41 protein-coding genes (2 of these 41 cut by a window edge) are annotated in these 57,671 nt (G+C 44.7%); 16 read left to right on the plus strand and 25 right to left on the minus strand.

Annotated elements, in window-relative coordinates; all coding sequences use genetic code 11:
* Positions 1–844 carry the 5' portion of a glutamine--tRNA ligase/YqeY domain fusion protein gene (locus FHW88_RS13225; protein ID WP_176625953.1) on the minus strand. It extends 815 nt beyond the left edge of the window, so the window shows 844 of its 1,659 coding nt (coding positions 1–844); its start codon is at positions 842–844; the stop codon falls past the left edge of the window.
* 498 nt (positions 845–1,342) lie between these two features.
* On the opposite strand from FHW88_RS13225, the gene acs reads away from it, so the two are divergent.
* Complete coding sequence (acs, locus tag FHW88_RS13230) at positions 1,343–3,244, plus strand: acetate--CoA ligase (RefSeq protein WP_176625955.1); 1,902 nt, start codon at positions 1,343–1,345, stop codon at positions 3,242–3,244.
* A 13-nt stretch (positions 3,245–3,257) separates the two neighbouring features.
* On the opposite strand, the gene FHW88_RS13235 is transcribed toward acs, so the two are convergent.
* The gene (locus FHW88_RS13235; protein ID WP_176625957.1) at positions 3,258–4,574 is read right to left on the minus strand and encodes an amino acid permease; all 1,317 of its coding nucleotides are present in this window, start codon (positions 4,572–4,574) and stop codon (positions 3,258–3,260) included.
* Between the two features lie 194 nt (positions 4,575–4,768).
* Here FHW88_RS13235 and FHW88_RS13240 point away from each other — a divergent pair, with 194 nt between their 5' ends.
* The 4 genes from FHW88_RS13240 to FHW88_RS13255 all read left to right on the plus strand — a co-directional run bounded on the left by FHW88_RS13240 (position 4,769) and on the right by FHW88_RS13255 (position 11,490).
* The gene (locus tag FHW88_RS13240) at positions 4,769–6,520 is read left to right on the plus strand and encodes a c-type cytochrome (RefSeq protein ID WP_176625959.1); all 1,752 of its coding nucleotides are present in this window, start codon (positions 4,769–4,771) and stop codon (positions 6,518–6,520) included.
* Positions 6,521–6,580: 60 nt separating this feature from the next.
* A complete protein-coding gene (locus FHW88_RS13245; RefSeq protein WP_176625960.1) occupies positions 6,581–8,254 on the plus strand; it encodes a tetratricopeptide repeat protein in 1,674 nt (557 codons plus the stop codon).
* Positions 8,255–8,369: 115 nt separating this feature from the next.
* Entirely contained in the window at positions 8,370–9,968 is a 1,599-nt protein-coding gene (locus FHW88_RS13250; protein ID WP_176625962.1) for a S8 family peptidase, read from the plus strand.
* Positions 9,969–9,981: 13 nt separating this feature from the next.
* Positions 9,982–11,490, plus strand: a complete 1,509-nt coding sequence (locus tag FHW88_RS13255) for a carboxylesterase/lipase family protein (protein WP_176625964.1) — start codon at positions 9,982–9,984, stop codon at positions 11,488–11,490.
* Positions 11,491–11,937: 447 nt separating this feature from the next.
* On the opposite strand, the gene FHW88_RS13260 is transcribed toward FHW88_RS13255, so the two are convergent.
* The 3 genes from FHW88_RS13260 to FHW88_RS13270 form a co-directional block, all read right to left on the minus strand.
* Positions 11,938–12,168: a hypothetical protein gene (locus FHW88_RS13260; protein WP_218117190.1), complete on the minus strand. Its 231-nt coding sequence runs from the start codon at positions 12,166–12,168 to the stop codon at positions 11,938–11,940.
* Between the two features lie 55 nt (positions 12,169–12,223).
* Entirely contained in the window at positions 12,224–13,159 is a 936-nt protein-coding gene (locus FHW88_RS13265) for a DUF6268 family outer membrane beta-barrel protein (protein ID WP_176625966.1), read from the minus strand.
* Between the two features lie 237 nt (positions 13,160–13,396).
* Positions 13,397–14,563 (minus strand): DegT/DnrJ/EryC1/StrS family aminotransferase, encoded by a 1,167-nt coding sequence (locus tag FHW88_RS13270; protein ID WP_176625968.1) that lies wholly within the window; start codon positions 14,561–14,563, stop codon positions 13,397–13,399.
* 71 nt (positions 14,564–14,634) lie between these two features.
* Between FHW88_RS13270 and FHW88_RS13275 the strand changes: the two genes are divergently transcribed.
* The 5 genes from FHW88_RS13275 (at position 14,635) to FHW88_RS13295 (ending at position 20,528) form a co-directional block, all read left to right on the plus strand.
* Entirely contained in the window at positions 14,635–16,389 is a 1,755-nt protein-coding gene (locus FHW88_RS13275; RefSeq protein ID WP_176625970.1) for an FAD-binding protein, read from the plus strand.
* A complete protein-coding gene (locus FHW88_RS13280; protein WP_176625971.1) occupies positions 16,382–17,239 on the plus strand; it encodes a class I SAM-dependent methyltransferase in 858 nt (285 codons plus the stop codon). Before FHW88_RS13275 ends, FHW88_RS13280 begins: the two co-directional genes overlap by 8 nt.
* A 2-nt stretch (positions 17,240–17,241) precedes the next feature.
* Positions 17,242–18,339: a hypothetical protein gene (locus FHW88_RS13285; RefSeq protein WP_176625973.1), complete on the plus strand. Its 1,098-nt coding sequence runs from the start codon at positions 17,242–17,244 to the stop codon at positions 18,337–18,339.
* Between the two features lie 19 nt (positions 18,340–18,358).
* Positions 18,359–18,955: a hypothetical protein gene (locus FHW88_RS13290; protein ID WP_176625975.1), complete on the plus strand. Its 597-nt coding sequence runs from the start codon at positions 18,359–18,361 to the stop codon at positions 18,953–18,955.
* A gap of 199 nt (positions 18,956–19,154) precedes the next feature.
* Positions 19,155–20,528, plus strand: coding sequence for a leucine-rich repeat domain-containing protein (locus FHW88_RS13295; protein WP_176625977.1), 1,374 nt, complete (start codon positions 19,155–19,157; stop codon positions 20,526–20,528).
* 344 nt (positions 20,529–20,872) lie between these two features.
* Here the strand turns inward: FHW88_RS13295 and prfH are convergent, their stop codons facing one another.
* The 7 genes from prfH to FHW88_RS13330 form a co-directional block, all read right to left on the minus strand.
* Complete coding sequence (gene prfH, locus FHW88_RS13300; RefSeq protein WP_176625979.1) at positions 20,873–21,487, minus strand: peptide chain release factor H; 615 nt, start codon at positions 21,485–21,487, stop codon at positions 20,873–20,875.
* Positions 21,488–21,489: 2 nt separating this feature from the next.
* Positions 21,490–22,890, minus strand: coding sequence for an RtcB family protein (locus FHW88_RS13305; RefSeq protein WP_176625981.1), 1,401 nt, complete (start codon positions 22,888–22,890; stop codon positions 21,490–21,492).
* 5 nt (positions 22,891–22,895) lie between these two features.
* Positions 22,896–23,627, minus strand: a complete 732-nt coding sequence (locus FHW88_RS13310) for a hypothetical protein (protein ID WP_090532428.1) — start codon at positions 23,625–23,627, stop codon at positions 22,896–22,898.
* A 458-nt stretch (positions 23,628–24,085) separates the two neighbouring features.
* Positions 24,086–25,360 carry an alginate lyase family protein gene (locus FHW88_RS13315; RefSeq protein ID WP_090532430.1) on the minus strand — a complete coding sequence of 425 codons (1,275 nt, stop codon included), beginning with the start codon at positions 25,358–25,360 and terminating at the stop codon, positions 24,086–24,088.
* Positions 25,361–25,661: 301 nt separating this feature from the next.
* Positions 25,662–27,743 carry a glycoside hydrolase 43 family protein gene (locus FHW88_RS13320; RefSeq protein WP_090532432.1) on the minus strand — a complete coding sequence of 694 codons (2,082 nt, stop codon included), beginning with the start codon at positions 27,741–27,743 and terminating at the stop codon, positions 25,662–25,664.
* 63 nt (positions 27,744–27,806) lie between these two features.
* Complete coding sequence (locus tag FHW88_RS13325) at positions 27,807–29,420, minus strand: glycoside hydrolase 43 family protein (RefSeq protein ID WP_176625983.1); 1,614 nt, start codon at positions 29,418–29,420, stop codon at positions 27,807–27,809.
* A 327-nt stretch (positions 29,421–29,747) separates the two neighbouring features.
* On the minus strand, positions 29,748–31,754 hold the full coding sequence (locus FHW88_RS13330; RefSeq protein ID WP_176625985.1) for an alginate lyase family protein: 2,007 nt from the start codon (positions 31,752–31,754) through the stop codon (positions 29,748–29,750).
* Positions 31,755–32,268: 514 nt separating this feature from the next.
* On the opposite strand from FHW88_RS13330, the gene FHW88_RS13335 reads away from it, so the two are divergent.
* Positions 32,269–34,269, plus strand: coding sequence for a family 43 glycosylhydrolase (locus FHW88_RS13335; protein ID WP_176625987.1), 2,001 nt, complete (start codon positions 32,269–32,271; stop codon positions 34,267–34,269).
* Positions 34,270–34,661: 392 nt separating this feature from the next.
* Here the strand turns inward: FHW88_RS13335 and FHW88_RS13340 are convergent, their stop codons facing one another.
* Both FHW88_RS13340 and FHW88_RS13345 read right to left on the minus strand, forming a co-directional pair.
* Positions 34,662–35,675, minus strand: coding sequence for an NAD-dependent epimerase/dehydratase family protein (locus FHW88_RS13340; RefSeq protein ID WP_176625989.1), 1,014 nt, complete (start codon positions 35,673–35,675; stop codon positions 34,662–34,664).
* A gap of 65 nt (positions 35,676–35,740) precedes the next feature.
* Positions 35,741–36,310 carry a Crp/Fnr family transcriptional regulator gene (locus tag FHW88_RS13345; protein WP_176625991.1) on the minus strand — a complete coding sequence of 190 codons (570 nt, stop codon included), beginning with the start codon at positions 36,308–36,310 and terminating at the stop codon, positions 35,741–35,743.
* 181 nt (positions 36,311–36,491) lie between these two features.
* Between FHW88_RS13345 and FHW88_RS13350 the strand changes: the two genes are divergently transcribed.
* Positions 36,492–36,830, plus strand: a complete 339-nt coding sequence (locus tag FHW88_RS13350; RefSeq protein WP_176625993.1) for a hypothetical protein — start codon at positions 36,492–36,494, stop codon at positions 36,828–36,830.
* Between the two features lie 8 nt (positions 36,831–36,838).
* On the opposite strand, the gene FHW88_RS13355 is transcribed toward FHW88_RS13350, so the two are convergent.
* From FHW88_RS13355 to FHW88_RS13390, 8 genes are all read right to left on the minus strand, one after another.
* Positions 36,839–37,909 (minus strand): glycoside hydrolase family 43 protein, encoded by a 1,071-nt coding sequence (locus FHW88_RS13355; protein ID WP_176625995.1) that lies wholly within the window; start codon positions 37,907–37,909, stop codon positions 36,839–36,841.
* Between the two features lie 172 nt (positions 37,910–38,081).
* Positions 38,082–40,532, minus strand: a complete 2,451-nt coding sequence (locus FHW88_RS13360) for a glycosyl hydrolase family 95 catalytic domain-containing protein (protein WP_255485327.1) — start codon at positions 40,530–40,532, stop codon at positions 38,082–38,084.
* Between the two features lie 405 nt (positions 40,533–40,937).
* The gene (locus tag FHW88_RS13365) at positions 40,938–42,857 is read right to left on the minus strand and encodes a RagB/SusD family nutrient uptake outer membrane protein (RefSeq protein WP_090532452.1); all 1,920 of its coding nucleotides are present in this window, start codon (positions 42,855–42,857) and stop codon (positions 40,938–40,940) included.
* A gap of 10 nt (positions 42,858–42,867) precedes the next feature.
* Positions 42,868–45,930 carry a SusC/RagA family TonB-linked outer membrane protein gene (locus tag FHW88_RS13370; protein ID WP_090532454.1) on the minus strand — a complete coding sequence of 1,021 codons (3,063 nt, stop codon included), beginning with the start codon at positions 45,928–45,930 and terminating at the stop codon, positions 42,868–42,870.
* A 476-nt stretch (positions 45,931–46,406) separates the two neighbouring features.
* Complete coding sequence (locus tag FHW88_RS13375; RefSeq protein ID WP_176625997.1) at positions 46,407–50,549, minus strand: hybrid sensor histidine kinase/response regulator transcription factor; 4,143 nt, start codon at positions 50,547–50,549, stop codon at positions 46,407–46,409.
* A gap of 558 nt (positions 50,550–51,107) precedes the next feature.
* Positions 51,108–51,818 carry an SDR family NAD(P)-dependent oxidoreductase gene (locus tag FHW88_RS13380; RefSeq protein WP_176625999.1) on the minus strand — a complete coding sequence of 237 codons (711 nt, stop codon included), beginning with the start codon at positions 51,816–51,818 and terminating at the stop codon, positions 51,108–51,110.
* Between the two features lie 7 nt (positions 51,819–51,825).
* On the minus strand, positions 51,826–52,539 hold the full coding sequence (locus FHW88_RS13385; protein WP_176626001.1) for a DsbA family oxidoreductase: 714 nt from the start codon (positions 52,537–52,539) through the stop codon (positions 51,826–51,828).
* A gap of 35 nt (positions 52,540–52,574) precedes the next feature.
* Entirely contained in the window at positions 52,575–52,949 is a 375-nt protein-coding gene (locus FHW88_RS13390; protein ID WP_090532466.1) for a DoxX family protein, read from the minus strand.
* 132 nt (positions 52,950–53,081) lie between these two features.
* On the opposite strand from FHW88_RS13390, the gene FHW88_RS13395 reads away from it, so the two are divergent.
* Positions 53,082–53,441 carry a winged helix-turn-helix transcriptional regulator gene (locus FHW88_RS13395; RefSeq protein ID WP_090532468.1) on the plus strand — a complete coding sequence of 120 codons (360 nt, stop codon included), beginning with the start codon at positions 53,082–53,084 and terminating at the stop codon, positions 53,439–53,441.
* An 835-nt stretch (positions 53,442–54,276) separates the two neighbouring features.
* On the opposite strand, the gene FHW88_RS13400 is transcribed toward FHW88_RS13395, so the two are convergent.
* The 3 genes from FHW88_RS13400 to FHW88_RS30415 form a co-directional block, all read right to left on the minus strand.
* Positions 54,277–55,485 carry an ATP-binding protein gene (locus FHW88_RS13400; protein ID WP_176626003.1) on the minus strand — a complete coding sequence of 403 codons (1,209 nt, stop codon included), beginning with the start codon at positions 55,483–55,485 and terminating at the stop codon, positions 54,277–54,279.
* Positions 55,486–55,873: 388 nt separating this feature from the next.
* Positions 55,874–56,056 (minus strand): hypothetical protein, encoded by a 183-nt coding sequence (locus FHW88_RS13405; RefSeq protein WP_176626004.1) that lies wholly within the window; start codon positions 56,054–56,056, stop codon positions 55,874–55,876.
* A gap of 94 nt (positions 56,057–56,150) precedes the next feature.
* Positions 56,151–56,273 (minus strand): Fic family protein, encoded by a 123-nt coding sequence (locus tag FHW88_RS30415; protein WP_176626006.1) that lies wholly within the window; start codon positions 56,271–56,273, stop codon positions 56,151–56,153.
* A 546-nt stretch (positions 56,274–56,819) separates the two neighbouring features.
* Between FHW88_RS30415 and FHW88_RS13415 the strand changes: the two genes are divergently transcribed.
* From FHW88_RS13415 to FHW88_RS13425, 3 genes are all read left to right on the plus strand, one after another.
* Positions 56,820–57,029, plus strand: coding sequence for a hypothetical protein (locus FHW88_RS13415; RefSeq protein WP_176626008.1), 210 nt, complete (start codon positions 56,820–56,822; stop codon positions 57,027–57,029).
* A gap of 94 nt (positions 57,030–57,123) precedes the next feature.
* Positions 57,124–57,654 carry a hypothetical protein gene (locus tag FHW88_RS13420; protein WP_176626010.1) on the plus strand — a complete coding sequence of 177 codons (531 nt, stop codon included), beginning with the start codon at positions 57,124–57,126 and terminating at the stop codon, positions 57,652–57,654.
* Positions 57,655–57,665: 11 nt separating this feature from the next.
* Positions 57,666–57,671, plus strand: the 5' portion of a protein-coding gene (locus FHW88_RS13425) for a multiprotein-bridging factor 1 family protein (protein WP_176626012.1). It continues 279 nt past the right edge of the window; 6 of the gene's 285 nt are visible here — the first part of the coding sequence; the start codon lies at positions 57,666–57,668; its stop codon lies off the right edge, out of view.

Raw genomic sequence — 57,671 nt, forward strand, 5'->3', positions numbered from 1 at the left:
CATCAACATAGCCTTCTGTAACCAGTTGCAGCAATTTACGCTTGCTCATTACCGTATAGTTAAGGTTTAAGCGGGCAAACTCGTACTGTTTTGAAGGGAAAATATTCAGTTTTTCAATAAACCAATCGTACAACGGACGGTGAGGTACAAACTCCAGCGTACAGATAGAGTGCGTGATCTCTTCAATAGCATCCGATTGCCCGTGAGCAAAATCATACATGGGGTAAATACACCATTTATCGCCTGTGCGATGGTGATGAGCGTGTTTAATACGGTACATCAATGGGTCGCGCAGGTGCATGTTGGGCGATGCCAGGTCAACCTTTGCACGCAGTACTTTCGCGCCGTCGGGGTATTTGCCATCTTTCATATCGGCAAACAGCTGCAGGTTTTCCTCTACTGAGCGACTGCGGTATTGGTTTGGCGTGCCCGGTTCGGTAGGCGTACCTTTTTGGGCGGCTATTTCTTCGGCTGTGCTGTCATCAACATAGGCCAGGTTATTTTTGATCAATTCAACGGCAAAGGCATACAGCTGATCGAAATAATCAGAAGCATAAAGCTCATTGGCCCAATCAAAGCCAAGCCATTTTACATCTTCCTTAATACTGTCAACATATTCAACATCCTCCTTAACGGGGTTGGTATCGTCAAAACGGAGGTTGGTAAGGCCATTGTATTTTTTTGCCAAACCAAAGTTAAGGCAAATTGACTTGGCATGGCCAATATGCAGGTAACCATTAGGTTCGGGCGGGAAACGGGTAAGTACACGGTTGTCGTTTTTACCGGCAGCCAAATCTTCTTCAACAATTTCCTCTATAAAGTTCAGTGATCTTTCTTCGCTCATAAATTAGTATAGCAATATGAGCAAAAGTAACAAAATTTTAGGCGGCTGTGCGCATTATCATAGCATATTCGGTTGTGTATTATTGGCCAATCAAAACAGGAAGCCATGCCGGATTTATCGGTGCCCCACATGCCGGGTATCCAATGCAAGGAGATGGCCCTCGCAATCGGGTTTATAACATGGGCGTTGCCTGCGGCCCGGGCTATCCGTTGCAAGTCCTCGCATTGCCCCTACGCTCCCCCTCGTTCGCTGCGGGCTTTCCACTTCTATCCCTAACGCGCCTCCTGCACAAACCAATAACAATACCAAAATCTAAAGCCTGCAATAGTCCAATTCTTACTTTTTAAAATATTTTAAAAAGTAAGAATTTTAATATATACATCACACATAAATTATTAAATTACGCCCACCATTTAAACCAGCATGAAACTGGTGCGGGGCAACAAAAAAACAAACAATTTAAACCCGGAACAGCTTCATCAACCAAACAACCAACCGATGAAAATTACATCATTTGAAGAGTACAAAAAAGTTTACCAGCAAAGTGTTGAGCAGCCCGAGCAGTTTTGGGCCGGCATTGCCGATAATTTTTTATGGCACAAAAAGTGGGACACCGTACTGGACTGGAACTTTAAGGAGCCTAAGATCAAATGGTTCCAGGGTGCAAAACTCAATATTACCGAAAACTGTCTCGACCGTCACCTCGAAACTCTTGGCGATAAACCGGCCATCATCTGGGAACCTAACGACCCGGAAGAGGATCACCGCATTTTAACATACCGCCAGTTGCATGATAAGGTTTGCCAGTTTGCCAACGTACTTAAAAATAACGGCGCAAAAAAAGGTGACCGTGTTTGTATTTATATGCCCATGATCCCCGAGCTGGCTATTGCTGTTTTGGCTTGTGCACGTATCGGTGCTATCCACTCGGTAGTGTTTGGTGGTTTTTCTGCACAGTCCATCGCCGATAGGATCAATGATGCTGAGTGCAGCATCGTGATCACCTGCGATGGCGGCAAGCGCGGCAACAAGGAAGTACCGCTCAAAACCGTGATCGATGATGCTTTGGTACAATGCCGTTCGGTTAAAAAAGTTATTGTGCTTACCCGCAGCCGCACACCGGTATCCATGATCAAAGGCCGCGATGTTTGGTGGGAAGATGAGATCAAAAAAGTGGAAACACAAGGTAACCCAAGCTGCCCTGCCGAAGTAATGGATGCCGAAGATATGCTTTTCATCCTGTACACATCTGGCTCAACGGGTAAACCCAAAGGGGTGGTACATACCTGTGGCGGCTATATGGTTTATACAGGTTATACTTTTGCCAACGTATTCCAGTACAACCAGGGCGAGGTATATTTCTGTACTGCCGATATCGGCTGGATCACCGGTCACTCTTATATCGTATATGGCCCGCTTTCGCAGGGCGCTACCACGCTGATGTTTGAAGGGATCCCAACTTATCCTGATTGCGGTCGCTTTTGGGAGATTGTAGATAAATTCAAAGTAAACATATTATATACCGCGCCAACAGCTATCCGCTCACTGATGAGTTTTGGGCTGGACAATGTCAATAATAAAGACCTGAGCTCGCTTAAAAAATTAGGCTCTGTTGGTGAGCCTATCAATGAAGAAGCATGGCATTGGTTTGATGACAATATCGGCAAAAACCGCTGCCCGATTGTTGACACCTGGTGGCAAACCGAAAATGGCGGTATCATGATTTCTCCTATCGCCGGCATTACCCCAACCAAACCGGGTTATGCTACCTTACCGTTACCGGGCGTACAACCTGTTTTGGTTGACGAAAACGGTAAAGTGATTGAAGGCAACGGTGTAAGCGGCAACCTGTGTATCAAATTTCCGTGGCCGGGCATGCTGCGTACTACTTATGGCGATCATGAGCGCTGCCGCACCACTTACTTCGCCACTTACGAAAACATGTATTTTACCGGGGATGGATGCCTGCGCGATCAGGATGGCTATTACCGCATTACCGGTCGCGTGGATGACGTATTGAACGTATCCGGTCACCGTATAGGCACTGCCGAAGTGGAGAATGCCATCAACATGCATAGCAGCGTGGTTGAATCGGCGGTGGTGGGTTATCCGCACGATATTAAAGGCCAGGGTGTCTATGCCTATGTGGTGAGCCCCGATAAGCATGGCGATGAGGACATTACCCGCAAGGATATCATCATGACGGTATCACGTATCATTGGCCCGATAGCCAAACCTGATAAGATCCAGTTTGTAACCGGCTTGCCAAAAACACGTTCGGGCAAGATCATGCGCCGCATTTTACGCAAGATAGCCGAGGGCGATACCTCAAACCTGGGCGATACCAGTACCTTGCTTGATCCGGCAGTAGTTGACGAGATCAAGGCAGGGGCCTTATAATATTTAAGAAAAACTAATTCGCATTTTTTGTGAATGCGGCCCAAACATAAAACGGGATCCCGGCCATCAGCAGTAAAAAGCCATAATATACAGCTTCCTGCCCGGCTCCCGCAATAGCCCAAAGCGCATAGGTAAAAGCCAGCATAGCCAGTGCTATAGCTCCGGCCCAGCCGCCCGCCTTTGGGCTTTTTCGTACCCGGATAACCAGGTAAGCCGCTGCCGATAACAAATAGGGGATCAAAACGCTCAACAGCGAAAGCAGCAGCAGAAATTTAAATTGTGTTACCAGGCCTTTGGTATAATTCATGGCCATAAACAGCGATACCATGATACTGCTGATGATAATACCCATATAAGGTACACCCTTTTTATTAGTGCGGCTGAATATCGGCGGGAAAAGTTGATCTTTTGAAATGGCATAAGGCACTTGCCCCTGCAATAACGTCCACCCGTTCAGTGAACCGAAAGCGGCGATGGCAATACCGGCGCTTACCCAGTAGCGGGCGCTGCTGCCGTAGATGATCACCGCGGTGTCGGCATAAGGCGTAAGTGACTTTTGCAGCTGCGCCGCCGGGATAATACCGATCACGCTTACACTCCCCAGTATATAGATAAAGGTGGTAATAAGCAGCCCCAGCATGGTTGCCCTGGCCACTGTTTTTTCGGGATTGGCCACGCTGCCCGATGGTACGGTGGCGCTTTCAATACCAATAAAAGCAAACATAGTCATGGTAGCGGTTGCCTGCAGGGCGCTGACTATGCCTGTCCCGCTGGCGTTAAAAGGACTGAAGTTTGCTGCCTTAATGAAAAACAAACCGCCGATAGCTACCAGCAGCAGTGGTAACACCTTTAAAATAGTGGTAACCAATTGCAGCTTGCCGCCAGTAACAACGCCCAATGTATTGATATAAGCTAATAACCAGATAGAACATAAACCGGTAATCACAGCTACAACACTGCTGCTTCCCAATATTGGAAAAAAGGTGCTTAAAGCGCTCACAAACGAGATAGTAATTGCCGCGTTGGCACAGGCCACAGCGAGGTAATATCCCCAGGCCACTAAAAATCCAATAAAATCGCCCAACCCGCCGCGGGTGTAGGCATACGGCCCGCCGGTGGCATGGGGCAGCAGCTTGCTCAGGTTGCTGAAAACCTTCGCTAAAAAGAACGAGCCTATTGCCGAAAACACCCAGCCCAGCAAACCAATACTCCCGAACGAAGCCATAGCCGCGGGCATCAGGAAAATGCCTGCACCAATCATATTGCCAATCACCAGCGAGGTGCTGGTCCACAGGCCTAATTTGTTTTTTTCGGGATGAGTTTCGGGCATGGATCTTTTGTTTTGTTGAAAAGATAGGATTTTTTGGGATAACATGATATCCTTACATCCGGCCCATGTTATAATATTTAGTCTCTCAGCCAATAAAAATGAATCTTCCTAAACATTTACCTGCAAAATCGCTTTTATAGCAGGGCATTGCCGTTTAATACCAATCCTGCATTTAGATAACCTGTTCGTCTCAAATGAAAAGCAAAAAAACTATGACCGGCGTGATGCTGGTGCTGTGTGCACTGTTGATTATCAGTTTTAAAAATATAGGCCATAACACTGTACCGCCTGCTGTTGACACCACCAATGGCGGCTTATTCCTGCCCGGCAAATTTAAAGCGGTTGTGGTGGTGGATAGTTTGGAAGGCCGCGCACGTCATATCGCGGTGAACACCAATGGCGATGTTTATGTAAAACTCCGCTTCCCCGATTCTATCGGCGGCAACGTTGCCCTGCGTGATACTAACGGCGATGGCCGGGCTGACATCATTAAAAAGTTTGCCAATTATGAAGACAAAGGTCCCTATGGCACAGGCATGAGGGTACATAAAGGATACCTGTACTTCAGCTCGGAGGCAAATGTTTATCGAACAAAATTAAATCCGCAATCGCTGGTGCCCGATGGCCCCCTGGAATTGATTTTGCATGATGCTACCGCCCCGCATGAGCATGACGCCAAACCTTTGGCCTTTGATAATGCCGGGCACATGTACGTAGCATTTGGCGCGCCATCAAACGCCTGCCAGGAGCAAAACAGGGTGCCCGGTTCAAAAGGAATCAAGGGCTGCCCCTTGCTGCAGCAATATGGGGGCATCTGGCAGTTTGATGAGGCCAAACCCAATCAAATACAAGCCGATGGGATCCGTTATGCTACCGGCATGCGCAGCGTTGTTGCTATGGACTGGAATACTGCCGACAATTGCCTGTATGTGGTGGCCCACGGCCGCGACGACCTGCGCCTGCAGTTCCCTAAAATATTCAGCGCCTGGCAAAGCGCGGTGCTGCCCGCCGAAGAATTTATAAAAGTAAAAAAAGGCACTGATGTAGGCTGGCCCTACTACTATTATGATCCTATTAAAAAGAAAAAACTTCTGAACCCCGAATATGGCGGCGATGGCATAAAAGCCGGCAACGGCGCTAAATACACCCAGCCTATCATGGCTTTCCCCGCACACTGGGCCCCCAACGACCTGTTTTTTTATACCGGCGATCAGTTCCCCGCAAGATATAAAAACGGGGCTTTTATTGCTTTTCATGGTTCAACCAACAGATCGCCTTACCCACAGGCTGGCTTTTTTGTATGCTTTGTACCCTTTAAAAACGGCAAACCTTTTGGGCAATGGGAAATTTTTGCCGATGGCTTTACCGGAAAAAACACGGTAGTAAGCGTAAGTGACGCGGCTTACCGGCCAATGGGGCTGGCCATGGGGCCGGATGGCTCCTTATACATCAGCGAAACAGAGGAAGGAAAGATCTGGAAAATTTCCTACACGGGTAACAAAGCCGGGTTTGGCAAGGCCGAACTTGCCAAAATGGAGCTCCGTAAAAAACTTCCGGGTTTCAGGTTGCCCGATGTTTTAAAAAGCGATCTGCAAACCGGGATGCTCAAAGGCGGCGCTAAAATTTACAATACCTATTGTGCCAACTGCCATCAAAAAAATGGCCGCGGCGATGGTAATATGATCCCGCCGCTTAGCGGATCGGAATGGGTAACCGGTGGTAAGTTTATGGAGAAAGATCTCGCTATAAGGGTACTGCTTAATGGCCTCGATGGCCCTATCAAGGTGAAAAACAGGCCTTACAACAGCGCCATGCCCAAGCATAATTTTTTAAGTGATGCTGATATCGCGGCGGTACTTACCTATATCCGCAACAATTTTGGTAATAACAGCAGCCTGGTTACCGCGGCTGAGGTAAAAAAGGTTAGGGCTGAACTGGGTAAATAGGATTAAGCCGGGAACCCATTTCCATTTTTTAATATTAACCGGATATGCTATTTTTATAGCATGACCTTATCATTCAAACCAATAGCTTTTTGGCTGTTAATTTTAGGCCCCTTAACCACCTGGGCTTTAGTACCGGCGGATACTTCCAGTAAAAAAAATTCCGTACCAATAACTGCACCTGGTTATCAGATCAGCGACTATGCATCCTATTTAAAAGAGGCTATCACCTGTTTCAGACAAGACAGCATTGATAAAGGAATGATGTTACTATCCAAAAGCATTAAAAACATCACCTTACAAAAAGATGTAACGCGGATCATGCCCTATCAGGGATACGAAGTTTTTAGCCTTATTAAGGATATTGCTGACAATAGCAATCTTTCGCCTGCGGAAAAACAGCTGGGGAAAGATTTTTTTAAATTGGTATTCACATCACAGCCCGGCGATAAAAATGCCGATAAAATTTTAGACGGCTTTTTTAAAAATGCCCCTAACACCGTTTTTGCTAAACGATTAAAATTACTTACCGCGTCATTTAAAGGAAAATCAGCCGCAGGTACTGAATTGAACAGATTGCTAAAGGACAGCCCGGGATTGATTTCGACCAACACAATGAAAGCAGAAATGCTGTTTGATGAACATAACTACCGGGAATGTATAACGTATTGTGATCAAATATTAGGTGTATGGCCACAATATGCCCATGCATACCAGATGCGGGCTAAGTGCTATTATAACCTTGATGAGCTTGACAAAGCAGTAGCTGATTACAACCAGGCCATTAAATTTTTTCCGGGCTATTTTGTACTTTATTATGACCGGGCCGACTGCCTGATCGACCTTGAAAAATATAAGGAAGCAGCAACTGATCTGCGATTGACATTACGGTTAAAGCCCAATTATAGTTGGACTTACTACAACCTTACCAGGTGCTACAAAAATATGGATATGCCTGATAGCGCCCTTTATTTTATCAATCAGCATATCAACCAAAACACCGACGATGGTGATGGTTATAACCTGAAAGGTGATATTTACTGTGACAGGAGCGAATACGAAACAGCTATCAGTCTGTATACACAGGCCATCAACCTGGAACCCGACCGACGGACTTTTTATGTTGATCGCGGCGACGCTTATTATTACGCAGATAAATTGGATGATGCCATAAAAGATCTCCAAAAAGCTATCAGCATTGATAAATCATATCCTTTTCCATACGACAGGATAGGCGATTGCTACTATCAGAAAAAGCAATATGAAACAGCTATAACTTATCATCAGAAAGCAGTAAGGGCCGACCCGACCTATAAATACGCCTATGTTGGGCTCAATTTAAGCTATACGCAATCGGGTAACTACCTCGAAGCTATTGATGCGGCCAAAAAAGCAATAGCTATTGACAGCACCTATGCCAATGCCTTGGGTAACCTGGGGTGGTCATGTTATTGCGCCGGTAAGTTTGATGACTGTATAAAATATTCTTACAAGGCGCTGAAATACCAGGATGACGCCACTTACGCCATGTTTAATATAGCGCTTGCCACACTTGCAAAAGGCGAAACAGGCAAAGCGAAACAATTGTATACAGGTTTTATAAAAACCTGCAAAGAAAAGAACTATGAGATAAGGGATGGTGCCACCGACGATTTACGGGAACTGATCAGGAAAAAGGTTTACGTAGAAGAATCAAAATTTATAATTGAACATATTTTTGAGCAAAAAGTAGAGTGACCGGCAAGATATTTTTCCTAAAAACGTGTTAAAATCACCAAACCCGCACATTTTTTAAACAATTAAAAACCTACTTTAGAGTTTTTGTACTTATAAACTATTACTGAAAGTATTAATGATAAACAATTTTCCGCTTAAAAAGCTTGTGCTGGTAGCCGGGCTTTGCTTACCTGTATTCACTTATGCGCAGGAAGCTCCAAAAACTAAACCTAACTGGCAAAACCTTGATCTTAAAACCGATTCTGTATTTGGGATCAGTACCGAAAAAGCATACAACGAACTGTTAAAAGGCAAAAAACACGTTACCGTGCTGGTAGCCGTAATTGATGGGGGCATTGATGTGGACCATGAGGACCTTAAAAAGGTGATCTGGAACAACCCGCAAGAAACCGCCGCGAATAAAAAGGATGATGATAAAAACGGTTATGCTGATGACATGCACGGCTGGGATTTTATTGGCTCGGCCAAGGGAGATGTACACTATGATAACCTGGAGCTTACCCGGCTGGTACGGATCAACAACACCCGCTTTGCCAATGTTGACAGTACCAAGCTTACCGGGAAAGACCTTGCCGATTTTAAAGCATATAGCGCTATGAAAGCCGATATGGATAAACAGGTTGCCAAAGCACAGCAAACATATACGGTGATCAATAAATTCAATACCCTGCTTGATGGGGTACTGGCGAAGCTGGGCAACCAAAACCCAAGCCTTGATGACATCACTAAATTTGAGCCTAAAGATAATGGCGAGGCCTATGTTAAACGTGTATTGGTAAGCGCCCTGCCTTCATTTAAAAATGTAGCCGAGTTCAGGGAGAAAGAGGTAAACGGCGGCTTAACTCACTTTAAAGAGCAGTTGGATTATCACCTCAACCTTAATTTCAATTCGAGGGATACCGTGGGCGATAACTATAACAACGCTAATGAGCGTTTTTATGGCAATAATGACGTAACCGGCCCGGATGCTGATCATGGCACCCACGTTGCCGGGATCATTGGCGCGATACGGGATAACAATCTTGGTGTTATGGGTGTGGCCAATGATGTAGCTATTATGTCGGTACGTACAGTGCCTACCGGCGATGAACGCGATAAGGATGTAGCAAACGCTATTCGTTATGCTGCGGCGAACGGCGCTAAGGTGATCAACATGAGCTTCGGCAAAAGTTACTCGTACAATAAAAAAGCGGTTGATGAAGCTGTAAAATTTGCTTTAAGCAAGGATGTGTTGCTGGTACATGCCGCGGGTAATGACAACAATAACACCGAAGTTGAACTGAACGTCCCTAACCGTATTTATGAAGACAAAAGCGGCGTAGCCGGTGCCTGGATAGAAGTTGGCGCGTCGGGCCCTAAAGACGATGAAACGCTGAAAGCATCTTTCTCCAATTATGGCAAAACCAGTGTTGACGTGTTTGCACCGGGTGTGGCCATTAATTCAACCACACCAAAATCAGCCTATGCCGAGCATGATGGTACCAGTATGGCGGCACCGGTTGTAACCGGCCTGGCAGCGCTTATCCGTTCATATTATCCAAAATTAACGGCTGTACAGGTCAAGGAGATCATCATGAAATCGGTAGTGAAAATATCGCATAATGTAGAGATTAAAGATGGAGAGACTAAAAAAGAAGTTCCGTTTACCGATCTTTGTGTAACCGGCGGCGTTGTTAATGCTTATAACGCGCTTCAGCTGGCTGCCACTTATTAAGATCAACCGTTTTATGAAAAACATCATCCGCCTGATTCCGGTTTACACGTTTTTACTGGGCATATTTTTAGGTTTTACCACCTCTGCCCAAACAGTTGTAACAAAAGTATCAGGTGGATGGATAAAAGGTATCGAAGAAGGGCCAACCCTGGTATTTAAAGGCATTCCCTATGCCAAACCACCCGTTGGCCCTTTGCGTTTTATGCCCCCTCAGCCAATGACGGCATGGAAAGACACGCTTTCATGCGAAAAATTTGGAAGCCCGGCATCGCAGGGTGGCGGCACAGGCGGACTAAAAGGCAGCGAAGATTGCCTGACATTGAACGTTTATACACCAATAACAGCAAGGGATGCTAAGCTTCCGGTGCTGGTATGGGTACATGGCGGCTCGCTTACAGGCGGCTCGGGTATGGGAATGAACGGGCACGCTTTTGCCGACGATGACAGCGTTGTTACCGTTACCATTAATTATCGCCTTGGCGTTTTCGGCTTTATGTATTTGGGAGATATGGGCAAAGCTTATCAATCATCCGGAAATAATGGCCTGCTCGATCTGATCATGGCGCTGAAATGGATCAGGCAAAATATTGCGGCGATGGGCGGCGATGCCTCGAAGGTTACGGTCATGGGCGAATCGGCGGGCGCTAAACTCACCAGTGCCCTGTTGGCAACACCACAATCCAAAGGCTATTTCAACCAGCAGATTTTAGAAAGCGGCGCCGTGCAATGCATCCGGGATTCTGCTACCGCTAAAGGCATCAGGCAGCGGTTAATGACCGAGCTGGGTGTTAGCAAACCCGCCGATCTCCTCAAAATCTCCGCCGAAAAACTTATAGCAGCACAGGCAAACATCAGCAATGGGGCACAGGGTACCAACTATTTTGGCCCGGTGATAGATGGCGCGGTGATTTCGCAGGACCCATATCAATATATCCTCAAAAACAGGAATGATAAAGTACGCTTCCTCATCGGTACCAATAAGTTTGAAAGTAAAATGTTTATGAATTTTGATAAACGCCTCAACCACCCCGACAGCACGGTGCTATATGGTTGGTTTGGTGATAATTACCGTTATATTTTATCAAATTTTGAAAGTGAGGCTAAAAACGGCAATGCAGATAGCGCTGCCATAAAAGTACTCACCCAATACATGTACCAGATGCACAGCTACCGGCTGGCTAACACATTAGCGCAGGCAGGCAGCCACGTTTGGATGTACCGTTTTGATTACAAGCGCGATGGTACCGGTGCAACCCATGCCGATGAATTAGGCTATGTTTGGTTTTTACCCAAACAAAACAATTTTAACGATACAGAACTAAAACTGGCTAATCAAATACACCAAACCTGGGTAAACTTTATAAAAGGCAAAGCTCCGGGCCAGGTAAATGATAAGCAATGGCCTCATTTTGTAGCCGGCGAAAATAATATCATGGTTTTTGATACGGTTTCAGGTCCAACGCAGCTTAACGATATTTACAATGACAGGGCCCATCCTTCTTCCTGCTTTGTGCTGAAATAATTGCCCTGGATGCGGTTTAAAATGGTTTGATAAAATCTTATTGAAAAAGCCGTCATTGCAAGGAACGAAGCAATCCCCGGTTAGCAGAGTTGCTCCGTATAGTTCGGGATTGCTTCGTTCCTTATAATGACATGATTGTAAGCTATTGATTATAAGTATATTTTTCGATTGATTTTATAGATTTGGGCGTTGCCTGCGGCCCGGGCTTTACGTTACAAGTCCTCGCTTTTCCGGCCCGCAATCCCCATCCGCGCTGCGGGCTTTGCACTGCAATCCCTAACGCGGCCCCCGCATAATATCCCTAAAATATATTTTACATGCCATAACGGTTTTTTTCAGATTGCCTTGATGCTTTCTCAATAACGCGTTTCATCTGTTTTTTAACAGCTCTTCGGGTTTATTTGACAAGCAAAAAGGCATACAAGTGTTATAATCCGGGCTGTGTGTTTATTCGAGCGGCTGGCACTTGTAGCCATAATCTTTAAGGATGCCCACAACCAATGGCAGTGAAACCTCCGGGCCCTCTATCCTCAATACTTTATCACAATCTTCCAGGTCAAAATTTACACTGCTATTGGTAATCCGTTTTTGAAGCAGGCCCACCAATTTTGCTGCCTGCGCCGGATCCTCAACATTTGTTTTAAAAACCTCGACCATTAAATTAATAGTTGTTTCCATTGCTGCGGTTGATTGATGTTATACATTGATAAGGAATACTTGCCCCGGCTTCGGGTTAAAACCGGTAGCTGATCCCCGATTCGACGGTAAAGCCGGTCTTTTTCAGTTCGGCCAGGGGAACTCGTTTGTTCAGGTCGTTAAATGGTGCCCAGTTAACTTTTTGATCTTTGTTATATAAGTCAAGCTTCTGCACAAAATTGTAACCACCGCTTATTTGTACCGAAAAGTTTTTAGCCAGCTGGTAATTATAAAAAAGCGTGTTTTTATACTGCTGCACCTGTAAATAATTTGACCCTGTTTTTTTTGACAGGCGATACGAGCCCCCGCCAATACCAAAATCACTGCTGAAGCCAAGGATACTTTTATCGTTGAGCTGATACTTTAATTTTTCGGAAACGGGCAGGGTACCGCTAAGGCTTAGTTTTTCGCTGATCTGCCATTCTATCCCGATAACCGGCAGCAGTATCGTACCAAAAAACTGCCTTGAATAACCCACACCAACGGCGTAGGAAAAGCTTTTGGACTTACGGATCTTGAGCATGGCAAAGCCTGAATATAGCATGTCTTCGCCCGAAACATCTTTCAGGTCGGATGATAAGGTAGGGATTGCTGATACCAGCAGCGCATACTTTGCAGAAAACGATTTTTGAAAAGTGATGGGCACCGAAATAGAATAAAAATCAGTACCGCCGAATGATTTTCCTGTTCCGGATAAGGAAAGCCCGCTGTAACTAACGCCGGCAAGTAAAAAATCAAGCTTTCCGTCCCTGAAATTATTTATCAGCGGTACGTTGAGCGAAGCATTCACTTGCCTGATGTTCATGTTTTTATTTTTAACGGTAAACGGCGAGTAGGAGTAACCGGCATCAAATGATCCGATTTTGGGTTTAAATACTGAATCGGCATTGGTTGCCGTTTTTTGCTGGGCGCCTGCAGTAAATTTAAACGAAATCAAAAAGATAACAAGATAGATCAGGAATGTTGCTTTCATAGCATTTGTGTTGTTAAGACGATTATTAAAATTTGTCTCTTAAACACGCCTGAAGCGTTTTACCCTCATTGCTGTTGATGATATTTTTTTAAAAGTGGATTTGGATGGGTGGGGTGGGATAGTTCGGGCTATTTTTTATTAATAAACGGATATCTTTCGGCCAGGGATATGGTTAAGCAATTGAAGCCCAGTTATAGAAAACGTTAAAGCACCACAACCTGTCAGCATAAAAAGAGATTAGTGCGAAAAATTGATTATTAGTTGTATTAGTTTATTACGGTCTTTTGCGCTCATAGCGGGATATACTGGTAAATAAACAAGATTGTCTAATGCTAATTCTTCAGGTTTGGGAACGCCGCCCGCCTCGCTCAACTTGATTAAGCTTGATGCTTTTTGCGAAGCATCAAAACCGTTGTTACGCAAGTGTTTGATCAGTTCGTCCGGATTATGGGTTTCAACAGGCATTACCCAGTAAGAATGCCTCTTGTTCTCAAAACCAATTTTATAATTATCGGGGATCTTTGATAAAATATCTTTAGCTAATTGGATCCTTTTAGTGATACTATTTTGATCAAAGTTAGCAAGTTTTTTTCGGAGCAGCCTTTGATTTGGAGTGGAAGGCCGATGCCGGATCTGTCTAAAAATATCGTTGCCGGGGAAGCCCTTTGTAAAGCCACCTAATACCTGTTCAAAGTCCTTTCCCAAAGCCATTACTAAATTATAAAACCCGGTATAAATAACTTTATTGGTGAGCAGCTTTACAAACAGCACTTTAAAAAGCTTTTTAAAATAGCCTGCAGTACTTTGTTGATGGTAGTGCCCATTTTGCGCAACAACCTCAGCGTACAAACCCGGGTCTTTTATTTTGATCATCGCCCCGCTAATAGCCGTATTGGTTTTAATAAAGCCAAAGCTAAACATCACTACGTCTGATGCGGGATTCCCGCTATATAAATTACCGGCATATGCTTGTGCGCAATCCTCAAATATAATAAGGTTATGCTTTTTTGCTATGGCAACTATCGCTTCAATTTCCATGATACCGCCAAAAAGGTGAGTGATCAGTATGGCTTTGGTTGCAGGTGTAATTGCTGCTTCCACCTGGGCCGGGGACATATTTAAGGTATACTTATTAACCGGGATGGGAACAAGCGTTAATTCGTGCCAGTTAATTATGGCAAACATATCCGGGATATTGATATCAGTAACAATCATCTCGAAGCCCGGCGGAAAATTCAAAGCATTTAATACCAGATCGATTCCAGTTCTCACCGAGAGGCAAACCATTTCGTTAGCGCATTGATCAACATCCGGCCCTGGTGAGCGAAAGCGATCAGTAAGGCAGTAATAAGCACCTTCAACCAAATTCTTATAGCTGATATATAATTTACCTCTGGGTATCATGTTACATTTATATACGCGGCTATAATTATAATTGAAAGTAATGATATATTAGCGTATTGCCAAGACCATCCATGCGCCTGAAACAAAAACTACCTGTAACCTATCTGCTATTTTCTTTTAACGGCCGCTTATCAAAAGGGGCTTTTTGGCTGGCTTCCCTGTTTTACTGGTGCACTTTTTACGTGTTGTACAACTTTTTATTGCTTGCTGGCGAAGGAGCTACGTTTATCCTATATCCTTTATTATTCTGGATCATTATAGCTACTTCTATTAAGCGCCTGCATGATCAGGGCTATTCAGGCTATTGGCTGTTTACTGTTTTAATACCCGTGCTTGGGCCATTATGGTTATTCTGGCGGTTAGGTTTCAAAAAAGGGGATTATACGCCAAACCAATACGGCCCGGTACCCGGGTCGGCGCCAGATTATTTGAAAAACGATGAAGGTAAAGAGATCCCCCACCTTAAAACCGATGAGCGTATTATTGACGATGTAACCCGGCTGAACCCCGTATTGGTTAGTAAAATTGCGCGTCCAACTTCGGTCGAAGAAATCTGCGAAATTGTTAAAAACGCTACCGGCGCTATCTCCGTAGGCGGCGGCCGTTTCAGCATGGGTGGACAAACAGCAAGCCCGCATAGTTTGCATATTGATATGCGCGGAATGAACAAAGTACTGGAGTTTTCAGCAGCAGATAAACTCATCAAAGTACAGACGGGTATCCGCTGGTGCGATATTCAGCAATATATTGATGAGTATGACCTGAGCATCAAGGTCATGCAAACCTACGCCAATTTCACGGTAGGCGGCGCATTGAGTGTTAATGCCCATGGGCGATATATGGGCATGGGGCCGGTTGTTTTATCAGTACGGTCAATTGATGTTGTGTTAGCCGATGGCTCGTTAGTGCATGCTACTAAAACAGCAAACCCGGAAGTATTCTTTGGCGCAATTGGCGGTTATAATGGCATTGGCGTTATCGTTCAGGCCGAACTCGAGTTAGCCGATAATCTGGCCATTAAACGAATTGATAAAAAAATGAAAATTGAAGAATATAAAGATTACTTCTTCAAAACCATACGCGATAATTCACAGGTAGTTTTCCATAACGGCGATATCTACCCACCAAAATACACGCGTTTAAGAGCTGTAAGCTGGATAGAAACCACCGAAAAGCCGACAGTTAAAACCCGGCTGATGCCACTGAAAGAATCCTATCCGCTGGAGCGGTATTTCCTGTGGGCGTTTACAGAAAGACCATTAGGCAAGCCTTACCGCGAGTTTATAATTGACCCTTTACTGTTCAGGGGCAAAAAGATCCACTGGCGCAACTACGAAGCCGGTTATGATGTGGCCGAACTGGAACCCAAATCACGAATCAACAGCACTTATGTATTATTGGAATACTTTGTTCCTGTTCAGCGCTTTGAGGAATTTGAACAAGCCATGGCCGAAATATTTATCCGTTTTAATGTTAACGTGCTTAATGTATCCATCAGACATGCCAAAGCCGACCCGGGTACTTACCTGGCATGGGCACGGGAAGAGGTATTTGCTTTTGTGGTTTATTACAAGCAACGCACAGATCCGGCATCTAAACATGCTGTTGCTGTATGGACCCGAGAGCTGGCTGATGCCGTAATTGCTGTAAACGGTGCTTATTATTTACCGTATCAGGTACATCCAACCGCGGCACAGTTCCATAAAGCATATCCTAACGCGCAAAAATTATTCGACCTGAAAACCAAGCTTGATCCTGGCTATAAATTCAGGAACATTTTTTGGGATACCTATTATCAACCATTAAAACCCACAAGCAATGGCTAATACATCCGAATTTAAAGCAGTATTTAACGACACCAAATGGAGCGACGATTTTTACCGCTTTTTACAGGTGATATTTCATTTGTATCCCGAGGATAAATTCCATCAATTAATAAAAGAAGAAACCGCCATAGGCAAAACCGATGAGGAGATCTATAAATCAGTTCAAAGCAAATTGAAAGGCATTAAGCCATTCTTATCAGAACTGACTTATGCCTTGCCGGCGCTTAAAAAGCAAAAAAAAGAAATAGTCGGGCAAACACTGGGGTTATTGGGCGATGTTAAACAGATCTCCGGTTATGCCGAGATCGGTTCTACCGGTCGTTATATTAGTCAGCTAAGAAAAGAAATCAAGGTCACCGGCCCGATATATCTTATTAATGATCTCGCGCCAACCAATTCGCCGGGAGACATTATGGAGCGGGGGCAACTGGGCAAGCTGGGCAAGTTTGTGGATATTAATGGCTATAACCCTATCAGTAGTTTAACTATTCCTGATGCAAGCCTGGACGTGGTTACGTGCTACATTGGTTTACACCACTGCCCGGTAGCAAAGCTGGATGGGTTTGTGGAATCGATATACCGAATCCTACGGCCCGGCGGCTCGTTTGTTATCCGCGACCATAATGTTAAAACGCCAGAAATGGCCACCTTTGTTTCTTTGGTGCATACGGTATTTAATGTGGGATTGAACGAAACCTGGGAGTTTGAAGCCAGAGATTTTAAAAACTTCAAGTCCGCAGATGAATGGGCAGCCATTATTGAGCAGGCGGGATTTAAAGATGCCGGTAAACGAATACTACAAGATAAAGACCCATCCGATAACACCTTAATGTTATTTACCAAAATATAGGTATGAAAAGGTTAAGGATACTGACATTAATTGCGCTGCTACTGGCTATCATAACTTTTGTTGTTAAAAACAGGAAGCCATCCACTGTGCCTGCCGGGAAGGGTTTGTTGGTGGATAAAGCCTGGCTGTCAACCAATAAGCACCCGCTAACATCTCAGGCAGCCGTACGTCCGCCTGATCAAACTTTTCTGACCTACCCCGAATGGTTCCTGGTGTTTAGTCCGGCTGAGCAGGCAGATTACTTTAAAACCCATACTTCAACCACCTTTCCATACCTGAAACATGTTGACCAGATGTGGGGTGGTTACGGTGTAATGTACGATCAGATTAAAGGAAATTTCCCTTTCAATACCGGCTACCATGTGATGATATGGGTAATAGCCGGCAGCACAACCGTTGAGTACGGTATCAAATCATTTTACGAGACCGTTATTGGCCGGGTGACCGATATCAGCCCCAACGAAGAAATGACCGCCGAAGATAAGTTTAACGCCGACTATGAATACAGCTATGTGAAATTTATTGAGGCGTTGCCATGGTACGAGTATGATTTTAACCATCAGCTTAAAATGTTGTGGAGCAGCACCTCTTTCTCCGGTCCGCATTTGCTGCGTAAACTGGAGAGGCGCTATTATCTAACCACCGAACTATTGGTTAAAAGTGGCTATGGCTGGTTGATTGGCCTCGGCACCAAATCGGCTTATGAAACAGCCTCGTTGCAAACAGCAGTAGTGATGGATAGGCTACCCACAGGGTTGGATACAACCGGATTTATGCATAATATAAAAGTATTGCCAAATGGTATGGTGCTGGCTAATTTACCCCGTTATGCTGAATTTAATACAGCGGTTAGTAAGCTGGCAAAAAATGGTGTTGGTTTTACTGAGATTGCCGGAAATGAAAGTGCTATTATGCTTACCGTTTTAACTGAAAAACCTTTAAATATAACCGCTAATTATAAAATACTATTTACTCAGCCAATCTTTACCAGGCCGGGCTTAAGCAGGGTTGCTTTAGTGACAACGGTGGGAAACCTTAGCTCGCTTGTAAGAACACTTAAACTAAAAGGAGTGACGATAGAGCATATTTATGATTATTAATTAATTCTTTCTACAACTTATGAAAGTTAACCTACTTATTATATTAATAGTATTTAGCCTCGAAAGTTGTTTAGGCCAAACTGATAAAAAGCTAATCAGTAACTGGAATACGCATCCAATTCCTACTAATCCGGACAGCCTCAGAAAATATGGTTTCTCTTTTCACGAATGGGCTGTCTATAAGAAAAACGATTCTGTTTTTGTGGTAGATAAGAAAGAACTTCCATCTCCTCAATTACCTTTTAAAATTAAAGTTAAAAAAGCTGATAGTCGTGACTTTGGAGGAAGGGCTTCAATCTTGAAAGTAGAAGATGGTTATTTAGTAGGCTTTTACAGAGGTGAATGGGGTGGTGCTCTATACTGGGTTTCAAGTGATGGTAAGAATTATTATAAAATATCAAGTCATGAGATAGTGCAGTTTATTAATAGAGGAGGCAAACAATACGCCATTGAAGGGCTTGCACACTTAGGAACCTCGGAAGGAAGCATTATTGAAATCTACAAACCAAATGATAAGTGGGCTGTGAGAGAACACTTAAAACTACCAACAGCACCAGAAGCTATCGCATTAGATCATCAAGATAACTTTATCATTATTACTTCTAAAGTTTGTTAAAAGTAGGTCGAAATGCACAAATATTTTTTTTAGTAGATAAAGGATTATGGTACGCGGCTCTTTATCCCAATTCAATGGTTATCAGAAATAATATTATTTACGCAGGCATGCGCGCGGGAGTTTATCATTACGATCTGAGTACAGGGAAGGATTCCTGGTTGTTGCCATATTAGTATTAGCGATTCCAAGCTTGACAAAATTGAAAAGATCAAACATAACTCCGCTCAAAGCCCTTGCCATATTGGCCATCTGTTTAGGCCTTGCAATAATTTACTTCACCGGTGGGTTTGGACTGGGAATAGGGATATTGATGATGATAAGTTCAATATTACTTTATCTCATTAATTATTTTGCTTCCAAGACTAAACATTTTAAACTAATACAGATGGGAGTATCGGCAGTATATATTTTTACTGTTTCTTATTGTGCTTTGAAATGGCAGGAACATACAACTTTCATCTTCTCTAAAGCATCCAGGGGCGCAGCAGGGATAGTTTTCGGAATTCAAGGTTACCCTGCGCTGCCTCCAGCTTTTCTATGGACTAAAACTGTTACCATCCCGGATAGTGGTATTGTCATCACGTCTACAAAAGAGGAAGAGATGCCAACCTGGCAACGATACCGGTACTCCGATAGATCTGCAGTTGAAACGAATGACATTGAATGGAACCCAAACTTTCAATATCCATGTATTAAAAGCAAGGGAATAGTAAAGGCATGGTTATTTAGCAAAAGAGGGAAATCCGATTCATTAGCGCAGAAGCGTATAGTAGAAATTGTGAACAAAATTGATGCAGGCAAATTGAAAACCCTTTATACGTCTTCAGGAGTGCCAATTGTAATGGCTAATGAGGGAGCCTATCTAACTCTTCAAGGTGCCGGACTTGCTTACCTGCCCGATGCTGTCAGCACATTACCAATTAATACAATTTACCTCGCACAGAATAAATTTACAACAATACCCCCACAGCTTTATAAAATTAAATCACTTCATAGTATTTATTTGGGTGCAAACCCCATAAAGTCACTTCCTAATGATTTGCATAAAATGCGAGGGTTAAAAAGCCTGCTGGTAGGAAAAACGGAAATCCGCGAAATTAAAACTGATCTTTCAAACCTTGATAGTTTAGAGTATCTTGATATTTCTGGCAATAAATTGTTAATGTTTCCTGAAAAAATCAAGACTATTCCCCACCTAAAATGGCTTTCAATTGAAGAGAATGAGTTTAAAGATTTGGGCTTCGTAGATAATAAATTAAGTGGGCTTCAAACATTACAGGTTTATAGCAATAAGATCAAACGCATACCTGGCAATATTCGCTGTCTGTCAAATCTTAGAGAATTACTAATTTTTGATAACCAAATAGATAGTATCCCTAACTGTATAGGTTCGTTGGTTAATCTCGAAAAACTTGAAATTTGGAATAACCCACTTCGTTATATTTCTCCTGAAATCAAAAAATTAACAAAATTAAAAGAGATAAGATTGGATGACAATTACTTATCAAAAGAAGACAAGACACAGTTAAAGCAGTGGTTGCCGCATTGTGATATTCACTTTCAAACCAGATAAATAATTAATATGCTGGTGCTGTGTCGACAGTATCAATAGGGATCAGCCGATAGTTAATTTATTAACGAAACGGATGACAAGATACTTTCCGCTGGGACAAAACGTTTTGGCCAAAAACCTTACAAGTCTATTTTTCACGCAGATTGGGATTGGAACATATCAATAAAACTTACGGAAAGTGTTGTGCCGGTGTAGTACCCATAAAAAACAGGCTTTTAGAAATTAATCTAAAAGCCTGGTAATCGATATGTGGAGAATATCAGAGTGTTCAAAACCTCTAAAACAACAGCCAAACGCCGTTTTGAGGCTTTTACGAAAAAACCCGGTTACTTTTGCCGTCCGTTTTAAATTACTGCCCTGATGGTTTTAACCGGATTACCACGCTCCAGGGCGTTATGCTCCTGCCACTGGTTTTGCTGCTGCTCTACCAATTTTTCTGTTTGCCAGATCAGTATTTTGGCTTCCAGCCGGGCTAAACAAAGCTTCTTGTTTTCGAGCTGCGACCGGCTATCCATTGCCATAACTTGCAGCCCCGATGGTAAATGTGTTCCCCGAACCGCGGTTTCCACCTTGTTTACATTTTGACCGCCTGGCCCAGACGAACGACAGGTTTCCAGCTTTACATCTTTAGGGTTCCATTGCATCAGTTCTTTTACGTCAAACACAGATACGCCTACAAACCAGTTTTTACGTTTATGGTATTTTCGATACGGACTTTGCGCTATCCATTGTATAGTGCCGGTCCATTCTTTTACAAAGGCATCCAGGTTATTACCTGTAGCCATCATCGTAGCGGATAGTAACGTGCCGTTTAACCCGCCGGCTTTGTTTTCCAGTACTTCAAGCTGAATGCCTTGCTGTTTGGCTTGCTTCAACATCAGGTTTTGTACGCGGGCTACAACCCGGCAGCATTCTGCCGGGCCTTTGCCTGAAGTGATTTGTATTATCATCTTTTTCATCACTACTCCTTATTCATTCGAACGATACGTGGATAAAACTTGCCCTGGATATCAACCAGGTCGCTTTGCACCGCCATTACGGCCTCGATATCCTTATAAGCTAAGGGGTTCTCTTCAACGGTACCGCCAATTAAGGTTACACCTGCATTGGTCAGCAACTTTTTCATGGCCGAAACCGTCATGCTGTCCTTAGCCTTTTGCCTGCTCATGGCCCGGCCCGCACCGTGCGATGCAGAGTATAATGCATCATTTGTGCCTTTGCCCGATACCAGGTAAGCCGGTGTGGTCATACTGCCGGGGATAATACCCAGCTCGCCTTGATGCGCCGGTGTCGCGCCTTTGCGATGGATAATAACATCCCGGCCGTCAGCCAATCGATCTTTCCAGGCAAAGTTGTGGTGGTTCTCTACCACGTGTAAAGCTTTCAAGCCTAAAGCCTTTAAAAGGTTGGCGTGTATGCGCTGGTGACAAGCTTTGGCGTAATCTCCGGCCAGGGTCATGGTTAACCAATATTCCTGGCCCGCCTCACTGTCCATATCCAACCAGGCCAGTTGCTGTGCGTGGCGCGGAAGTTTGCAGGTATTCATGGCTAACTGCGTGTACTGCCTCGCTATTGCCGAGCCTAAACCCCGGCTGCCTGAATGTGTTAACAAGGCCGTGTACTTTTTAGCGGGTAAACCTAAAGCGTTATCAGCCAAAAGTTCGATCTCGCCAAACTCCACAAAGTGGTTTCCGTTGCCCGAGGTGCCTAATTGCCGTACCGCCTTACTCCGCAGCGGTTTCAAAAATGGGACCTCATCAAATACCCTACTATCCAGCACTTCATGCTCCTGCCTTACATCCAGGCCTCCTTCCATACCAAAATGAGTATGATTTTTTAAGGCTTGTTTAATTTGATATTCAAACCGTTTTAGAAAACCGTCGCTCTCATCGATAATTGACAGCGCCATGCGGCAGCCAATATCCATACCTACAGCATAGGGAATTACCGCGTTGTTTGCAGCGAGTACCCCACCAATAGGCAAACCAAAACCCATGTGCGCGTCAGGCATTAATGCACCTTGAACGCTTACAGGCAGCATATTAGCCAGCTCCATTTGTTTTTTGGCCGATTGCTCAATGCCCTTGCCACCGTAAGTTTTGCAGTACACCGGTTCATCACGCAGTGCAAACGTTTTAAAGGATGGTGCATCCGTTTTGCCAATTACCTTTTCGGCTATCTTGCTTGTTAACTCATCATCCAGAAATGCTTCCGGATCGTTCTTAATATCCACCAATAGGTCCAGTAGCTGCTGCTTACTATGGTGCTTGAAATTTTTAGAGATTATACCAATAACCAGGCTTCGCAGCTGATCATTATGATAACCTATTTTACTTAAATCTTTTGTTCTTAAATTGCCCATGTGGGTTATGTTTCTAATTCCAGGTAACCTTCTTTACAGGCATACCTTGGTATGTTTTTAAATTTGTTAATGTATTTTGGCCGGTCGTTAAACTCATCTTTCCAGCGATAGCTCCGGCCACGGGTTAACAGGTTAATGCGCGGCCACAAGTGGTTGTTATCAATGTGTTCGTCTATCCACGCTAATTCCCTTTCAATATCCGCATCGATCATTTTAGTATGTGTTACCATATGCGGCGCTACCTTTAGCACATATCGCCAGGGCTCGGCAAACACGTATTTCACCTCGGTACGGTAGGTTTTAACATCAAAAGTTTCAACACGGGTAAAGCAAGTCTTTTCCTGTTCGGTTAAATTGATCCTGTTGATATCCCAGCTATGCTGCGACAATTCACGCAGTATTTGCGGTTTTGCCTGGTACACATAACGTTGTTTGCGTCGTTTTTTCCGTTTGAAGGATTTGTCCTGATGATATTCAACCGTGTTAATTTTCATTAGCAAGGCTTCATAAAAGTCATTCCCCGGGTTATGCTTCTGGTCATCCCGCAACACAAAAAAACGTTTCCAGCCACGTTGATACGGGTGTTCAAGCGCAACCATAGGCAAAAGCCTTCTTTGCTCCCTTAGTTCATCGCGCCGTTTGTGAAGCTGTATCAGTTGTTTATCCCGACCGGTTTTAACGAGCCGCCTTTTGCGCCGTGCCGATTTGATACAGCGCGGCCATTCATGTGTGTTCATCACACTTTCATTTAATTTTCCTGAATTTGATTTTTGATCTCAGTTCGTCCTTGAGTAAGGATATACCCTTGTTAGAGCGCTCAAAAAATCCAGTGAATTTGGGGGCAGGCAAAATAATGCACAGGTTACTGACGCAACCGTTTAATTATTTAATAAAATACAGGGTTTGCCTGCCTGATCAGGCAATGAGCGAAAGGGGCGATATGTAGATTTGCTCTGTCATGATTCCTTGATATTTAAAGATTAACAAATCAGGAATTGGATGCAAAGATAGAATTTAATTCGAAATATCAAGAAGCGGCTATTTAGTTTGCAGGTTTGGGCCGCAAAGTAGCTACAATTTCCATCGCCAGCGCTTGTTGTTTATGATTTAAACTGCGCGGATCTATTACCATAGGAAAGCACTGGCTTCGTCGGTATCTGACAAAGCCAGTGCAGCCTGTTTAGTTGTTTGTTGTTTAACGGGAGAAGGTCAGTGTGCCAAAACCTAATTGATCATAGCCGCCACTATTACCTCCGTAGTCACCGCCACCTCCTTCGGGGCGTACTTTAGTTGCAAATTGAGTAGTGTAAGTGGCTGTCTTTCCCTTTACTTTAACATAATAGTTATAAACAAGTTCCCAACCCGGGCGAACATTGCCCCGGCCTCCGCTTGAAATAACGGTTTGGTTTGAATTTTCACAGTTATTATAAGTTGTATAAGGGACAGTGTTGGTTGTATTGATGTTGTAAGCCGCGATATATTCGCTTACTCCCAAAAGTGGTGGGTTAACGTGGTTCCAGGGATTATAGTCGAAAAAGTTTTGCCCCTGGTTGTATAACATCTGGCAAAAAGTGCCAAAGAGCGGAACTTCCATGGTGGCGTGCCCCTGGTCTCTTCCGGCTTCCTGCGCCTGGTCCATTCCGTTGGGATAGGTAGCGGTGGTTACACGCCCTATATACGCTGTACCAACACCACTGTGCTGGTAATAATTGATAGCGTAATTAACTTTACTGATATCATCACAAAGAATGCCAATGGCCAGCACGGTACAAAGGTTTGACATATCCCAATTTAACCAGTAATGTGTTCCGCAGGTATTATTATGCCTCGCCAGGAAATCGCTTGATACGGGATAATACACATTAAGCATAAAGTTTTTGAAAGCGGTAAAATCGGTTGCCGACCAGCCACTGTAGCTACGCATAATTTCGGCCGCGTTGGCCCATTGGTAACCCTGCAGGCCGGCTGCAAGCTGTTTGTTACTATCGCCGTCAATCAGTTTGCATTTTGCCGCCCACGCGTTCATAATAGCTACGGCATTATTCCCGCAGGCGGTATCGCCCTTAATTTTCCAGCGTAATGCATTTTGATAAGCCGCGGCCGCGTCCTGGCAAGCCAGTATGTAATTCTCGCCCTTTCCGCTTGCCGCCTTCCCGCGCACAATAGTATCTACCGGCCTGGGAACATACGTAGCAGATGAATGGCCGTTAGCGACGAGCTTGTTCCAGCCGTCGAGCCAGGGTTGCGCCCCGGCATTTACTTTGGCCGTCATCCGGGCAAAATCCGCTGCCGAATGCAGCATTCCCGGGTGAACAATGGTTGTTACGCTACCCAACGAATATGACGTTAAATTTTTGCCTGCTACACTGTCTTTACCGCCGGTTGTTACGCTCTGAACAGATACCGGTTTGCTGCATCCGCACAGCGAGGCTATGACACAAATAGCCAATTGAATTGATTTACTTTTCATTTTGTAGATATAATTAAATTTAGTGAGCAATATTTTAGCTTATAATCTGAGCAAAACTCCATTATAAGACAATAAAGCAAATTGTTTATACTCTCCAGAATTAATATTAATCAAAAATTAAATTTTAAATCGAATTGGTGTTAAATCAAAAGGTTCACATTCCTGTGTTTATAGGTAAATAAGGGAGGGCACCGGTTCAAAAACAGCTAAGTTTTTTCACAGACAGGCATCGCTGGCCAAATGAAACAGCCGATAATTGCACCGTATAGGCCTGCATCATATAGGTAAACTTGTCGCGGGTTTATGGAGCAATTTCCTGCCAGCTGAAAACGGTACCATCTTTTTTGCCGGGCAGGGTTCCGGGCCAGTCGGCCCCATACAATTCGCCGGTATGGGGGTTCAGTCCCACAAAACGGTTGGTATGTAATGAGAGCAGCATGCACTGGCCTCGCAGCATATCCTGCCACAGCAGCAGGCTGGCGGCAGTTTCCTGTTGGCTGAGCCGAACATCGGCCGCCATACCCTGGCCGGTAATGGTTACAAAGCCGGCACCGTTCATGGCCTGCAGCACAACGCGGCCATTTCCCCGGTCAATCACCCTGAAATTGCAGCTCGTGTCTTTTTCGTTGGTCCGGTAACTCCGTCCGGGGACGAGCATGCCGTGGGGATCGGCCCATACCATGCGGCCGTCGGCCAGGTTGGTTAGTGTAATTGTTTTTCCGATGGGCAGGTTTGTGGATCGGTCAGCCAGGGGCTCCTTCAGTTCAAATTTACTGAATGCGGCATAGCCGCCTTCTTTATTTTGGGTATTATAGGCAAACAGCGCAAAACGGGTACCCTGGAATGTTTTTAACTGGTAAGGCAGGCGAATGGTATCGCCAAGGCTTTCAAACCCCGTTCCGTTAATGCTGTAGCTCAACCTGGCAATATCGTTATCAAAATCGCCAAAAGCCCGTAAGCTCACCTGCGGCGATTGTAGCGGCTTATCAATAGTTTGATGCTTATACTGGTCAAAAAAACGCAGCGTATACCCGTTACCCTCACGCAGTACGGCCACCCAGGCGTAAGGGATGTTCATCAGGCCTAAACCGGCGATATCTCCTTCCTTCAAGTGCGAGGCATCCAGGATTACTGTAGCTTCGCTCTCGGGGCCCACGCAGCGTTGGGTAAGTGTGTTGTGTGCCCATAAAAAATCTTTGGCGGGCAGGGTGTGCAGCTGTAGTTCGCCGGCTTTAAGTTTCCAGTGAGTGTTGATGGGGTTATGGTTCCATTGCCAGGCGGAAGCCAATTGGCCTGATTTAAAATCGTCGCTCCGCACGTAAGGGGCATGCGGTGCTGATGTGTTGTTAGGCTTAAACCAGGTTTTGGGCGAGCGGCCCAGGTTGCCCGCCAGGCCAAAGTAAGGCCAGCCATCCTGCCAGGTAACAGGCGAGAGGAACGTAGTGCGGCCCACCGACCTGAAGTCCATCATCGAAAAGCCCCACCACTTGCCATTTGGCATATCTACAATACCGCCCTGGTGCATGGGCACGGAGGCTAACAGCTGGTCATTACGCTTAACCATGGTCAGGTTTTCGGTGGGGGAAGGTGCGGGCGTGCCCTGGCCCATGTTGTTGGTAAACCAGCCCAGCGAAGTGCCCATGGTCTCTTTGGCGCTTATCACCGTAGTTTCGTAAGGGCCGTAGATATTGGCAGACCGGGCGCACTGCAAGCGGCCGCCATCGGCATTGGTGATGTAATATTTACCGTTGATTTTATAAAAATGGTTGCCTTCACCCATAGCCTCGGTTCGTGCGATGAGCAGCCTGTCGGTATTGGGTTCAAAGCCGCTAAAGTCGGGCTTGAGTTCAATCATTCTGATTTCGCTTTGCCCGTAAACGATGTAGATCCTGTTGTTTTCGAACAGAACCGAAAGGTCATAAACAGGCTTTTTAAGGTCGTATTGTTTCCAGGGGCCGGCCGCGCTTTTAGCGGTAAATACCTGCAGGCCGTGCCGGTTTATGTTGGAGAAAATATAAAATGTACCGTTGTGGTACCTGATACAGGGCGCCCAGATCCCCTGCCCATAAGCTTCTTTACCGTTGCGCAGGTTAAAATCATCGCTGTCGTCAAAACGCGGAAGTGCGTAACTCACCAGCCGCCAGTTCACCAAATCGGTAGAGTGCAGCACCGGCAGGCCCGGTACGCTATGCATGGTGGTACCTGTGATGTAGAAATCGTTATTTACCCGGATCAGGTCGGGATCTGAAAATTCGTCGTAGAACAACGGGTTGGTGTAGGTGCCGTTACCATTGTCGGCCGTCCAGGATTGCGCGGCGGCCGGGGCCGTGGTCAATATACTGTAAACGAGTAATAATTGCAGTGCGGATATTAAGCGTATCATCGGGTTGGTAGGGATTATGCATGTTATAGGGTCAGTCAGTCTGCACCCCTTTTAGAGCTGTTGTTAATGGGAATATTGATAGTGCAGGTAATCAACATCAATAAAACCGGCATCTTGCAGATCGTTAAAACTGTAAATGGCCAGCCTGTCGCCCCTGTAAGATCCCCATCTTAACTGATAGGTTTCGCCAATGGGTTTAAAATGCCTGCCATCCGTGCTGTACGTAAAATTACTTTTGCCATCCAGGCCCCACACAGTGCGTAACCAAATGCTATTGCCCTTGATGATGGGGCCGTCGGTTACGGCATTTTCAGTAAAGAACTGCAACTGTTTACCGCTGCTGGTTTGCACTACACCGGCCGCCGCATAATGGGGCGCACCAAAGTGCGATAGCCCGGCGCGCTGGCCGACAGCCATGCCGCTCAAGTCAATTTTAACGGTGACTTCGTTGGCACCGGTGCGGTAGCAGCGCTGGGTTATGGTGTTGCCGGCATATAGCAAATCGTTTTTGAGCGGTTTGAAGGCGTGCAGCCTGAGCCAGCCTTTCCGTTGGGTTAGGGACCATTTGCCGGCGCGGGGCTGGTAGTTCCATTCCCACTGTGGGCCGGGCACGCTGCGGTTAAACTCATCCGAGCTTTGCGGAACAACCCGGCCGGTGCCGGTTACGGGCATGGGGGCCTGCCACACCATTTCGCCAAGGCCCGCTGCATTAGGCCGGCCAATGATAGGCCAGCCATTAGTCCAGGTTACAGGTAACAGGCTCAATATCCGGCCCGACCAATCGCCCGAGCCATGATGGGTCAAAAAGTACCACTTACTGTCAGTCGTCTGCACTAATCCGCCCTGGTTGGGTTCGTTAAATTGCGGCTGACCTTCGCTCAATTGCTTTGGGCCTTCATAAGGGCCCCGGATGTCCTTGGCCCGCTCCATCATAAGCACCCTTACGTTGTTGCGCACCTCGCTGAAAAGGTGGTAATAATAGCCATTAATTTTGTACAGCTTGTTTGCCTCGCTGCCCTGCGACTGGTAGATCACCTTGTCGCTTTCCCGGTCAATCACCGAGCCATCGGCCGACATTTTAAACAGGTGGATTTTATAGTTGTCGGCAAACCTGGTGCCTATCAGGTAGCCCTGGCCGTCATCATCCCAAAACGGGCAGCAGTCGTCCCAGCCTTTTTCGCTCAATACATGTTTCAAAGGAGCCCAGGGGCCTTCGGGCCGTGTAGCCGAACTCATAAAATAACCCTCGTCCGGATCTCCGAAGTAGATCCAGAAACGGTTGTTATGATAGCGTATGGCCCCCGCCCAGATCCCTCGGCCATAACGGTCCATCCTGGTGTAGTTCATAGCCGGCGAAATCACCGAAATATCGTTGACGGCGTGGCCCAGGATGCGCCAATTAACCAGGTCCCTGGAGTGCAGGATCACAAAACCAGGCGAATACTGAAACGTAGATGATACGGCATAATAGTCGGTACCCACCCGGATGCAATCCACATCGCTGTAATCACCAGGTAAGACAGGGTTACGGTAAGTACCGTCGGGTTGGTCGCCCCAGTTAGTCCAGTTGCCCCATAGCGGGGCTAATTGTTTAGGCTGGCAACTGGCTTTATTAAAACAAAGCAGGGCTGAAACAAGGCCAGCAATAATGGGCGCAAAAGAAATTTTACCGAACATAGTATTAAAAAATCAGGGAAAGCTTAGTTTTCATTTATCAGGTTTAAAAATCTGTAACGTTATAACCGGTTTTAAACAAGGTTTATAATGCACCTCAGTTGACCCAGCTTATCAGGCCCTGTAAAAATCCGGGCTTTTCGACCGCAGGTATACCAAAATTGATGGTGCAACCAGCAGACATGATCGCCGGTTTGTTTGCTCAGGCTAAATGGTTGATACGAATTTATGGGTATCAAAAAGAATATTGTTGTTCCAAATAGACTTTTTGTGATATAAACCCGACCTGACGATGTCAGCATTTCCGGCTATACTAATATTTTTAAAAGATTATTCTAACCTAACCTGATCAAACCTGACCGTTGTAGATACCGCTTCAAGCCCTGAAAAAACAATTATGCCGGCTTCTGTCAGCGATAGGTTTCGCGCAACAGTCCCGATCAGTTGCCAATCTTTACCATCCGCGGAATAAAACGCGTTTACCTGGTTTTGCTCCTGAACCAACTTCAACCAGCAACCGCCCGTCATACGGTTAAAAGATATCACGGGTTCTTTTATATCGAGCGTCGCTCCCACCTGTGTTAAACTATCGCCCGGGTGAAGCCGTGCCGTGCAGGTTACTACCCATTTTGGAGCCTCAAGTTGTTGCGAAACTTCTGGATAGATCAGCAAATTTACCCCGGTCCCCTTTTCCTTTGCAGACTGCCGGAACGAAATGCCGAAACCGGTGAACTGCGAAGTCAACTGCGGCTGGTAATGAATGGCGAGCGTTTGATAAGGCACTAATTTGTGATGGATGTAGGTAGCCTGCTCTTCGTTTCCGGTAAATCCCAAGCCGTTACCTTCAACAGTAAAACCAGATTCCAAGGACCGTGCTTGTCCTTTTTTTGATTTGGGGTCGAGATCGGTAACCGACCATCCGGCAGGCAATCCCGCTGTAACAGCAGCAGGATAGGCATCCGTGCTTTTGCCTTTATTATTCACTGCCGATACCGTATACACATACTTGCGCCCCGGGGCTACGTTTTTATCCTGAAACTGTGCATTAGTAACCCTGGCGGAAATTATCTTAAACTTTCCTTTCCTGTTGACTGCCCTTTTAACCTGATAAAAAATGGTTCCCCGTACCGGTACCCACGTCAATTGAATGGACCCATTCTCGGGCACGGCCGTCAATCCCGACGGTGTGCACGGCTTAGCCTTTGCATAGGGGTCAATAGTTTGCGGGCTGCATGAGTACAATAAAGTACCAAAGCCAACATGGTCTGCACCTGGCGTGCCTTGCGGTTCCGGCCGTACTTTTTCAGCAGCTTTCTGCGTAAAAGTGGCCGTTTTATTCGCCCGGTGAACATAGTGATTAAATACCTCTTCATAAACCGCACGCAGTTTGCCGCGCCCTTCTGTAGCTATCTGCGTATGCAAATATTTTCCGGTCCGGTCCATTGCAGGCAAATAAGGAACATCCTCCCCCAAATTATATTTCGCGGTGTACTCGAAGCCCCTGAGCAGGCGATCATTGAGTATACCGTAAAGGTTTAGTCCCTGTTGCCACGCTATCTCGGCGCAATCGGCAAGATGCGCTATACCTAATTGCGTATGCGACTGGTCTCTTCCGCTTTCCTGGCACTGTCCTTCTTCATTAATAATATAATTGGGCAGGCTGCCGTTGCCTTCGCCGTATTGATAGTAAACAATCGCGCGTTCAAACATTGGCCGGTCATTGCAGAATACTGCTATGGCCATCATTGTTTTTAGGGCAGCTGAATCCCAGTTGCCGTTGGCAAAAGGTGCAAAATCTTTAATAACCGGATAAATCACTTCTTTAAAGTGCTTCTCAGCTTGCTTAATTTTGACAGGTGTCCAGTTTGAATTAGTATAGCGCAAAATTTCCGCGGCATTAACCATTTTGAACGGCCCAAGACCGGCCATTAATACGGCGTCACGGCCTGTTATGGATTTTAATGTCGATGCCCAGGCATCAACAATTTGTTTTGCTTTTTCCGCATAACGTTGATCGGCTGTTATGGTCCACATGATGGCGTTCTGATAGGCCGCATTGGCGTCAGCATCATAAACACCCTGGCCCACGGTAGGATTTCGGCCAACCATCTCCATTGGCCCCTGCATTTTATAATCGAACTGCGACTGGCGATTCTCTTTTAATTCATTATAGCCCGTAAAAATGGGCTCAATGCGCATGGCAACGCCGTTTTTTATTCTGGCCAGGTCTTCGCGGCTTTGAAGCAGCCCCGGATGGACAAACTGTTGTGCTGTTGAAGTTTGAAAGCAAAACAACAGCGCTGAAGCATTAATAAGATACCTGACAACTGTTTTCATAAACGTGTCTTAAATAATTAAAATTGAATATTTTTTTAATTCGTCGAAAATTTAAACCAACCGGCCCTGCGGATATTACAAAAGGCCCGGTAATACGCCAATTGTGCCTAATGTTTATCATTTGTTATAGTCATTATAAGTGACAAATCGGACGCCTTGCACACGTTCAGCCCGGAAGATACTCACTATATCAGCAGGAAAGCACACAGTACAACTCTTAACAGTTTTTTATAAAAAAGGCACATACAGGAAAGACATTTTTTACCTTTTTTTATACTCATTACTATTGCCGCAATGACTTAAAAATGGAACAATAGTCTTGTTTTGATAATTCGGCACCTTTGATCATGTCACCTAAAGTCTAATGACAATATGGATAATCAGCTATTCGATATCTGCAATGAGCTTTATCAATACGGCGATTTTGCACATTCGTTTTACGATTAGTTACATACAGGACATCCGGGCGAACGCTGTAATCATATTTTTAGGTCTTATATTCATTTGTATACTGATGACTTTCAAATCCATTATTTCCCGTTGTAGTTTAATAGTTGTTTGTTCTTTCTTCTGGTATCATGGCGCTATGGCCCAGTTCAATAAGGTAGAAGATATTAAGCCGGCCCCTTACCCCCAGGATGCAGCAACCCTGGTTAGAACTTATGTCAATCCGGTGCTCGCCGGGGACCATCCGGATCCGACACTCTTAAAGGTTGGCGATGACTTTTACATGTGCGGCTCCAGTTTTCATTTCGTCCCTAACTTACCGATTCTCCATTCCAAAGACCTGTTGCATTGGGAGCTCATTTCAAGGGTTGTGCCCGCGGATTGGGATGAGTTAAAGTCCGGGGCGCCGGGTGCCGGCATTTGGCAAGGCGCAATAACCTATTTTTATGGCGTTTATCGTATTTATTTTTCAAACAGCGCAGGAGGCGGGCAATACATGTCAAGCGCCACGAAACCGTCGGGGCCATGGTCTGCGCCTGAAAAAGTTAAAACAACCCCGGATACAGGCCCTATCGGCTACGATAATTCTATTTTCGTAGATGACGACGGCACGCCTTACATGATCATTAAAGCCAGTCAGACAGCTAACCGCATACAGCAGATCGATCGTTCCGGCCACCTGACAGGCAAATTGATTAACCTGGACTGGATCAATCATGACAAGAAATACAGCTGGGCTGAGGGCCCTGTGATGTGTAAGAGGGAGGGCTGGTATTATTACTTCATGGCAGGTGATGTTACAGGCGGGCAATATGTACTTCGTTCAAGATCACTTACTGCGGATTCAGCGAAATGGGAGAACCTTGGAAAAATATTCGCGTTTTCAAAAGATCCGGATAACAGGTTCAGATCAGTCAATCATATGTCGTCCCCATTTCGGTTAAGTGACGGTACCTGGTGGTGTATCGCGCAAAGTTATGATGCGCCCAAAGGGGATGACTGGAGCGGCCAGGGAAGGCAGGACCTGATTTTGCAGGTTCAGTGGACAGCCGACGGCCGTCCGTTCGTTCCTTATCCCTCAGATATGCCCCTTGCACGTCCAAATCTTACAAATAACGGCCTAGCCTGGCGCTTACCGAGGTCGGATGAATTTTCAAGTTCAAATTTGTCGTTGTATTGGCATTTTTTCAACAAGAACGCTGCGCAACAGTATTCAGTCACTGACAATAAAGGCTGGCTTAGGCTTAAGCCGAAAATTGGCAGGACCCACATTCTGCAAAAAGAGGCGGGACATTATTATTCGCTCGTTACGCGGGTAAGGCTGAATGCACTGGCATCGGGGCAAGAGGCGGGGATTTACCTTGCTTCCGGCAATGAATCGGTAAACGTGCGTCTTTGTACTGGGTTTGAAGGAGGCAGAAAAACATTCAATTTCGCGATGGGCGGCCAGTCGTTCAGCGCAGAAAACAAAATTGGGGAAAGCGTATGGCTGAAACTGGAGCGAAAAGCGCATGAGCTAACCGGTTACTACAGTTCTGATGGTCTGCAATGGCATCAAATCGGTACGGTCATCAATGCAAGTGAACTGGACAAAGCCCAGCCTAATTTTAATTCGTGGGTAGGTACCAGCCTGGGCCTTTTTGCTGAAGGCGGGGAAGCGGATTTCGATCTTTTCGTTTATAAAGACGGTTATTCGGAACAGCCCTTAGCAGGCGCCAATAATTATTGGGGCGTTACGTTATCTCAGGTTGATGGCGCTATCTTAAATAATGATGCCGGAGGTTGGGTGATGCTGGGCGGAGTGGATATGGGGAGAGGGGCAAACAAAGCAACCAGTATTTCTTTGACCGCGGCGGCGCTTAGTAACGGCAGCGTTGAAATATGGATCGATGACCTAAACAAAGACGGCAGGAGAATCGCGGTTATACCGGTTAAAAGTACGGGCTCATTGAATAAATGGTCGGCCATATCTGCAAAGATACCCGCCATTGCCGGTCAGCATGATCTATATGTCAAGATAAAAGGATCTAAGAATGCTTTGGCGATAAGATCATTATTGTTTAAATAAGCTGCCCCTGCCCGAAACTAACTGGTTATAAAGGCAGGCGCTCTCCTTGCTTCCCGATTGCTATCCTTACCTTTTTATCATTTAAAAATGAAAACCGCAGAAAAAAATGGTACAGCAATCCAAGCAATTGCAAACAAAGGAGTAAACAGAATTTCAAACCGCCAGGCTTAACAGGAAAGGAAGCCAAAGAAGATGAGAGCACCGGAAGGTATAAGTTTTTCAGCGATGCTACGTTATTTTTAAAGCCAACTGAAAATCCTCAAATACAAATGCGATTAAAGCATCTCTAATGAGGATTTTCTACTTGGACTATCAGAGCGTAACCGTAATTATTTCAGATCCGGAAAACAAGAGGTTAAAAATCATTTATGTTATATATCCAACTATCTCAACTAATATATTTTGTTCCGATTTTTAATCAAATATTCCATTGCTTCTTTCACTACCTGCACCGGGTTTCTTGGAATAAATCCCAATTCTGTTCTGGACTTTGAAATATCAAAATTTTGTTGAAGTCCTGAAAACATTTTAATGTCTTTGGTAGTGAGCAATGGTGCTTTTCCCGTGACTCTGCTTCCGGTTTCCATCAGCCAGGCAATGGTCAAAAGTATGGGTTTTGGAACGGCGGCTGGCAGTTTTATATTCAGCTCAGGGAAGAGTTCCTGGGCGATTTTGGTGGTTTCTTTTATCGACATACATTTTTCGTTTGCCAGAATGTACCGCTCACCATCCCTGCCTTTTGTTGCAGCCAGATAACAACCTTCGGCAACGTCTTTTACATCAATCCAATTGAGCGTAATGTTGGTTTCAACAGGAATTTGTTTTTTCAAAATCAGGTGGATGATGTTATAGGAAACGTTCAATGGTGCAAATGCTTCACTGCCAATCATTGCGGAAGGCAGTACGGCAACCAGCTCAATGTTACGTTTCTTAGCCAACTCGAACGCCAGTTTTTCACCGTCATTTTTCGAGTTGTAATACATATCCCTGCGGTCGGAATTGTAGCCATAGCTCTCCTTTGTAGGAAGTCTGGAATAATCTAACGCCGCTATGGAACTTACATATACAATCCGTTTTACACCGGCTTCTGCGGCGGCTTCAATCATGTTTTTCGCCCCGGAAAGATTGACGTCATAAATTTCTTTTTTCGGGTTATTTGCCCAAAGTTTGAACGATGCACCTACGGCATAAAAAACATCCACATCCTGCAAGGCGTTAGCCAGGGATTGTTTGTCGGTGATGTCGGCCTGAACCACTTCGCAATTGAGTCCTGCAAAAGATTCCTGGTTTTTAATGTTGCGAACCGAAGCCCGGACAGGAATGCCTTTTTCGATAAGCAATCTCACAAGGTTATTGCCCAGATGTCCGTTTGCACCTGTAACCAATGCCAAATTTTTCTGTGCCATAGTTTTTGATGTTTAAATGATGGTACAAAATTCAAGATTGGCTTTTTAAAGGCACTTCACAAATGTTACTTAATGATTTCCTTTCGTATTCTGCTTAGGCTTTTAGGGTTCATTCCTAAAAAAGATGCGATGTGTTGCAGCGGTACGTTTTGTAAGATCTGCGGATAGTTTTTCATTAATTTGCGATAGCGTTCTTCGGCACTTAGTGTTGCCAGTTCTGTTGAGCGGTTTTCGTTATAGGCAAGTGATTGCTGGAAAACCGAGATGCTGAAATCCCTGAAGACTGTGCTTTGCTGTGTTAGTTGATCCAGATTCGTTTTCGTAATTCTCAATAATTCACATTCCGTTACACATTCCAGATTTTCGTTGGATTTTGTTTGGTTGACAAAGTGGAAGTAGGAAGTAATAAATCCTGGCGGACAATTGATATGTGTGGTTACCTCATCTCCGTTCTCGTTGTAATAAAACAGCCTTACATAGCCAGATACCACGAAATAAAGATACTTCGGAATGCTTCCCTCTTTTTCACAGATGTGGTTTTTAGGGAAAAGTACATACTCAAAAAAGTCTTTGCATAAGGCCTTATCTTCCGGCGTGATTGTTTGGGATAGGAGTGCAAATAACTTTTCATGCATTTTGTAAATTTAGAAATTTTATTAACCGTTATCGGCTTTTTGCCTATCCGTTTTCCAGGATGGTTTGTCTGTAAATTTTGAAATGGCATCGTTTTATCGTGCTTTAAATGGTTATACAAAGCGATGCAGATTCGTAATGCCCGAAGATACAGGCAATGGCATCATTTAGATTTTTGGGTAGATGGGTAATGATTTTACTGACGATGGTATTTGTCACTACAGTTATAATTATATGATTAGTGAATACAAAATTGCCCTCTATGTCCGGGAAAAAATTGCCATCCTGTCCGGCATAAATAAAGCCGAAATGGATTTGCTGACTGCAAGATTGCAGTTGATTTCGTATAAATGCGACAATGAAGTAATATCATTAATGAGCTCGAAATTTTTGGCACTGTTGTCTGCCAGTAATTTGCCTTTGGGTGGTTTGAAAAAAGCAGTGTCGCCTTTCTTTAATTTTTGCATCCATTCCGAAATGTTAAGCAAATTGATCCTCCTTTACGCTTCATCATATGGCTAATTCTAAATTTATTTTGATTTAAACGGGTCAATCAGGGCAATACTGCCATCTGAACGATGGTAAAGCGGCGTTACCTTAACATTTCTCAGGTGTGTTTTGCCGGAGATTTCCGTGTCGTGGTAAAACAGGTACCATTTTCCTTTAAACTCCACAATAGAATGGTGCGTGGTCCAGCCCTGCACCGGTTTCAAAAATATTCCTTTATAGCGGAAGGGGCCGAATGGCTTATCACTTGTAGCGTATGCCAGGTAATGCGTGTCGCCTGTAGAGTAGGTGAAATAGTATTTGTCTTTAAATTTATGCATCCAGGGCCCTTCAAAAAAACGCCTGTCATGGTCTTTTCCCAGCAGCGGGCGCCCGCTCTCGTCCAGGATAATAACATCCTTCACCGGCCCCTCAAATTGCTTCATATCCGAACTTAGCCTGACCACTTTACAGCTGAGCGCCGGGGCATCATCGTTCAGAAGGTCGGTTTTGGAACCGTTGGACTGGTATTTACCCGTGGCCCATTGCTGTAACTGACCTCCCCAGATACCGCCAAAATACATATAACTTTGGCCATCCGAATCTGTATATACCGCCGGATCGATACTAAAACTGCCTTCAATCGGCTGTGGTTCCGCTTTAAAAGGCCCGGCGGGATTTTTGGAAGTAGCGACACCAATATGGAAAACATCTTGTTTATCCTTCACCGGAAAGTAAAGGTAATACACGCCATTTTTGTAAGCACAATCCGGCGCCCATAGCTGCCTTCCTGCCCAGGGGATATTTTTTATATCGAGGGCTACCCCGTGATCGGTTACCGGCCCGTTGATATGATCGAGCGAAAGGATATGATAATCCCTCATCGCAAAGTGATCGCCGCTGCCGTTGTCGGTTACGGCTGTGTCAATGTCATGAGAAGGGTAAATATAAATTTTACCATTGAAAACATGTGCGGAGGGATCTGCGGTATAAATCGATCTGATGAGGGGAGGAGATAAAAAGGTTTGTTTTTGTTTTGTTTGGGCGGCGGCCTGATTTACGGTGAAAACCGCCGCCATGAGTGTGCAGATAAGTTTAAATTGGGTTTGTTTCATCTTTGTTAATATTGTTTTCCAAAGGCAGCAGGCAGGGCATTTATACTTCGATGTTTAATTTGACGGGGCTGGATAGCCCGGATTGTCCAGCATTTTTTTCATCATATCGCCGGCCAATTCCCTGTTATATGCTTATAGCGGAATGGCTACTACAACTCATCTTATTAATTACTCAAATAATGCGGTATGTTTTACCTGCCAGGGTTGGAAGATCATATAAATAACTTTTCGGGAGTTTTACGTTTAGATCTTTATCGTTTTTTTTGATAATGGGTTGCGCGATGTCGGTGATGCGATAGAACCCATTGCTGTTAACCCCGGTCGCTTTTTTTAACATCCGGTTGTTCAGTAGTTCGTTAACACGCAGCCGGCAATTCCCGCCAAGGGCCGAATGTATAACGAGTTTTGTTAGGTGACGGCCTGACCATGCCAGGTCTATCTTGAATCCGCCACGGGCCATCAGCCCGTTTACGCTGCCTTTATCCCAGTCGTCGGGCATAGCAGGCAGCAGATAGATTGCAGCATCATGGCTTTGCATCAACATTTCGGTGATCCCCGAAGTACAGCCAAAATTGCCGTCAATCTGAAAGGGGGGATGTGCGTCAAATAAATTGGGATATGTGCCTCCGGATCCGGTCATGACTGGTTTTATCTGGTCTTTGATTAGCTTGTAAGCGTGATTGCCGTCTAATAACCGGGCCCACAAATTAATCTTCCAGGCCATTGACCAGCCGGTAGATACGTCACCGCGGTATACCAATGAATTTTTGGCCGCGGCGAATAATTCCGGATGTATAAAAGGAGAAATCTGGTTCCCCGGGAAAAGTCCGTAAAGGTGCGATACGTGGCGGTGATTGTCAGTTGGCCGGTCAAGGTCGTCCAGCCACTCCTGCAATTGCCCGTACCGGCCAACCTGCATTGGCGGCAATTTTTCGCGCAGCGCTTTCAGCGAATCGGCAAATGTTTTGTCCGTATTCAGGTCTGCTGCAGCATATATAACATCTGTAAATAAGCCATATACCAATTGGTTATCCATCGTGGTCCCGGCAGCAACCGACACCTCATGGCTCCCGGTTATGTATTCGTGCTCGGGCGAAACGGACGGGCTTACGACGAGCCAGCCATGATCCGGTTCTTTTTGCAGCACATCAACGAAATAGGCAGCGGCACCTCTCATTACCGGGTAATATTGCTTCAGAAATTTTTTATCTCCTGTGAAAAGATAATGTTCCCACAGATGCTGGCACAGCCAGGCATTTGCGGTTGGCCATAAGCCCCAGAATGCGCCGTCGACTATACCGGTAATCCGCCAGATGTCTGTATTATGATGAAGCATCCAGCCCCGGGCCCCATACATCTGCCTGGCTGTCGCCTTACCGGTTACGGAAACATCTTTGATGAGGTTAAATAAAGGCGTGCCCAGCTCAGACAGCTGGGTGGCCTCCGCCGGCCAATAGTTCATTTCAGTATTGATATTGACGGTATACTTACTATCCCACGGGCCTTTCAGTTCTCCGTTCCATATGCCCTGGAGGTTGGCCGGTTGAGATCCCGGTTGTGACGAACAGATCAGCAGGTAACGCCCGAATTGAAAATACAGTTCGGCCAGTTGGGCGTCGTTGTTACCTGCAAAGTTTTGTATCCGCACATCTGTGGGCAGCTTAATCGCGTTTGTCATGCCCAGGTCCAGTTTTATTCGGTTAAAGTACGATTGATAAAACCTGATATTAGATTGGCGCAGGGTATTAAACGATTTGGTGCAGGCAGCCTGCACATCGTTGCGGGCCCGCCCAGGCGCGTTTCCTGACAGGTCGTGATAGTTGATGAAATTAGTGCCGATGGAGAGATAAATAGTCGCCGTGTCCGCATGAGCGATGGTCATCCCGGAGGTATCCGTTTGTATAGTACCCCCATGATTTTTTGCACGGGCGATCATGTTAAACCTAACCTGGCCTTTTTGATTTTCGTGATCACTGCTTTTACCTGAAAGAACGATTTCCTGGTTAGCTGCGGTAAGCTCTTGTACAAGCGGGCTCTGGAGCCTTACCTTGCAATTGATCATTCCCGGTTTATCAGCACTCAGCCGTACCAGTAACACATGTTCTTTGAACGACGTAAAGTATTCCCGCTTATACTGAACACCTCCCGAGCTGTACCGTACTGTAGCTGTGGCATGTTCAATATCCAGGTCGCGGTAATAATTGCTAACATCTGTCTGGCCGGGAAAATTGATATACAAATTGCCGGCGAGTTGATAGGGCATGCCGCTGTTGCCCTTCGGGCCGAGATATTTATTGGCAGCCGCCTGCGCCTCCAGGTATTTTTTTTGCGCCAAAAGCACGCGTACTTCTTCAATATGAGGCTTAGCGGCCGAATCAATGTTGTTGTTGGGGGCGCCTCCCCAGATGGTAGATTCGTTGAGCTGGATGCGTTCCTGCTGTACGCCGCCAAAGATCATTCCTCCTATAAAACCATTCCCTATCGGCAGGGCCTCATTCCAGTTGTTGGCGGGCCTAGTGTACCATAGCCTATAACGCAGACCCCGAACAGCGGATTGACTGTTTTGGCCCCAGGCAACGGCACAAAAAAGGCCTGCAATTATTGCTAAAAATGTCTTTTTCAATTTTATCAGTTTAGTTATGGCGGTGGTATACAAGCCCGTGCCGGTTTGCAAGTCAGTTTATTGGCCATAGTGTAAGTCACTTTTTTGAGTATGGCTGCTTTTTTCTTACAATATATTGACTATTAGCCTTATGAACAATATTTTATCCCCGGATTAATTATCCCGATTGATTTTCGAACAAGCTCCGTTTTAAAGAAACAGGGTTCGCCGAATAGGCCTGCGCAATACAATTGCGCAAATGTTAAACCGGAAAGCTGCCTCAAGCCGTATAAATTGCCCCTCAAACACGAGAAAGGTCGTTGTATAATTTATGCAAATGCTGTGCGCTAAGCATTACCGACCGGAAGAAATTAAGAGGCTGTTCACAATTGAACAGCCTCGTTAAAAAATCATTATTTCTCCAGCTTAGTAGCCCGGATTCTGGTAGGCAGCCTTATCAGCAGCGCTCATAACCAATGCATCTATCTGCCCCTGCGGAATAGGGCGAAGATAGAGATGCGAGTCGATGGAACGTGTAACTTTAACCGGCGTATGGTCTCCAAAGGTGGTTCCTGCAATTGTAAAGGAAGCAGCAAGTTCCCCCCACTTTTGCGTCCGTACCAGATCGAACCAGCGGCCGCCTTCTGCATAAAATTCCCGGGAACGCTCCGCTAATACATAGTTCATGTCGATGATTGCGGGAGTAGCCGCCATCATAGCCTGGCTATCGTCTTCAATCTTTACTACATTACCATTATTATTGAAACGCCACTTTCCTGCGCGTGCCCGCAGCACGTTAACGAGTTCACGTGCTGATTTTCCTGGTTTAACAGTGGCGCCTTTAACTGCCGCCTCCGCTGCGATCAGGTATAGCTCCGAGAATTTTGCTATTGGATAAGGACGCGTACTACCGGCATTTGGCTGTCCCAAACCTGTGCCGTTATCTGTACGATAAGGCCCCAGTTTCCAGAGTCCCGGATAAATTATCCGGCTTATATCGCCAGGGTTGACCACCCAATCTGATCTACCTGGCAGCAGCCCGGCACCAACATTCCCGTTTCCTTTGGCATACACCACGTTCGGATCGTCATTATCCAGGAACGAGAGTATCGCGCCCCCCTGTGCAACGGGCAAGCCGTTGGCGTTAGCTAAGGTCTGGGCCGTGTTTCCGCCCTTTTGCCAGTTTCCGCGATATACGGTTGTGAAAGTTCCGTCATATCGTGAATCGTTTACTTTATCAGCGAAAGTGTTTTTCAGTACTTCAACAGTAGGGGCCATGCGAACCCAGGGCCGACCTAAATGTTGATCTGCCTCACGCAGAACGGAGTTCACCCCGCCACTGATTATGTTGGGATAGTTCCAGGTCATCATCCAGCCGGCAAAGTTATCCGGAGCGCCGCCGCTTCCGTAGGTCAAACTCGAACCGTTATATTTTTCACTGCTTTGAGTATGGTCTGCATAGAGCACCATTTCGCTGTTACGGTCGTTTGTGCCAACATTCACATCGTAAAATGTTGGCTGTAATTTGAACGAGCCCGGATTATCAATTGCGGTGGTGGCGATATCGTAGGCGTTTTGAAAATACCACGCAGCATCGTGTCCATTGGGATCTGTCCGGTTACTTGCGGGATAGGTCGGGATACTATTGGGATTTTGCAACCACCATGCATAAGTTAAATAGGCCTTAGACAGGAAAAGACGAGCTGCCGTTTTGGTCAGTCCGCCGGTTACCCGGCCGGTTTCCGGCAGATCATTGATCGCCTGCAGCAGATCCGGGAAAATCGCCTTTGTATAAACTTCGGGTACGGTATTACGCACCGACGTCCTTGAAGGCGTGATATTAAATTTCAACGCTCCCGAACCCAGATCAAGCGGTACGCCGCCGTAGGATTGCACCAGCAAAAAATAATCAAATGCCCTGAAGAAGCGGGCCTCAGCAATCAGAGCGCTGGAAATCCCCACGGCACTGGCGTTTTCGATTACGCCGCTGGCAGTATTGATGTCGGTAAAAGACTCGCCCCATATGATACTGGTAGGATAACTGGTTGAAGATATGATACCAACGCCTGAGCAATCCAGATCTTTGAAGTTTCCGTCGGCGCTCTGGCCCCATGTAGCTTCATCGGTACCGGTAACACCCGAATTATAGTAATAAGCCTGCCCGTAAATATTACGCAGGTGCGCGTACATGGCCGTTAATCCCCCATTAACACCCTGTACCGTTTTAAAATATTCCGGGGTGAAGGAGGAACGCGGTTGCTCATCAAGCACTTTTTTACATCCCGTAGATAAGACCGTTAGCAAAAGCGTGGATTTTATGACGCTTTTTATCTTTAAAGTTTTCATGTTGATAATGTTAAAATGTCAAATTCAATCCAAGTACATAATTCGTGGTCGAAGGGGCGTTGCTGCCGACTGTCAAGAATCGTCTTAGACTGTTAGACAGGGGCACCGCCGCGTTTTCATTACCATAAGAGTTTGGTTCAGGATCCATCCCTGACTCTTTGTGATAAGGCGAGAAAAATACAAATGGATTTTGCACGGTGAAGTAAGTGCGCAGGCGCATATTCGCGTGCTTTGAGAGCAGCTTGCTGAAATCATAGCCAAGCGTCATTGTCCGGATTTTGAGATAGGATGCATCAAAGTAACCGAGCGTACTGCCATATTTCGGATTATCGCCACTCAGGATACCGCCTGGTTTCGGATATTTTGCTCCTGTGTTATCCGGCGTCCAGTAATCTTCCTGAACATTATTACTGCGGCCTGTCATCAGGTTCAGATAGCCACCTGAGCCGTACAGGCTACTGATGAGCGTGCCCCCTTTCTTAAAGGCACCTACAACACTGAAATCAAAGCCTTTATATGCCACACGCGTATTAAAGCCGCCTTCGAATTTAGGATCAACATCGATGATCTGACGATCGGCGGCCCCGATAGCCCTTGTTGGCTGACCGTTGGCGTCATAAGTTCCGGTATACAACACTTTGATCATGCCCACATTTCCGCCCGGTTCGAGGGTGCTCAGGTAAGGGTCGCCAGACTGCCACAATCCTATTTTCTTGTAATCGTATATGGCGTTTATATTATGGCCTACGAACCAGGCGTTGCCTTCATCACGCGTCTGACCTGAAGCAAGCGCCACAAGTTTATTCCTGTTTCCATAGATATTAATACCCAAATCCCAGGTAAACCCGTTTTTATTGATGAGCGTACCATTCAAACTTAACTCAAGCCCTTTGTTCTGAGTCCGCCCAACGTTTGCTGTATAGCTTCCAACCCCTGCGGTAGGCGGCAGTCCTACGCCCAGTAAGATGTCGTTTGTGTTTGTAACATAATATTCAACAGTACCTGATAAGCGATGTTTAAACAAAGAAAAGTCTATTCCATAGTTCCATGTCTTTGAATATTCCCAACCTAAAGTTGGACTTGGAAGCTGGGTTACATAATAACCCGTCGCATAGTTTGTGTCGCCGAAATTATACTGACGCGTACCCAAAGTACCTAATGTCTGATAAGCGTTTACTGCCTGGTTTGAGGTTTGCCCAAAGCCCGCGCGCAGTTTCAGATTATCTATAACCGAAATGCCTTTCATGAAAGACTCGTTCATGATATTCCAGCCCGCTGAAACCGCGGGATAAGTGTGCCATTTATGACCTGGAGCTAAACGGGAAGAGGCATCCGAACGCACGGTGGCAGACAGCAGGAAGCGGTCATCGTATGAATACATCACACGACCCATGTAGGACATCAGGCCGCTCTGGCTGTAGTTGCCGTTGCCGATTGTGATCTCGCCGGTTGCTGCACCCAGGTTATAAAACTGGAAAGCATCAGCTGGAATATCTTTGGCCGACATGCTGGAAGAATTATACCTGGTTTGCTCGGTAGAATACAGGGCCACGACATTTATGTTATGCTTTTGAGCGAAAGTATGGTCGTAGGTCAGCAAATTTTCAACCGCCCAGTGATATTGGGCTGAGTTGCTTACGCCCGCTGTTGACGGCGTTGTCGGCGTGGCACTGCCAATCCCAACTCCGGTATAATTGCCGTTGTTGCTTTGCACATAATCGAGACCAAGGTTTACCCTGTATTTCAGGCCTTCTACCCACGGAATTTTTACTTCGCCATAAACGGAGTTGTATGTGGCGTAATTTCTTGTTTCGTTGAGCCATTGATCGTGGAGGTTATTGATGATGCCTTTGGTCAACACGAAACTTTCAGACAGTGGCGTTTTAACCGTTCTTTTCAGGCTTCCGTCCGCATTATAGGGATTGGCAAGGGGCGAAAGTCCCAAAACACTGCCAACGCCAACCTGGCTGCCTTCGGTAAGGTTATAGTTATTGTTAGTGGTAAAGCCAACTTTAACGTATTTGCCTACATTCTGGTCCACTGATCCTCTCATGGAGTAGCGGGTATATTGCTGCGTAGGAATAAGGCCCTGATTTTTATAATAGCCGCCGCCGAAATTATATGTACCCGTTTGGCTGCCTCCGGAAACACCTACGTCATTACTGAAAACCATACCGCTTCTGTAAAAAAGCTTCTGCCAGTCGGTATTTACGTCGTCAGCTTCGTCTACAGCGTTGGTGTACAGGCCTGCCGCTTTACGTAGTTTTAAAAATTCGGGACCGGTCATCATCGGGTACCTGGCGAAAAGTTTTTGCTCCCCATAATAGGCGTTATAGGTAATTTTAGCGGCTCCTCCCACCTGGCCCCTATTCGTGGTAATAAGTACAACGCCGTTTGCTCCCCTCGAGCCGTAAATAGCTGTGGCGGAAGCATCCTTAAGAATATCGATACTTTTAACGTCGTTAGGGTTAATATCTCCAAGAGAGCCGGTAAAAGGGATACCGTCAAGTACGATCAAGGGGTCATTGCTTGCAGTAAGCGACCGTTGGCCCCTGATCAGGATCTGCATCGTTGCACCTGGTTTTGTAGAAGTTTGAGAAACCTCTACGCCGGGTAATCTGCCTTGTATGGCCTGGCTGATATTAGGCGCGGGAATATCACGGATCCGTTCGCCGCTGATCGACGCGACTGAACCCGTTACAGCTTCCCGCCTTTGGCTACCATAGCCGATAACGATCACATCGTTAAGGCTGTTACTGCTTTGGCTAAGACGAATGGATAAATGTGTTTGCCCGTTAATCTGGATTTCCTGGTCGGCATAACCAATAAAAGTCACAATAAGCGCCTTCTCGGTTGGAGGGACAGTTATGGTGAAATTGCCGGCAACATCGGTAACAGATGTTGCTTTAGCTGTTTTTGCCCTTACGGTAGCGCCCGGTAAAGGCAGACCCTTCTCATCGACTACGGTACCGTTTATTTTCCTGCCTTGCCCAAATGCTGTAAGGCTGGAAAGCAAAACCGCCAGCAGCAGCAAGAAAGGTTTCTTTTGAATAGTTTGTAATGATTTTTTCATAATTCAGGTTTAAAAAAATTGAAGTTTTTGTGCCATGGAACAATTCGCCCAGGTTTGAGTTTAATATGCTTCCCGTCCGGGCCCCTAATCAGGTTTTTCATTTTATAGTTTGTTAAATCACAACGATAACTTTATTATGACCAGCTTCGCAATCGATTGCGAAATTGATGGTGACATAATGCGGAGCTTAATCCGGACGATATCAAATAAATCAGAATGTTTTTTTTAGTTTATAAATTGTATATGGCGGCAGGAATGCCCTCATAGCTATGCCGAAGATCATCGCTTTAAAGGGATTAGGGTAGGACAAATCGCAAAATTCGTGATACATTTGTTCAATGATGCCATTATGGGTGGTTTCTGCAGTGTTGCCGAATTACTTTGCCTTGAGAGTGTGACCACCCGAATATCCGGAATGCTGCTTCCGATACATGTACCATTGTGTAAAAAGATGGCTGCGGAGGCTATAGGACGCCTTAAATTGCAGGAGTGGCCTTGTTTTTAGACATATTCCTTTTGATGATCATGTACTCCGACGGTAACATGCCGAAGCGTGTTTTAAAGATCCGCGAAAAATAACTGGGTGTGCCGAAGCCTGTAATATAGGCGATCTGAGCTACATTATAATCACTGATCTCCAGCAACTGGGCTGCTTTGTCAAGTTTGACGTTGCGGATGTACTCCACCGGGGTTTGCCCGGTAATTTCCAGAAGTTTGTAATAAAGTGACCCCCGGCTCATGCCCACATGCCGGCTCAGTTCTTCAACTGACAACCCCGGCTCACTTAATTGGTCTTCTATATATTTCATGACCGAATTTAAAAGCTTTACATCGGCCGACTCCATTTCAACCTGGGGGCTAACCATCTGTATTTGCCTGGAATATGTATCCTTTAGATTTTTGTTCAGATCAAGAAGGTTATCGATCTTGGTTTGCAGGATTTGGAAATTGAAAGGCTTCGTAAGATAGTCATTAGCGCCTGTTTTGAGGCCTTTTAACTGATGCTCTTCCCCGGTTGTTGCCGTTAATAATATTACAGGGGTATGGCAGGTGCGCTTATCGGCTTTAATTTTTTTGCTCAACTCAATCCCATCCATGTGGGGCATGTTGATATCACTGACAACCAGGTTAACATGCGCGCCAAGTGTTTTTTGCCATCCTTCTTTACCGTGGGCCGCCTCAATAATATGATAGTATTTTTTCAGGTGATCCGACAAATAACAGCGGAATTCGTCATTGTCCTCTACCAATAGTACGGTTGGCTTTAGTTCAGGGTTTTCGCTTCTGGCCTGCCTTTCTTTAGCGTTTTCTCTATCAGAAACGGGAGGTGTTTCGGAGGTACCGGCTTCCACCGCAGCGGTGAGCGGAAGCCTTACTAAAAAGCTTGTTCCCTGTCCGGCTATACTTTCCGCCTGAATGGTGCCGCCGTGAAGCTCTATAAATTCTTTGGTTATGGAAAGGCCTATGCCGGTACCCTGGTTGACTATTGCACTGCTTTGGCGCGATTGATAAAAGCGTTCAAATATTTTTTCGAGATCATCGGCCTGTATGCCAATTCCGGTATCAGTAATCTTAAGCAGCAGGCCTGTGCTCAACAACGAACTCTTTTCAGCCCGGGCGCTGACAGAAACTACCCCGCCGGCAGGGGTGAATTTAAACGCGTTAGACAACAAGTTGAAAATAACCCGCTCCAGCTTATCCGGGTCAAAGTAAGCCTGCAACTCTTCCTGTTGCACATCAACCTCCAGTGTAACCTGTTTTTTTAAAGCAAGATCCTGAAATGCTTCGCACGACTCGGTGATAAAAGACATGATCTCTCCCGCCGAAAGGCTGAGCTTCAACTTTTGTTCTTCCATTTTACGAAAGTCAAGCAACTGGTTGACCAGGTTGAGTAACCTGCGACCATTTCTATTGATCATTTTCAGATCCTCGATGTCATTCCCCGGAACAGATTTTTCAAGCAGTTTTTCGACCGGGGCCAGGATCAGCGACACCGGGGTTCGAAACTCGTGGCTTAGATCTGTTAAAAACTTTATTTTCAGCAAGTCCAGCTCATGCAAACGTTCAGCTTCCCGCCTTTCCTGTTCAATAAGCTGACTGACTTGAAGTTTCTCCTGGGCCTGCTCAAATTGCCTCCGGATTTTCTGAATACCACGTCTCCTTATGAAAAACAAAGCCGATCCTAAAATAACCACGTAAGCAATATAAGCATAAACTGTTCGCCAGAACGGCGGCAATATAGTTATCCTGATCGTCGTCACCGGGTTATTCCAGTGGTTTTCATCTTTACTGGCCATCACCTCAAAACTGTAGGTCCCGGGATCAATATTGGTATAGCTGGCTGTCCGAATATTTTGAACATAATTCCAGGCTTTATCAAAACCTTTTAGCCGATAAGCATATAAATTCTGTTTAGGAGATGTATAATCCAGTGCCACATAACCGATGGAAAAATTTTGGCCGTATTTCAAAGTGATTTCTTTTGCGGTACTGATATGCTCATGAATCGGTGACTCATTTCCAGGATTTACTATCGCATTATCAACGGTTAAATTGCTTAGAATTACCCGTCCGGGACGAGAGACAACCGGTAATCTCGATGGATTAAAAAAATTAAAGCCGTCCTGACCTCCAAAATAAAGATTGCCGTCCCTGGTTTTTATTCCTGAGCCTGAAGAAAAAGCTCCTTGCTGTACGCCGTTTTCGTTAGTAAAATTGCGGAAAACCCTTCTTTTATAATCAAACGAACTGATTCCGCGATCTGTGCTTAACCACAGGAAACCTTTATCGTCTTGCAAAATTGATTTTACGAAGGAATTAGCCAGGCCCTGATCTTCACCGTAAGAAATGAATTTTTTTTGATTTTCGTCGAAGTAGCTAATCCCCTGTTTGGTGCCAGACCAAACACTGCCGTCATTGGTTACAAATAAGTTCAGTACCACGTCGTCGGCCAGTGCCGAATTTTTTTTATTGTAATGCGTCCACTTTTGATGCTCAGTATCAAGCACTACGATTCCAGTTCCCATCGAAGCAATCCACATGCGCCCGTCCCGGCCCGGAATAATAGAAGAAATAAAACCGTTAACGGGTAAACTCCGGCTCTGGCCGCCGGCCCCGTTTTGACTTGTGAGATGTGAAAATGAATGGCTATTTTCATCATATATATCTATTCCCCGACCCAGTGTACCTATCCAAATTCTGCCACTCGCGTCGGCGTTAATACAAGTAATATCATTGCTACAAATTCCATGACCATTGCCCTCAGCTGTATATTGTACATATCTATGAGTAGCGGTGTCGATTCGGAAAAGCCCGTTATGGTAAGTTCCCGCCCACAAGTTTCCTTTCCTGTCTATATAAAGTGATGTTACGGCCAGTGAGCTTCCGCGGCGTTTCAACTTACTTTGTATATCATACGAATGCAAAAGGCCTGTCTTTTTGTCGAGCAAAGCAATACCTGCGTCGGTCCCTACAAAAATGTCACCACTGCTGCATTCCGCGAAAGCGGTTACAAGCGGCGATTTTAAACCGAGAGGATCGAAAGGGTCACTTTTCTTGTGATTGAAGAGTGCAAGATGAGGGTCGTATTTTCCGATCCCTTCGGTAAAAGTTCCAACCCAATATATACCTGCAGGATCAATAAATATGCTGCGTATGGAATTGCCTTTCAGGCTGCCCGCATTCCGGGGATCTGCGGTCAATTGCTGAAAAAACCCCAATTGAGGATCGAATAAATTGACCCCACCCTCTGTTCCGATCCAGATCTTGCCGTCTTTAGCCAGGCACATTGTGAAAATTGCGTTATTGTCCAGGCCCAGGGACGATTGATTGCCAGAACGGAAAATTTCAAAATGCCCATCATCTGTCCACTTGTTCAGCCCGTCGTACGTACCAAACCAAATGCTGCCTTTTTTATCTTCAATGATTGCTTTAACCGTGTTATTACTTAATGTGTACCTGCCCTGTTCATTGTGCGAAAACCTTTTGAAGGAATTTGACGACCATTCATACAGGTATAACCCGTAATTGGTACCAATCCACATCCGCTGTCGACTATCTTCGAACAAAGAGAGGACGACAAACGCGCCCGCGTCCTTTTTATCAGGTTCCGGAATCTTAACAGGCGTAATTCTGCCGGTTTTCGCATCAATTATCCGGAGATCTTCATAGGTGCCTACCCATAATTTGCCCTGGTGGTCCTGGCAAATAGCCCTGACTGATATGTCTGAAATTTCTGGCCAGGAACCGTCTCCCCTGAAAGGCTCGAACCGATCAAACTTGCGGTTGTAATAAGAAAGCCCCCCTCCGCTGGTACCAACCCATATCCGCCCACTTTTATCTTCAAACATTGACAAGACTTCGTTGGAAGGAATACTATTACCAGATGCGCCATGCCTGTAAATAACGAAATTACTGCCATCGAATTTATTAAGCCCATTTCCGGTTCCGAACCACATCAATCCAAACCGGTCTTTTATAATGGTATTTACGGTATTCGAAGACAATCCTTCTTTTATCGTAATAGATGTAAAGTTTATAGCAGCCTGTCCATAAATTTGAGATGGGACATACAAAAAGAGCAGGCATGTCAATATATAACAGCTTTTAAACTTAAGCATAATAAAAATATGATGAATAGTCACTCGCAGCAACCAATAAAGGCTTCAGTAATTTATTTTAATTGGTGTTGTTTTGACAAATATAACCCAGTTGATGCAAATATCATTGTTAATTTATGACTATAGGGTATTTCCAGGCTTATTCTCAAAGGTTTCGTCTTTTTATCAGGCGGCAGCGGGTCTTATTCGCCATCATTTTTGGGACATCCCAGACTGTTTAAAAACGTATGTAAAAAAAGAAAGTCCGCCGATTTCGTGCGAAACTCGGCGGATTTTGCGGAAAAGATGTGGAGATCGGATTATTCAGGGCCTCAAAAACAACTCCCAAACACGGTTTTTGGGCTCTGAGAGTAGTCTTTTATTTCCCTCATTGTGGATTTGACTGACTTTTGATTGTCTTTACTATCAACACAAAACGGTGCCCTCAAGCGCAAGGAACATAATGGCCAAGACCTCAGAAATATCCATATATTTGATCTAATCGAACGCGAAAAACTTTTATTCGATTGCATTTGCATGGATCTGCTTCAACGCTGATAATCAAACTCCGCCGCCAAATTAAGGCAACATGATTTCTGCAACATTGCGTTGGTTATAAAGATTCCAATGCGCTTCTGCCACCTCTGCTGCTGTTATCGTTGGCATTCCATCCGGAAAATCCCCTTTGTGTTTATCCTCACTTACAACCAAAGCACCAATTGACACAATACCAGCAAAAATGCTGTCCTCTTTCAGGTCCATGTTGAGCAACCGCGCATAATTTAATAAAGCGCCTGCGGCAACGCCGAAGCTGGCGGTTCTGTTTACTGGATGCTGGGCGGAGGACGCAGTAGTAAACAAGACGCTACCGTCTTTCCTTTCCAGCATTTGTGGGAGTACAACCTGCACGGCAGTTATTGCAGCGAGTACCTGGTAGTCGAGATGATATTGTTCATTTGCTATATCTATATTCCGGGCAGTCCGCATACTTTCCCAGGTGGGGGTCGGACTGAATTCCAATATATCAATTGCTCCGTAATGGTGGATAACCTCTTGCAGTGCGCGTGTCAACTGTCCCCGGTCTAATATATCGGCCTGGAAAGTTGCAGCCTCAATGCCTTTTTTTAACAGATCGTCTTTCAGCGCATTTAGTTTTTCCACATTTCTCGCAAGCAGCGCAACATTGTAGCCTTCAATTCCGAATTTTTCTGCCACGGCAAATCCTACACCCGGACCCGCACCGACAATGGCTATTGTTTTTTTCATCTTTATTCTTTTTTGTTTTTTCATTGATCAGTTAATTTGTACAGTCATTACCGGGCGCACAGGTATCACCCCGTCTAACATGGATCAGGCCGGGGTTGTCCTTCTTCCATTCAGTGTAAGCAGTTTGCAGTACTTTAAGAATTTCAGTACCGGGCTGAGCGCCAGCGATGGCATATTTGCGATCTATTACAAAGAAAGGAACCCCTTTTGCCCCCAGCCTGGATGCTTCTGCACCGTCTGCTTCCACCTGATGTTGAAAAACAGGATTGGTGAGGGCTTCTTTCACCTCTGTAGCCGTCAGGCCTATACTAATTCCAAGTTCTGTTAGAACCGCATCATCAGAAAGATTCTTGCCCTCTGTGAAATAGGCATAAAACAGGCGTTCTTCTGCTTTTTCTCCCAGTCCCTTTGTTTTTGCCATTTGGATAATACGATGCGCTTTCAGCGAGTTAGTGACAAGCATTTTATCGAAATTGTATTGCAGTCCCGCATTCTTAGCCATTATTCCTACCTGTCCGTGCATGGCAACCGAGCGCTCATAGCTGATCCCTTTCCTTGCAGCCACAAACTGGTACATGTTTTCCTGATACTGAGGCACTTCCGACATGACAGGGTCAAGCTGAAAACTCTTCCATTCCACCTCCATATTGTCCCTGTCAGGAAATTTTTCCAGGGCAGCTTCAAAGTTCCTTTTGCCGATATAGCAAAACGGGCATATCACATCGCTCCAGATCTCTATTTTCATTTTTTTGTGCTTTCTTTTTTAAACGGCATTACTATTTACAGTTTTGCGGTCACCGGATAGTTTAGTTTTCTGAAATAGTAGTAGGATACACATAGTATGGCAAACGGGATCAGCGGTGCTATACCTTTTGCGGGGCCATCAGCGAGCCAGTGCCCCAGGCTTGCGGAAAGCAGCAATATTCCGAAAGCGACATAAGCCCATTCTTTGAACATAACGGGCACGGCGGGGATGAGGATAATTATGGCGCCAACGATCTTACAGATGTCTAATTCCAGACCAAAGTAAGCCGGGAAGCCAAGTCTGTGTATGGACTCTATTAAATACGCTTTCGGGGCAAAATAGGACGGCAGCACAATCAGCGCCATGGCGATAATGATAACTATCCAATAAATTCTTTTTTCTTTCTGCATGGTTCAAATATTTACGGCACAAAATTATTTTGAAGTAACTTTATAAATGTTATCTGTTACCCTTTGGAAACCGGTTTCCTCTATGAAACTAAGCCGCTAACCATAAATCGACCATCGTAATTTTGCAGTAATATGAATACAAAAAAGCAAGCCCCGGAAATACCTGATTGTAAAGAGCAATTGATTGCGATAAAGGATACGATGATCTTATTATCGGGGAAATGGAAAATTCAGATTATCGGATGGCTTCTGCTATATGGCAAGGTGCGGTTTATGGATCTGCTGCGTGGAATAGATGGTATTGCTGCCAAAATGCTTTCTAAAGAGTTACAGGAACTGGAGCAAAATCAAATAGTAGCCCGGACCGTGATGCCTACGAAGCCGATAACGGTGGAATATGAGTTAACAGAACATGGTAAGACTTTAAGCGGAGTAATTGAAGCTATTTCGGCCTGGGGAGTTACGCATCGTAAATTCCTGTTTAAAAAATAAGCTAAACAGGAATTCTATTATGCATACTGACGCCAACTAAGTTGAAACTCTTAGGATCCTTTCTGCTTCGTCGAGCATAAGCCCATTTTGCGGCAAATACCTAAAATACGCAAGACCTCTTCATCTCTATTAATGGTTACAAAGATCAACACCGAAAGTGCTTTGTCGGTTTATCATTTAGACGCATTGATTGATTACCTTGAACAATTGACCTTAAGCGTTCCGGAGCAACCTCTTGCATGCTTTTTTCATGAAGAACTTTTTAGAAAGCTTTATCTAAGCGATTTTAGCCTGTTTTGGTGGTGAATATGACGTAATTTTTGCAAAAAAATTTCTTGAATAAGCCCCTAAACAACCTGATAAAGCACAAAAAAAGCCACTTACTGTTTTCGTAAGTGGCTGATTATCAAGGTGGAGAATATCGGAGTCGAACCGATGACCTCTTGCATGCCATCAGACACTTTTCCAATTATATGCGGTTCTACATATCAATCAATTATCTGAATATCAGTAATTTATTGATATTTATTTCTTTCAAATAATTATATTTATAACCCAATATAACTAATTTTGTGTTACCTGGGTGTTACCTAGCTAACAATCGAAAAGCTATTAAAATTGGGATTACACCATTTTTGGGAATTTATTAGGAAGTACAGGAAAGGGACAAAGACAGGGTTCGACCTTATATGGCAGCGGGTTCTGAATCCAAGTGAGAATTGCGATTATCGAATAATTTTTCGCATGTCGCCTGCACTTCAGATAATATTTTTAACATTAGCGGACAGCGTGCGCGAAAAGTAATGACTCCGAAATGGACATTTTTTCGCAGTCATTACTTTGACAAATATTGATGGGCAGGAACTACATGAACAACTTTGCCATTTTTTTCCAACCGATCGGTTTGATCAAGCGTTACGATAAAGCCTTCATCAGCATTGAAAAATGTAAGCGCTTCAACCACACCATCCAACTCACGGTTGATATTATCAGGGTTTAATTCAAAACAAACCTGAACGGCCTCCACTAATTTGCCGTTATTCGCGATAACGAAATCGCATTCATTTTTTTCAGCAAAATAATAGATCTCCCGGTGTTTTTGACGTAGATGCAGATAAACCAAATTCTCAAACTTTCTGCCATTATCTTCTGTAAAAGAACCTGAATTAACATTGATCAGCCCGGTATCTATCGCATAAACTTTCCTTGGGTTTGCAATTTGCTTTCTTAAAGAATAGCTGAATTTTTGCACAAATTGTAATAGATATGAATATTCCAGGTGTGACAAATACTCCATAACTGTACTGGTAGACCCGATCTCAAACAGCGTCTTGAGTCTATTGCCTGTAATCAACTTTGAAACATTAGAGAGCAGATAAAATGCCAGCCGTTGCAATGTTTTAACATCTCTGATGCTGTAGCGTACCGCGATGTCCCTGATCAAAATATCCTCGAATAATTGATTTAATATTTCAGGTATCCCTTGCTTTAAATATTCCGGAAAGCCGCCTAATTCTAAATAACTCAATAAGGAGGATTTATCATAAGATAAATCTTTGAAGGCGCAGAATTCGTGATAAGAAAAAGGGAAAAGCTCTTTTGTGATGTGCCGCCCGGTTAACCTAGTTCCCAACTCCCGGCTTAATAAAGAAGCATTAGAGCCTGTTATTACTAATTTATAATCTTCATCCAGCTTTTGCCTCGCGTATCTTTCCCATTCCGGTATAATTTGGATCTCGTCAAAAAAAAGCACATTACTTCCGCTAGCCTTTATAGATTCATCCAACCTGGCAAAGTCCGTAGGGCCGAATTCATAAAGCCGGGGATCTTCAAAATTAAGATATAACGCATCAGGATATCTCTCTTTGAGTAATTGAAAGAGCAGCGTACTTTTCCCGCATCTCCTTATTCCCGAAACAATTAATGCAAACGCCGATAAGTCTGGCAAAGTTGCCAGCGCATCTCTTTTCAAACCAGGATCTTTTTGAGTCAGGTTTGCTTTTTGCGTTTCGATAACTTGGTTTATGGAAGACTGAATTATCATAATAATTATTTGATACAAATATACAAAACTGTTCGTTACTAAAATACAATTTTGTTTGATGTTAAAATACAACTGTACATGATCGATAGATGGCGCAGATTTACAGTTATGAAAAAGATAAATTTTGTTAGAAAGAATTTTTAGCCCGCATTAAAAAACAATAGGCATTCGAATTATTACCAAAACGTTTTTTACTCTTCGGCAGCTACTGTATAAATTAATGATAATGAATCGGATGTTTTTTCTATCGATCCGTATCTAAACAATAATCATTTGCGACAAGATATAGTTACATTCTTATTTGCCAGGGCAATGCCCCGAAAAACTCTATTCATGAAAATTTTATTAGCCGAGGGATTCAACGTGAAAAAACGTTCTGAATTAAAGATCAAGGGATAAGAAATTTCGGTACAACCGCCTCACTGTTTTGGGATTCCTGGCGCTGACGAATTGAAACTTTACGACCGTGTACAGTCATCGATTTTAAGGTGACATGCTTCACTTGTTCAATAGGTGTCCAGCCGAGCCTTTCACCTTTAGAGCGGGTAAGCTTCTTAGGTTTTGGTGCCATAACTACAAAATTAAACAATAATAATTTTAGCGCCAAAATGAGTGTCTCTGGAAATGAAAGGCCAAGGCACAATCACAACAAGTAATTAGCTTGCTTACTGGTTGAAACGAGAAAGAACTTCGACATATTGGTAATGGCCCGGGGCCATACGGCCGTTGTGATCATCAAATGGATGGATCATCACAAACCAAAGATTTGCTATCGCTGCTTTCAACACTGCATCGGTATTTGATTCAACATTAAACCATTTCAGAAGTTAACTGTTCTGCTTTGGGTGCTTCAAAGTGAACTATTTCCTTGCCCATAGCTCCTAAAACGACTTGCATAGAGCCCGGCCCCCGGAGTGTGCCAGGCAGCCACCATGATTTTATGCATGTCCCTTATTCCTGTTGGGAATAAGGCCCCGCGTGCTAACTGAATAAACAATCCACTGATAAATCATCTGTGGATTGTTGAGTTGCATACAGCATTATTTCTACTACTGGCCTATATTCTGATCCGCTTGTACCCATACCTGCGAGTTTTATACCCAATCTCCGGGCAATGGAAGGTCTTACCTGGTCGCCATTAAGTTTTTCTCTCTATCTCGCTTGATTTGGTAACATCTAATGTCAGAGTATTTAGCACAGCGCTCTCTTTTAGCGTAAAACCAGCCGAACTTGGAGATTATGATGAATGAGGCCACACTATTTCGGCGCAAGCTTCAGATTGAGAAACAACTATTCGTTGGTATAGAATTGTTTCTCAATTAAATTATTTGCCGATGTTTGTTACTAATCATTCCATCATGAGCGACAAGAATCTAAAAAAATTGATTGATCCGGTTAAAGCAGAACTTAAGATTGTTCCCACAAAGGAAGAGGCGCTTCAATCATTTATATATGCCGGCATCAAAAACAAAAAAGGAAAGTTCACTTCGCGTTATGCTATCTTAAATAAACTTGTTAAAATTACGCCTCAAAAGGCTCGTTAAAGTATTTAATAGTAACCCGAAGTAGATTTTCCTTTTTGGAGTAGTATTGCAATACGCAATAAACCTTATCTTTAACTTTGAAATTAACTTATAAGTGAATATATTTGCATTAGAAGTATGGGATGATGAGGGCCAAAAGTGCACCTTTTATACCGTACGATGGGATGATTCGGATGAAAATGAAACCGACAGGTTCTTTGATAAATACGATGCCATACCTGAACTAAAAACAGCTACACAACAATTGTTGAGTTTCGTATTGGATAGCGTGGGTGATGATTATGGCGCGATTGATGCTTTATTTAACCGAGCTGAGAACGAAGTTACGGGGTTGCCAAATACCGGCCGTGTGACAGTAAAACAAATATTGTTTGCTTACCCAAACTTCCCGCTTCGCCTTTATGCATTAAGAATTAATAACCGAAGTGACATCGTTGTTTTGTTTAATGGCGGCATCAAATCTGCATGGACAAATCAAGAAAGTAAGGACATACACTTGAAATGGGTTGAGGCCTGCCAGTTTGCAAAACGAATTGAGGATGCTTTAAAAGATGGAGAGATAACGATTGATGAAAATAAGAGGAAAATTGTTTCAACATCTGGTGACGATGAAATTTTCCTATAAAAATTATAACAATGAGA

Origin of the sequence: Mucilaginibacter sp. SG538B (assembly GCF_013376065.1) — a bacterium.
GTDB classification, from domain to species: domain Bacteria; phylum Bacteroidota; class Bacteroidia; order Sphingobacteriales; family Sphingobacteriaceae; genus Mucilaginibacter; species Mucilaginibacter rubeus.

Excerpts from the sequence above, each read along its gene's own strand:
- FHW88_RS13310 (WP_090532428.1), bottom strand. The coding sequence starts at position 23,627 with ATGAACACACATGAATGGCCGCGCTGTATCAAATCGGCACGGCGCAAA.
- FHW88_RS13315 (WP_090532430.1), bottom strand. The coding sequence starts at position 25,360 with ATGAAAAGTAAATCAATTCAATTGGCTATTTGTGTCATAGCCTCGCTG.
- FHW88_RS13330 (WP_176625985.1), bottom strand. The coding sequence starts at position 31,754 with ATGAAAACAGTTGTCAGGTATCTTATTAATGCTTCAGCGCTGTTGTTT.
- FHW88_RS13350 (WP_176625993.1), top strand. The coding sequence starts at position 36,492 with ATGGGTAATGATTTTACTGACGATGGTATTTGTCACTACAGTTATAAT.
- FHW88_RS13390 (WP_090532466.1), bottom strand. The coding sequence starts at position 52,949 with ATGCAGAAAGAAAAAAGAATTTATTGGATAGTTATCATTATCGCCATG.
- FHW88_RS13265 (WP_176625966.1), bottom strand. The coding sequence starts at position 13,159 with ATGAAAGCAACATTCCTGATCTATCTTGTTATCTTTTTGATTTCGTTT.
- FHW88_RS13245 (WP_176625960.1), top strand. The coding sequence starts at position 6,581 with ATGACCTTATCATTCAAACCAATAGCTTTTTGGCTGTTAATTTTAGGC.
- prfH (WP_176625979.1), bottom strand. The coding sequence starts at position 21,487 with ATGAAAAAGATGATAATACAAATCACTTCAGGCAAAGGCCCGGCAGAA.
- FHW88_RS13285 (WP_176625973.1), top strand. The coding sequence starts at position 17,242 with ATGAAAAGGTTAAGGATACTGACATTAATTGCGCTGCTACTGGCTATC.
- FHW88_RS13325 (WP_176625983.1), bottom strand. The coding sequence starts at position 29,420 with ATGTTCGGTAAAATTTCTTTTGCGCCCATTATTGCTGGCCTTGTTTCA.
- FHW88_RS13290 (WP_176625975.1), top strand. The coding sequence starts at position 18,359 with ATGAAAGTTAACCTACTTATTATATTAATAGTATTTAGCCTCGAAAGT.
- FHW88_RS13335 (WP_176625987.1), top strand. The coding sequence starts at position 32,269 with ATGACTTTCAAATCCATTATTTCCCGTTGTAGTTTAATAGTTGTTTGT.
- FHW88_RS13405 (WP_176626004.1), bottom strand. The coding sequence starts at position 56,056 with ATGGCACCAAAACCTAAGAAGCTTACCCGCTCTAAAGGTGAAAGGCTC.
- FHW88_RS13260 (WP_218117190.1), bottom strand. The coding sequence starts at position 12,168 with ATGGAAACAACTATTAATTTAATGGTCGAGGTTTTTAAAACAAATGTT.
- FHW88_RS13320 (WP_090532432.1), bottom strand. The coding sequence starts at position 27,743 with ATGATACGCTTAATATCCGCACTGCAATTATTACTCGTTTACAGTATA.
- FHW88_RS13250 (WP_176625962.1), top strand. The coding sequence starts at position 8,370 with ATGATAAACAATTTTCCGCTTAAAAAGCTTGTGCTGGTAGCCGGGCTT.
- FHW88_RS13385 (WP_176626001.1), bottom strand. The coding sequence starts at position 52,539 with ATGAAAATAGAGATCTGGAGCGATGTGATATGCCCGTTTTGCTATATC.
- FHW88_RS13400 (WP_176626003.1), bottom strand. The coding sequence starts at position 55,485 with ATGATAATTCAGTCTTCCATAAACCAAGTTATCGAAACGCAAAAAGCA.
- FHW88_RS13240 (WP_176625959.1), top strand. The coding sequence starts at position 4,769 with ATGAAAAGCAAAAAAACTATGACCGGCGTGATGCTGGTGCTGTGTGCA.
- FHW88_RS13380 (WP_176625999.1), bottom strand. The coding sequence starts at position 51,818 with ATGAAAAAACAAAAAAGAATAAAGATGAAAAAAACAATAGCCATTGTC.
- FHW88_RS13235 (WP_176625957.1), bottom strand. The coding sequence starts at position 4,574 with ATGCCCGAAACTCATCCCGAAAAAAACAAATTAGGCCTGTGGACCAGC.
- FHW88_RS13375 (WP_176625997.1), bottom strand. The coding sequence starts at position 50,549 with ATGCTTAAGTTTAAAAGCTGTTATATATTGACATGCCTGCTCTTTTTG.
- FHW88_RS13355 (WP_176625995.1), bottom strand. The coding sequence starts at position 37,909 with ATGAAACAAACCCAATTTAAACTTATCTGCACACTCATGGCGGCGGTT.
- FHW88_RS13275 (WP_176625970.1), top strand. The coding sequence starts at position 14,635 with ATGCGCCTGAAACAAAAACTACCTGTAACCTATCTGCTATTTTCTTTT.
- FHW88_RS13365 (WP_090532452.1), bottom strand. The coding sequence starts at position 42,857 with ATGAAAACTTTAAAGATAAAAAGCGTCATAAAATCCACGCTTTTGCTA.
- FHW88_RS13270 (WP_176625968.1), bottom strand. The coding sequence starts at position 14,563 with ATGATACCCAGAGGTAAATTATATATCAGCTATAAGAATTTGGTTGAA.
- acs (WP_176625955.1), top strand. The coding sequence starts at position 1,343 with ATGAAAATTACATCATTTGAAGAGTACAAAAAAGTTTACCAGCAAAGT.
- FHW88_RS13340 (WP_176625989.1), bottom strand. The coding sequence starts at position 35,675 with ATGGCACAGAAAAATTTGGCATTGGTTACAGGTGCAAACGGACATCTG.
- FHW88_RS13345 (WP_176625991.1), bottom strand. The coding sequence starts at position 36,310 with ATGCATGAAAAGTTATTTGCACTCCTATCCCAAACAATCACGCCGGAA.
- FHW88_RS13255 (WP_176625964.1), top strand. The coding sequence starts at position 9,982 with ATGAAAAACATCATCCGCCTGATTCCGGTTTACACGTTTTTACTGGGC.
- FHW88_RS13305 (WP_176625981.1), bottom strand. The coding sequence starts at position 22,890 with ATGGGCAATTTAAGAACAAAAGATTTAAGTAAAATAGGTTATCATAAT.
- FHW88_RS13370 (WP_090532454.1), bottom strand. The coding sequence starts at position 45,930 with ATGAAAAAATCATTACAAACTATTCAAAAGAAACCTTTCTTGCTGCTG.
- FHW88_RS13395 (WP_090532468.1), top strand. The coding sequence starts at position 53,082 with ATGAATACAAAAAAGCAAGCCCCGGAAATACCTGATTGTAAAGAGCAA.
- FHW88_RS13415 (WP_176626008.1), top strand. The coding sequence starts at position 56,820 with ATGTTTGTTACTAATCATTCCATCATGAGCGACAAGAATCTAAAAAAA.
- FHW88_RS13280 (WP_176625971.1), top strand. The coding sequence starts at position 16,382 with ATGGCTAATACATCCGAATTTAAAGCAGTATTTAACGACACCAAATGG.